Origin of the sequence: Pseudomonas fontis (assembly GCF_028656955.1) — a bacterium.
GTDB classification, from domain to species: domain Bacteria; phylum Pseudomonadota; class Gammaproteobacteria; order Pseudomonadales; family Pseudomonadaceae; genus Aquipseudomonas; species Aquipseudomonas fontis.
Map to the genome: position 1 here is coordinate 1 of NZ_JAMDGY010000018.1, position 46,529 is coordinate 46,529.

At 60.7% G+C, this 46,529-nt stretch carries 46 protein-coding genes and 2 pseudogenes; 35 read left to right on the forward strand and 13 right to left on the reverse strand.

What is annotated here, in order from left to right:
* Window positions 1-333: 333 nt before the first annotated feature.
* Both M5G11_RS06970 and M5G11_RS06975 read right to left on the reverse strand, forming a co-directional pair.
* Window positions 334-1,575: a diaminopropionate ammonia-lyase gene (locus M5G11_RS06970; RefSeq protein ID WP_273909214.1), complete on the reverse strand. Its 1,242-nt coding sequence runs from the start codon at window positions 1,573-1,575 to the stop codon at window positions 334-336.
* Between the two features lie 156 nt (window positions 1,576-1,731).
* Window positions 1,732-2,130 (reverse strand): annotated as a pseudogene (locus tag M5G11_RS06975) (M28 family peptidase); the annotation flags it as partial.
* Between the two features lie 121 nt (window positions 2,131-2,251).
* On the opposite strand from M5G11_RS06975, the gene M5G11_RS06980 reads away from it, so the two are divergent.
* From M5G11_RS06980 to M5G11_RS06990, 3 genes are all read left to right on the forward strand, one after another.
* Window positions 2,252-2,716: an Lrp/AsnC family transcriptional regulator gene (locus M5G11_RS06980; protein ID WP_273909176.1), complete on the forward strand. Its 465-nt coding sequence runs from the start codon at window positions 2,252-2,254 to the stop codon at window positions 2,714-2,716.
* 285 nt (window positions 2,717-3,001) lie between these two features.
* Window positions 3,002-3,631, forward strand: a complete 630-nt coding sequence (locus M5G11_RS06985; RefSeq protein WP_273909177.1) for a response regulator transcription factor — start codon at window positions 3,002-3,004, stop codon at window positions 3,629-3,631.
* Complete coding sequence (locus tag M5G11_RS06990) at window positions 3,632-7,270, forward strand: transporter substrate-binding domain-containing protein (protein WP_273909179.1); 3,639 nt, start codon at window positions 3,632-3,634, stop codon at window positions 7,268-7,270.
* Here M5G11_RS06990 and M5G11_RS06995 read toward each other — a convergent pair.
* Window positions 7,264-7,803: a lytic transglycosylase domain-containing protein gene (locus M5G11_RS06995; protein ID WP_273909181.1), complete on the reverse strand. Its 540-nt coding sequence runs from the start codon at window positions 7,801-7,803 to the stop codon at window positions 7,264-7,266. The two genes, M5G11_RS06990 and M5G11_RS06995, sit on opposite strands and share 7 nt — an antisense overlap.
* Window positions 7,804-7,825: 22 nt before the next feature.
* A complete protein-coding gene (locus M5G11_RS07000; RefSeq protein ID WP_273925254.1) occupies window positions 7,826-8,485 on the reverse strand; it encodes a response regulator in 660 nt (219 codons plus the stop codon).
* A 661-nt stretch (window positions 8,486-9,146) separates the two neighbouring features.
* Here M5G11_RS07000 and M5G11_RS07005 point away from each other — a divergent pair.
* Window positions 9,147-9,767, forward strand: a complete 621-nt coding sequence (locus M5G11_RS07005) for a response regulator transcription factor (protein WP_273909184.1) — start codon at window positions 9,147-9,149, stop codon at window positions 9,765-9,767.
* A gap of 3 nt (window positions 9,768-9,770) precedes the next feature.
* Here M5G11_RS07005 and M5G11_RS07010 read toward each other — a convergent pair whose 3' ends face one another.
* Window positions 9,771-10,433 (reverse strand): response regulator, encoded by a 663-nt coding sequence (locus M5G11_RS07010; RefSeq protein WP_273909185.1) that lies wholly within the window; start codon window positions 10,431-10,433, stop codon window positions 9,771-9,773.
* Window positions 10,434-10,788: 355 nt separating this feature from the next.
* Here M5G11_RS07010 and M5G11_RS07015 point away from each other — a divergent pair, with 355 nt between their 5' ends.
* The 6 genes from M5G11_RS07015 to M5G11_RS07040 all read left to right on the forward strand — a co-directional run bounded on the left by M5G11_RS07015 (window position 10,789) and on the right by M5G11_RS07040 (window position 15,107).
* Window positions 10,789-11,412, forward strand: coding sequence for a response regulator transcription factor (locus tag M5G11_RS07015; protein ID WP_273909186.1), 624 nt, complete (start codon window positions 10,789-10,791; stop codon window positions 11,410-11,412).
* Between the two features lie 322 nt (window positions 11,413-11,734).
* Entirely contained in the window at window positions 11,735-12,118 is a 384-nt protein-coding gene (locus M5G11_RS07020; protein ID WP_273909187.1) for a lytic polysaccharide monooxygenase, read from the forward strand.
* Window positions 12,054-13,232 (forward strand): lytic polysaccharide monooxygenase, encoded by a 1,179-nt coding sequence (locus tag M5G11_RS07025; RefSeq protein ID WP_273909188.1) that lies wholly within the window; start codon window positions 12,054-12,056, stop codon window positions 13,230-13,232. The genes M5G11_RS07020 and M5G11_RS07025 overlap by 65 nt, the downstream gene beginning before the upstream one ends.
* 157 nt (window positions 13,233-13,389) lie before the next feature.
* A complete protein-coding gene (locus tag M5G11_RS07030) occupies window positions 13,390-13,899 on the forward strand; it encodes a cytochrome b (RefSeq protein WP_273909189.1) in 510 nt (169 codons plus the stop codon).
* 153 nt (window positions 13,900-14,052) lie between these two features.
* Entirely contained in the window at window positions 14,053-14,535 is a 483-nt protein-coding gene (locus tag M5G11_RS07035) for a fimbrial protein (protein WP_273909190.1), read from the forward strand.
* A gap of 92 nt (window positions 14,536-14,627) precedes the next feature.
* Window positions 14,628-15,107, forward strand: a complete 480-nt coding sequence (locus M5G11_RS07040) for a fimbrial protein (RefSeq protein WP_273909191.1) — start codon at window positions 14,628-14,630, stop codon at window positions 15,105-15,107.
* Window positions 15,108-15,524: 417 nt separating this feature from the next.
* Here M5G11_RS07040 and M5G11_RS07045 read toward each other — a convergent pair whose 3' ends face one another.
* The gene (locus M5G11_RS07045; protein ID WP_273909192.1) at window positions 15,525-16,505 is read right to left on the reverse strand and encodes an IS5 family transposase; all 981 of its coding nucleotides are present in this window, start codon (window positions 16,503-16,505) and stop codon (window positions 15,525-15,527) included.
* A gap of 54 nt (window positions 16,506-16,559) precedes the next feature.
* On the reverse strand, window positions 16,560-18,200 hold the full coding sequence (locus tag M5G11_RS07050) for a PglL family O-oligosaccharyltransferase (RefSeq protein WP_273909193.1): 1,641 nt from the start codon (window positions 18,198-18,200) through the stop codon (window positions 16,560-16,562).
* A gap of 310 nt (window positions 18,201-18,510) precedes the next feature.
* Here M5G11_RS07050 and M5G11_RS07055 point away from each other — a divergent pair, with 310 nt between their 5' ends.
* The 23 genes and pseudogenes from M5G11_RS07055 to ycaC all read left to right on the forward strand — a co-directional run bounded on the left by M5G11_RS07055 (window position 18,511) and on the right by ycaC (window position 39,609).
* Window positions 18,511-19,029 carry a fimbrial protein gene (locus tag M5G11_RS07055; RefSeq protein ID WP_273909194.1) on the forward strand — a complete coding sequence of 173 codons (519 nt, stop codon included), beginning with the start codon at window positions 18,511-18,513 and terminating at the stop codon, window positions 19,027-19,029.
* Between the two features lie 82 nt (window positions 19,030-19,111).
* Window positions 19,112-19,654, forward strand: a complete 543-nt coding sequence (locus tag M5G11_RS07060; protein WP_273909195.1) for a fimbrial protein — start codon at window positions 19,112-19,114, stop codon at window positions 19,652-19,654.
* 12 nt (window positions 19,655-19,666) lie between these two features.
* A complete protein-coding gene (locus M5G11_RS07065) occupies window positions 19,667-22,177 on the forward strand; it encodes an outer membrane usher protein (RefSeq protein WP_273909196.1) in 2,511 nt (836 codons plus the stop codon).
* A gap of 151 nt (window positions 22,178-22,328) precedes the next feature.
* On the forward strand, window positions 22,329-23,084 hold the full coding sequence (locus M5G11_RS07070) for a fimbria/pilus periplasmic chaperone (RefSeq protein ID WP_273909215.1): 756 nt from the start codon (window positions 22,329-22,331) through the stop codon (window positions 23,082-23,084).
* Between the two features lie 39 nt (window positions 23,085-23,123).
* Entirely contained in the window at window positions 23,124-23,723 is a 600-nt protein-coding gene (locus M5G11_RS07075; protein WP_273909197.1) for a fimbrial protein, read from the forward strand.
* A 55-nt stretch (window positions 23,724-23,778) separates the two neighbouring features.
* Window positions 23,779-24,210, forward strand: coding sequence for a fimbrial protein (locus tag M5G11_RS27535; protein WP_420793781.1), 432 nt, complete (start codon window positions 23,779-23,781; stop codon window positions 24,208-24,210).
* Window positions 24,211-25,378: 1,168 nt separating this feature from the next.
* Entirely contained in the window at window positions 25,379-25,927 is a 549-nt protein-coding gene (locus tag M5G11_RS07080; RefSeq protein WP_273909198.1) for a type II secretion system protein N, read from the forward strand.
* A 6-nt stretch (window positions 25,928-25,933) separates the two neighbouring features.
* On the forward strand, window positions 25,934-27,784 hold the full coding sequence (gene gspD, locus M5G11_RS07085) for a type II secretion system secretin GspD (protein ID WP_273909199.1): 1,851 nt from the start codon (window positions 25,934-25,936) through the stop codon (window positions 27,782-27,784).
* Window positions 27,781-29,202, forward strand: a complete 1,422-nt coding sequence (gene gspE, locus M5G11_RS07090) for a type II secretion system ATPase GspE (RefSeq protein WP_273909200.1) — start codon at window positions 27,781-27,783, stop codon at window positions 29,200-29,202. Before gspD ends, gspE begins: the two co-directional genes overlap by 4 nt.
* Before the next feature lies 1 nt (window position 29,203).
* Window positions 29,204-30,409, forward strand: a complete 1,206-nt coding sequence (gene gspF / locus M5G11_RS07095; RefSeq protein WP_273909201.1) for a type II secretion system inner membrane protein GspF — start codon at window positions 29,204-29,206, stop codon at window positions 30,407-30,409.
* A gap of 3 nt (window positions 30,410-30,412) precedes the next feature.
* Window positions 30,413-30,862, forward strand: coding sequence for a type II secretion system major pseudopilin GspG (gene gspG / locus M5G11_RS07100; RefSeq protein WP_273909202.1), 450 nt, complete (start codon window positions 30,413-30,415; stop codon window positions 30,860-30,862).
* A 6-nt stretch (window positions 30,863-30,868) separates the two neighbouring features.
* The gene (gene gspH / locus M5G11_RS07105) at window positions 30,869-31,345 is read left to right on the forward strand and encodes a type II secretion system minor pseudopilin GspH (RefSeq protein ID WP_273909203.1); all 477 of its coding nucleotides are present in this window, start codon (window positions 30,869-30,871) and stop codon (window positions 31,343-31,345) included.
* Window positions 31,335-31,697 carry a type II secretion system minor pseudopilin GspI gene (gspI, locus tag M5G11_RS07110; protein WP_273909204.1) on the forward strand — a complete coding sequence of 121 codons (363 nt, stop codon included), beginning with the start codon at window positions 31,335-31,337 and terminating at the stop codon, window positions 31,695-31,697. Before gspH ends, gspI begins: the two co-directional genes overlap by 11 nt.
* A complete protein-coding gene (gene gspJ / locus M5G11_RS07115; RefSeq protein WP_273909205.1) occupies window positions 31,694-32,269 on the forward strand; it encodes a type II secretion system minor pseudopilin GspJ in 576 nt (191 codons plus the stop codon). The genes gspI and gspJ overlap by 4 nt, the downstream gene beginning before the upstream one ends.
* On the forward strand, window positions 32,266-33,138 hold the full coding sequence (gene gspK / locus M5G11_RS07120) for a type II secretion system minor pseudopilin GspK (RefSeq protein WP_273909206.1): 873 nt from the start codon (window positions 32,266-32,268) through the stop codon (window positions 33,136-33,138). The genes gspJ and gspK overlap by 4 nt, the downstream gene beginning before the upstream one ends.
* 2 nt (window positions 33,139-33,140) lie before the next feature.
* Window positions 33,141-34,241 carry a type II secretion system protein GspL gene (gspL, locus tag M5G11_RS07125; protein ID WP_273909207.1) on the forward strand — a complete coding sequence of 367 codons (1,101 nt, stop codon included), beginning with the start codon at window positions 33,141-33,143 and terminating at the stop codon, window positions 34,239-34,241.
* A 4-nt stretch (window positions 34,242-34,245) separates the two neighbouring features.
* Window positions 34,246-34,698: a type II secretion system protein GspM gene (gene gspM / locus M5G11_RS07130; protein ID WP_273909208.1), complete on the forward strand. Its 453-nt coding sequence runs from the start codon at window positions 34,246-34,248 to the stop codon at window positions 34,696-34,698.
* Between the two features lie 257 nt (window positions 34,699-34,955).
* Window positions 34,956-35,777 carry an alpha/beta fold hydrolase gene (locus M5G11_RS07135; protein WP_273909209.1) on the forward strand — a complete coding sequence of 274 codons (822 nt, stop codon included), beginning with the start codon at window positions 34,956-34,958 and terminating at the stop codon, window positions 35,775-35,777.
* A 201-nt stretch (window positions 35,778-35,978) separates the two neighbouring features.
* A complete protein-coding gene (locus M5G11_RS07140; RefSeq protein WP_273909210.1) occupies window positions 35,979-36,284 on the forward strand; it encodes an NIPSNAP family protein in 306 nt (101 codons plus the stop codon).
* 44 nt (window positions 36,285-36,328) lie between these two features.
* A pseudogene (locus M5G11_RS27540) lies at window positions 36,329-36,427 on the forward strand (AraC family transcriptional regulator); the annotation flags it as partial.
* A 113-nt stretch (window positions 36,428-36,540) separates the two neighbouring features.
* Window positions 36,541-37,119, forward strand: a complete 579-nt coding sequence (locus M5G11_RS07145) for an antibiotic biosynthesis monooxygenase (RefSeq protein WP_273909211.1) — start codon at window positions 36,541-36,543, stop codon at window positions 37,117-37,119.
* A complete protein-coding gene (locus M5G11_RS07150) occupies window positions 37,116-38,954 on the forward strand; it encodes an amidohydrolase (protein WP_273909212.1) in 1,839 nt (612 codons plus the stop codon). Before M5G11_RS07145 ends, M5G11_RS07150 begins: the two co-directional genes overlap by 4 nt.
* Window positions 38,955-38,991: 37 nt before the next feature.
* On the forward strand, window positions 38,992-39,609 hold the full coding sequence (ycaC, locus tag M5G11_RS07155; RefSeq protein WP_273909213.1) for an isochorismate family cysteine hydrolase YcaC: 618 nt from the start codon (window positions 38,992-38,994) through the stop codon (window positions 39,607-39,609).
* A gap of 162 nt (window positions 39,610-39,771) precedes the next feature.
* On the opposite strand, the gene M5G11_RS07160 is transcribed toward ycaC, so the two are convergent.
* The 3 genes from M5G11_RS07160 to M5G11_RS07170 form a co-directional block, all read right to left on the reverse strand.
* Window positions 39,772-40,446, reverse strand: coding sequence for a polysaccharide lyase family 7 protein (locus M5G11_RS07160; RefSeq protein ID WP_273914077.1), 675 nt, complete (start codon window positions 40,444-40,446; stop codon window positions 39,772-39,774).
* 138 nt (window positions 40,447-40,584) lie between these two features.
* Complete coding sequence (locus M5G11_RS07165; protein ID WP_273914076.1) at window positions 40,585-40,827, reverse strand: hypothetical protein; 243 nt, start codon at window positions 40,825-40,827, stop codon at window positions 40,585-40,587.
* Window positions 40,828-40,984: 157 nt separating this feature from the next.
* Window positions 40,985-41,317, reverse strand: a complete 333-nt coding sequence (locus M5G11_RS07170) for a hypothetical protein (RefSeq protein ID WP_273914075.1) — start codon at window positions 41,315-41,317, stop codon at window positions 40,985-40,987.
* A gap of 103 nt (window positions 41,318-41,420) precedes the next feature.
* Between M5G11_RS07170 and M5G11_RS07175 the strand changes: the two genes are divergently transcribed.
* Window positions 41,421-41,543 carry a hypothetical protein gene (locus M5G11_RS07175; RefSeq protein ID WP_273914074.1) on the forward strand — a complete coding sequence of 41 codons (123 nt, stop codon included), beginning with the start codon at window positions 41,421-41,423 and terminating at the stop codon, window positions 41,541-41,543.
* A gap of 127 nt (window positions 41,544-41,670) precedes the next feature.
* Here the strand turns inward: M5G11_RS07175 and M5G11_RS07180 are convergent, their stop codons facing one another.
* Window positions 41,671-42,360 carry a GNAT family N-acetyltransferase gene (locus M5G11_RS07180; protein ID WP_273914073.1) on the reverse strand — a complete coding sequence of 230 codons (690 nt, stop codon included), beginning with the start codon at window positions 42,358-42,360 and terminating at the stop codon, window positions 41,671-41,673.
* Between the two features lie 202 nt (window positions 42,361-42,562).
* The gene (locus tag M5G11_RS07185) at window positions 42,563-43,294 is read right to left on the reverse strand and encodes a GNAT family N-acetyltransferase (protein ID WP_273914072.1); all 732 of its coding nucleotides are present in this window, start codon (window positions 43,292-43,294) and stop codon (window positions 42,563-42,565) included.
* 259 nt (window positions 43,295-43,553) lie between these two features.
* On the opposite strand from M5G11_RS07185, the gene M5G11_RS07190 reads away from it, so the two are divergent.
* Complete coding sequence (locus tag M5G11_RS07190; protein ID WP_273914071.1) at window positions 43,554-44,744, forward strand: sugar transporter; 1,191 nt, start codon at window positions 43,554-43,556, stop codon at window positions 44,742-44,744.
* 52 nt (window positions 44,745-44,796) lie between these two features.
* Here the strand turns inward: M5G11_RS07190 and M5G11_RS07195 are convergent, their stop codons facing one another.
* A complete protein-coding gene (locus M5G11_RS07195) occupies window positions 44,797-46,335 on the reverse strand; it encodes an FAD-dependent monooxygenase (RefSeq protein WP_273914070.1) in 1,539 nt (512 codons plus the stop codon).
* Between the last annotated feature and the right edge of the window lie 194 nt (window positions 46,336-46,529).

Sequence of the window (46,529 nt, forward strand, 5' to 3'; positions counted from 1 at the left end):
CCATTCGGCCCTACGCTACGCTCCGGGTCCCTTCACTCCGGTGCCGTTAAACGGGCCCGCGGACACAAGTTGCTGCGCAACTTGCACGCCTCGCGTCTTCGGCTTACGCCGAAGGGGGCTACGCCCCCGCCCGTTTAACGACACCTGCGCTCAGCCTCTGGTAACGGGGCAGGTACATCAAGAACAGATCAAGATCAACGGCACAATTCGCTTCGCTCTTGCTTCGCTCTTGCTTTGCATTTGTAGCCGCTGCCGCCAGGCTGCGCTGGAGCCCGTGAGGGCTCCCAAAGTCGGTCGCGTCACCTGGCGCCACGGCACGGTCCGCCGCGCTGTCTAGAGGGCTATCCGCCCACTCTCCCTGCCAGTCACCCAATCCCGCTGCCTACCCCGCACACCCTCAACCGTCTCCCCCAGCAACTCGGCATACACCGCCGGCGCCGTCGCTCCCTCGGTGCTGATCAGCAACACCCGCGATGCCTCATCCAGCCCCACCTGCGCCTTCATCCGTGGCGAAGCCGCAATGCGCGTCAACCCCGCAAGCCCGGCAACAGCAGACTCACCGGCCACCAGCGGGATATCCCGTTCACTACCCGTCGCCAATTCGCGCATCGCGGCTACGGCTTCGTCATCGTCAATGGTCATGAAATAATCCACCGCTGGCTGCAAGAAACGCCACGCTAAAGGCGACGTTTGCCCGCACGCCAAACCAGCCATCAGCGAATCCACCGACCCGGTTGCGCTCACCGCCTTGCCGGCAAGCGCACTTTGCAACAGGCAGTCCGCCTGCACCGGCTCAACCACAATGAACACTGGCCGACGCGCGCCATACAACTCGCAGAAGTAGCTGACAATTCCCGCCGCCAGCCCACCAACACCGCCTTGCAGTATCACGTGGGTAGGTTTCGCCCCAGCCTCGATGACCTCGGCAGCAATCGCTCCATACCCCTGCATCACGTCCCGTGGGATGTCTTCATAGCCCTCATAGGACGTATCGGACACCACCTGCCAACCATGGCTCGACGCAAGCCGCGCGGCCTCGGCGACCGAGTCGTCGTAATTGCCCACAACCCGCACAATCTCTGCCCCAAAGGCGGCGATAGCCTGCTCTCGCTCCACGCTGACCTTGGCGTGCAGCACGATCACGCAGCGACAGCCAACACTTTGCGCCGCAGCGGCCAACCCTTTGCCATGATTGCCATCGGTGGCGCTGATCACCGTGAAGTCGCCCAGAGCATCGCGGTATTGCCCGCTCAGCAGGCCATGAGGCTCGAAGTGCTGCTCGGGGAACCGGCGCAGCAGCAAGCGCACCAGCGCGAAGGGGGCGCCAAGTGCCTTGAAGCTACCCAGTACAGAGCGCTGTGACTCGTCCTTGATCAGCAATTGCGCCACACCCAGGGTCTGCGCAAGGTCCGCAAGCTCATAGAGCGGCGTAGGTCCTGGATTCAACAGCGGCCAACCAGACAGCCACGCGCGGCTTTGCTCGGCCTTGCCGATATTGAGAATTGCCTTCAGGTCATCGGGGTAGGGCAGGCGAGTGGCCGAAGGGTTGTTCACCCAGCGGTTCAGTCGGTGCATCACCACATCGAGCAACACCTGCACGCCCTGAACCAGATGCTCTGCGTCGGTGTGCTCACGCGGGTTGTGGCTGACGCCGCCACGGCTCGGTACAAAGATCATCGCAGCCGGTGCGATGCGCGCCAGGCGCTGCGTGGTGATACGCACGCCTTCCTCATTGGCAAACGCTGCAACGGTAATGGGCCGCGCCGGTAGCCTGCCGGCATCACGAAATGCCCGCACCACCGCCAGCCCCGCCAATACGCCATGGTAACCATCCAGCGCACCGGCATTGACCACGCTGTCGATATGCGAGCCGATCATCAACGGTGCCTGGTCAACCTGGCCCTGTGCCGCAGGCAAGGTGCCGAAAATATTGCCGATGCGGTCGATGGCCACCTCAAGATCAAGCGCCTTCGTCCACGCGACCAACTGATCGCGGCCGGCTTTTTTGGCATCAGACAAGGCGCTGCGGGTACGGCCACCGTTCACTGAGTCGCCACCGATTTCACCGAGGGCCTGTAGTTGCTGTAGCAGGGCTGGGCCGTCGAGCTGTAGTGCGCAGGTAGTACTCATCAGATGCTCCAGAGCAGGAATGAGTAAATGCTATTACGCACAGTGCGCATTAATTTCTTGTTGTTTGCCGATTTATGCAATTTCATTGCATAAATCCAGTTATTCACTCAGGTTGGTTGCCATGAGCCTCGACAGTTTCGATCGTGCCCTGCTAGACGCCGTACAGCGAGATGCCACCACCGCACAGCATGCCTTGGGTGAACAGGTGAACCTGTCGTCTGCGGCGGTCAATCGGCGCCTGAAAAAACTTACGGCTGACGGCGTCATTCGCAAGACCGTTGCCCTGGTCGATCCGGCCAGTGTCGGCTACAGCCTCACGGTGATCACTGAAGTGCAGGTGGAGAACGAACGCCTCGATCTGCTGGACGCCATGAAGCGAACGTTCATGGCCTGCCCACAAGTACAACAGTGTTACTACGTAGCGGGGGAATATGACTTTGTGTTGATCATGCAGGTGAAACACATGGAGCAATACACCGAGCTTACGCGCGCGCTGTTTTTCGAGAGCAACAACGTCAAGCGTTTCAACACACTGGTGTCGATGAGCAATCTGAAAGTCGGGCTGGAGGTGCCGCTCCTGGCTTGATCCGTCGCTGCATCTGACAGTGTGTCGGGCCTGGGAAGAAACTGAATAGAATAAATTCTATGCTATTGACCCAGCATATTCCTACATACTGATTCCCGTGGATGTCGGCGAACTACCGCGATAGTGCGTCAGAAAAATGCTATTCAACGTTGCCCTGCGTGGGGCCATGTTCGGTGCTGCTTGGCCCTGGTGGCTGATGCATGCTCCCGACGGTTCAGGCATCCGTGATGCGTTCTGGTCTTTCGCAGTCGATTACCAGGTTGGATGGTGTGCCCAGGGGGCTTTATGAAAGTGTTGGTAGTGGACGATCACCCGTTCATACGCAGGGCGGTAAAGTCCTCTTTGCTGGACGATGGTGTGGATGAAGTCTTCGAGGCGGATAACGGTGTAGATGCCATCCAGTGGGCCCTGCAACATGAGCCAGACTTGATCATCCTGGATGTTTTCCTGCCCAGGCTGGATGGCCTGGAAGTTATCAAGCGCCTGCGCGAGCGTGGCTCCTGCGCGAAAATCCTGATGTTGACTGGCGGCAGCGGTGCAGGCCTAGGCGACCTGCCTGTGCGTTGCCTGCAAGCCGGTGCCGCAGGTTTCATTTCCAAAACCGATGATTTCGACGAGTTGGGCAGGGCGGTCGATGTGATCATGTCGGGGTACAGCTACTATCCCAAGATCGTGCTGCATGCCTCGTCGGGGGGCGATATTCAGGCTGACGAAAAACAGCGCCTGAAGTCCCTGTCCAATCGTGAGCGCATGGTGTTGCACGCGCTGGTCAAGGGCGCGAACAATGTGGAAATAGGTGAAACCATGCACATCAGCAACAAAACGGTCAGCACCTACAAGTCGCGCATTCTGGAAAAACTCAGCCAAAAGACCCTGGTTGACCTGATCGACTTCGTCAAACGCAATGAGCATTGAATGATCAAGCGCTCTGCGGTGTTGCTGCGGGTATTGATCCTGCTCGTGCTCGGCGCTGCTACCCCTGCGCACGCCACTGGCGAAGCCCTGGCTTTGCTGGGGCGTTCAAGTGCCGAGGGCTTGCACCTGCAGCTCAGCGAGCCCGACCGGCAGTGGCTCAAGGACAAGAAAGTATTGGTACTCGGCGTGTCGGCACCCGATTACCCGCCCTTTGAAATCACCAACGACGAGAAGACACTGGAAGGCCTGACGGCAGACTATGTGAACTTGCTGGGGCAGTTGTTGAAGGTGCAGATCAGCATTCGCCGTTATCCATCCCGTGATGACGTACTTGATGCCCTGCGCAACCATGAGATCGACCTGCTGGGCACTGCCAACGACTTCGATGGCGGACAAAGAGGCATCGCGCTGTCCAGGGCCTACGCCGAGGATCAACCGACCGTCATCACCCGCAGCGGGGAGGGCTTGCGCCTTGATCCCGCACTCAGCGGCAAGAAGATCGCGATGCTCTACCACTACTTGCCGGCCGACAGTGTCAGCGCGTATTACCCGCAAGCAGAGGTCAAACTCTATGACTCGCTACTGAGTGCAATCAGCGCCGTGTCCTTTGGCGAAGCGGATGTGTATATCGGCGACTCGATCAGCGCCAGTTACCTTATTAATCAGAACTATCTGAACAACGTTCAGCTCTCCGATTTTTCGCGCCTGGAAGTCGGCAACTTTGCCTTTGCCGTTGCTGCTGACAATCAACGCTTGCTGCGCAGCGTTAACGCGGCGCTTGAAACCATCCCGGTCGGTGAACGCATGACCATTCTGCGGCGCTGGGGTGGCGGCACAACCGGTATGCCGGTGCAGACTCGATTGCAGTTGAGTGATGCGGAGCAGAAATGGCTGGAGCAGCATCCGAAAGTCAGGGTGGGTATCAACCGCAACCTGATGCCGCTGTCCTTTTTCAATGAAAACGGACGCTTCAGCGGCATCAGTGCCGACTTGCTGTCCAAAGTCAGCCTGCGCACCGGGCTGAAGTTCGAAGCGGTACCCGCCGCCTCGGTGGGCGAGTTGCAGGAGCTGCTCAAGGACGGGCAGGTGGATATGCTGGGGGCCTTCGTGCCGAACGAGGCCCGGCAGGCGAACCTGCTGTTTACCCGGCCCTATCTGATCAGCCCGTTTGTGCTGGTGACGCGCACCGGAGCGCGTGAACCCACCGGCTTGGCGATGCTTTCAGGCAAGACGCTGGCGCTGGCACGCGGCTCGGTACTGTATGAATACGTAAAAAGCCGCTTTCCGGATATCCAGCTGGTGGCAGCGGAAAACACCCCGGAGTCTGTCCGCCTGGTTGCCAGTGGCCAGGTAGACGCGGCCTCAACCTCGCTGATCAGCCTGGGCTACATGATTGCCCACGAGTACGAAGGCACGCTGCGCATCAATGGCACCGTCGGCTCGATACCCGCGCGTTTCGCCCTGGCCACGCCGCGCAATCAGCCTGAACTGTATTCCATTCTGGACAAGGCACTGCTGAGCATCCCGCCCGAGGAGATGGACGAGCTGATCCGCCGCTGGCGCGGGGACTTTGTCGTCGAGAGCAGCTACTGGGTCAGCCACCGGTCCACGGTCATCAAGGGCTTTGCCGTCGCCGCGATCGCCTTGCTGCTTGCGCTGTTGTGGGTCGCTTATTTGCGCGGCATGATCCGCAAGCGCGAGGCCATCCAGCGTGCCTTGAATGACCAGATGGAGTTTATGCGCGTGCTGGTGGACGGTACGCCGCACCCCATCTATGTGCGCGACCGGCAAGGGCGGCTATTGAGCTGCAATCACGCCTACCTGGAAGTGTTTGGTGTGCAGCGCGACCAGGTAGTCGGGCGTACGGTACTGAATGTCGAGGCGCTCGACAGCATCCCTGAGGCCCAGCATTACCATGACGACTACATGAAGGTCATGGAACTGGGCCTGCCGCGGATCACCGACCGCAAGCTGACCTTGCCCAACCGCAAGGTGCTGACCATCTACCACTGGATGCTGCCCTACCGTGATGGCGCGGGGGAGGTCGTCGGGATGATTGCCGGCTGGGTGGATGTCAGCGAGCGTCAACGCCTGGTCGAGCAACTGCAAGTTGCCAAGAACCAGGCCGATGACGCCAACCGGGCGAAAACCACCTTCCTCGCCACCATGAGCCACGAGATCCGCACACCGATGAACGCCGTGCTCGGCATGCTCGAACTGGCGATGAAAAAGGCCGAGCAGGGCATGCTCGATCAGCTGGCCATTCAAGTCGCTTCGGAAGCGGCCCAAGGGATGCTTGAGCTGATTGGCGACATTCTCGATGTGGCCAGAATCGAGTCGGGCAAGCTGACCCTGAGCCCGGTACGCGGCAATCTTGCGCAACTGGCGCAGTCCACGTCACGCATGTTCGAAGGGCTGGCACGGGAGAAGCGCCTGGTGTTGATGCGTGACATCGACCCGGCCACGGATCTGGACGTGCTCATCGACCCCTTGCGCCTCAAGCAGATCGTTTCAAACCTGCTCGGCAATGCGATCAAGTTCACCAGCAGCGGCAGCGTCAAGCTTGTGCTTCAGCGCCTGCCTTGTGCGAACCCGCTACGGCTGCGCATTCGCCTGGCAGTGGAAGACAGTGGCTGCGGTATTTCCCAGGCGGACCAATTGCGCCTTGCCCAGCCGTTTTCCCAGGCCAGCAACAATGAGATTTCCGCTCGCGCCGGCTCGGGGTTGGGGCTCTATATCAGCCGCACCCTGTGCGAAATGATGGGCGGCACCTTCGAATTGCGCAGTGTGCTGGGGGAGGGGACACAGGTATCGGTCGAGCTGGAGGTAGCGGTGTTGGCCGCCGAGCTTGATGCCTTCAAGCAAACCCCAGCGCCGTTGAAGCAGGCCAGGGCTCTTCGTATCCTGGTCGTCGATGATTACCCTGCCAACCGGCTGCTGCTCACGCAACAGCTCAACTACCTGGGACACAAGGTGGTCAATGCGGTGGATGGGGAGCAGGGCTTCAAGCAATGGAGCAAGCGCGGGCCGTTCGATGTGGTGATCACGGACTGCAACATGCCGGTGATGAATGGCTATGAGCTAGCCAAGGCCATTCGCCGGGCCGAGCAGGCCAGTGCTGCGGCCAATTGCAAGATCCTTGGCTTCACCGCCAATGCCCAGTCTGAAGAGCGCTTGCGTTGCCGCCAGGCCGGCATGAACGACTGCCTGTTCAAACCCATCAATATCCAGGAGCTTGCAGCGCAATTTGCCGAGCTGGCGCTGGATGAAGTTCAAAACCATGCAATTGCGCCTGTCGAGGCAGGCGGTATTGACCTGTCGAACCTGAAACTCAGCCAGTCCGGCGACCCGGGTGCGGTGCAGGCGTTGTTGGAGAGCCTTCTGGTCAGTGTTGAGGAAGACCTGAACACATTGGCCATCTTGGCCGTTCAGGATGACCGGACTGCACTGGCCGGCCTTGCCCACCGGATCAAGGGCGGCGCGGGTATCGTCAAGCACAGCGCATTGATACTGGCCTGTTCCCGCCTGGAGGTTGAGTGCGCCGCGCGCAACAACGACCTCGAACTGGCGAACAGCGTGGAACAGCTGCGCCAATGCATGCACCATTTCGAAGAGGCGCTGCTCAACGCCGTTCAGTAGCCTTCCAGCGCCAGGCGTTGCTCGGGGTAGTCTTGGCGGTTGAGGCTGTTGTAGCGCTGGAGCACGCCCTTCACGTAGCGCCGCGTTTCGTTGTAGGGCGGTATGGCGTAGCCATGGCGGATCACTGCGTTCTCACCAGCGTTGTAGGCGGCTAGCATCAGCGGCAGGTTGCCCTCGAACTTGCGGTTGAGATAGTCGAGAAAGCGTATGCCGGCGAGCAGGTTGCTGAAGGGGTCTTCCAGCATTTGCGCGATGGGCGTCGACGCCGAGGGTGTTACCCCGAAGCGCCTGGCAGTGTCCGGAATCACCTGCATCAGGCCTATGGCGTTCTTGTTTGAACGCGCCTTGGGGCGAAAGCCCGACTCGGTGTGGATGATCGCCTTGACCAGCAGTGGGTCGACATCGTAAGCCAGGCTGAGGGTGGCGATCATGTCGTTGAAACGCTCGTGATCGACGGGTGCTTTGGCATGCACATGAGTGTGCATGCACCCGCATGCCAGCAATAGCATGGCAATGGCTTTGAGGGGCTTCATTGGCGGCGTGACCACATTCTATTCAGTTGGCCATCTGGAATGCACTGGCAAAGCCGTGCTGCAAGGAGAGCTTGGTTGCGCGCAGGCAGTAATAGAGGTCGGCATCGTTGTCGACGCCGAGCTTGCGCATCGCCGAGGCTTTCTGGGTGCTGATGGTTTGCTTGGTGCGCAGCAGCATCTTGGCAATCGTACTGACTGACAGCCCGGCATCGAGCAGGGTCAACACTTCGGTTTCTTTCGGGGACAGGCTGGCGCTGCCGTTCAGGCTGGCGGTTTCGACTTCCTGCAGTTGCAGGCGCATCGGCGTGGAAATATAGCGGCGACCTTTCGACACCGTGGTGATGGCCTGGTGCAATTCGACGGCGTCGGCATATTTGCTGAGCAGGGCGTGCACGCCTTTTTTCTTCAGGCTGGCCAGCATTACCGGGTTGCTGTTTTCGGTCATCAGCACGATGCGCAGGTCTGGGTAGTGGCGTAGCAGCCGCTCTACCATGCGCACACCGTTATGCGGGTAATCGGCCTGGCTGATCAGGTCGGTGACGAGTACATCGCAGGCTTGGTTTGCCAGCAGCTCGAACAGACTTTGTGGCGAGGTGGCTTGGGCAACCACCTGGAACTGGTTGCAACGTTCGATGACGGCTCTGGCACCGGTCATGATGATCGGGTAAGCGTCCGCAAGCATGATTTTAATCGTCATAGTCCCTTCACGGTGAGTACGTTGATGCACAGGGCCAGTGCGCTCTAGGTGGTGCACTTTGGCCGGGGTGTTGAAGGGGGTTATTTTGTCGGGGTGCGGATGCCCGGTCTGTAGGAAGTGTCTGACAGGCTTGTGGCTCTATTCCTTGGCGTTAAAAATTCACCACACATACGTTGAGTAAGCTTTACGTGAAGGTGCGAGCCCAGAAAGGTCAAGTACTGGCGATGTGGTAACGGATGGCCCTCTAACTAGCGGGGGAAGGGGGAGGGAATAATTCTATGGTGGTTGCCAGGGTTTAGCCGTGCGGGCTTTTCAAAAATAGAATTAGTTCTATGTCTTTGCGTGTTGAAGTTGGCATGCTGGGCGAAATTATTCAGGTGGCCATTGAGCGGGTTTAGACATTGTCCCGTTGTGGGAAATTATTTGATGTGGTCGGTGTTTCGGTCGGTGGGGTAAAGTTCGCCGCTGACGAGTAGTGTGTAGGAATAGGCTCTTTATCAAAGTGCGTTGGAAAGTGTGACTGTTGCTGAGGTGCGGGTCCTGATGCATTCTCTCGGCTGTTCAGGTGTCTGGGGTGGGGCGCTTCATGTGAATGAAGTGTCGTGCCGCGGAGTGGCAGTATTGAATAGTGCGTGCAGAGGCAATTATGAGAGCGCTGGTAGTGGATGATCACGGATTGATGCGGCTTGCGGTAAAAATAGTTCTGCTCGAGCACGGGGTTGACGAAGTGTTTGAAGTGGATAACGGCCTGGATGGCTTGCATGAAGCAATTCGCTTGGAGCCGGATATCATGGTGGTCGATATATTGATGGGTAAGTTTGACGGTCTGGAGATGGTCAAGCGCTTGCGCAGTCGTGGCTCGCGGGCAAAAATCCTGATGTTGAGTTCACTCGAAGAGCAACACTATGTTGACCGTTGCATGGCGGTGGGCGCCGATGGATTTATTTCCAAGGTTTACCGTATGGATGAACTGGGCCTGGCCATTGAGAGCTTCAAGGCTGGATATACGTACTTCAATAAACCCATTGAACAGTCCGGGCGCAACTACAACGCGTTGGTCGATGAAAAAAGCCTGCTCAAGCAACTTTCCAACCGTGAGGTGATGGTCATGGAGGCACTGCTCAAAGGGCAGACCAACAAGCAGATCGGCGAGACGATGTTGATCAGCAACAAGACGGTGAGTACCTACAAGACGCGACTGCTGGAAAAACTCAAGCTCAGGACGGTTGTCGACCTGGTGGAATTCAGCAACCGCAACCGGCTGTGACGCTCAGTACTCACTGGGGGTACGCGACGGGTAGGAAAGCCCGGAGACACGCAGGCGGTAATAAAGGTCTGCATCATTGTCGACGCCTAGCTTGCGCATGGCCGAGGCCTTTTGCGTACTGATGGTTTGTTTGGTGCGGGCCAGCTTCAAGGCAATGTTGCTGACTGACAGCCCGGCATCCAGCAAGGTCAGTACTTCGCATTCCTTGGGTGACAGGTTGTTCGGTCCGGCGAGGCCGAGGGGGCTGGCGTCTTCCAGGTGCTTACGCAGGGGGGGCGAAATATAACTACGGCCCTTCAATACCGTGGTGATTGCCTGGTGCAACTCGGGGGCGTCGGCGTATTTGCTGATCAGCCCATGTACGCCTTTTCTCTTGATGGATGACAGGACGATCGGGTTGTTGTTTTCAGTCATCAGCACGATGCGCAAATCGGGGTAGATGCGCCGAATACGTTCGATCATGCGAATGCCATCATGTGGGTAGGTGGGTTGGTTGATCAAGTCGGTGACAATGACGTCGCAGTGCTGCTGTGTCAGTTTTTCAAATACACTCTGTGGTGAAGTGGCCAATGCCACGACTTTATAGTGGTTGCATTTTTCGATAATGGATTTGGCCCCCAATAGGACAATGGGGTAAACATCTGCCAGCATGATTTTTATTGTCATAGTCACTTTATTTAACGCTTTAGGAGGGGGCGGCGGGTGTGCAGTGCCACTGTCCATGTAATCGATTGCGCAGCTACCTGTTTGATGGCGGGCATTCTGTGGGTTTTTTGCTTTTCGGTCTGTAGGAAGCATCTTATATATTTGTAGCTGTATTCAGCTTGGTGTGTCTTATAGTTTTCCTTGCTTGTGGTTTTTAGAGGGGGACGTATCATTTGTTTGTGTGTGCTCGCTTGATATTGAAAGGTTTGCGAGCCATGAATGAGTTGGCCGATAGAAAGTGCTTTACGTTGTAGCGCGCAAGGCGCATGTGGCGAAAAGGGGCCAGCTGTACATTGATTTTAAGCGAGCTCTATTAATGCGAGTTTTATTGGCAGATGATCACCCGGTCATTCATTTGGCATTACGCCCGATGCTTGAGGCGGCGGGTTATCACGTCGTCGGGCAGTGCTACAGTGGCCTGGAAGTATTGCGCAAAACGGCTGAGTTGAAGCCGGACGTGTTGGTGCTTGATATTGACCTGCCAGAGCTCAGTGGGCTGCAGGTCATGGCGCAACTCAAAGCCAGCCCGTACACGCCGCGTGTGCTGGTATTTACCGCAGCGGGTGGTTCGGTAGTGGCTTCGCAGTGCCTGGTGGCTGGGGTCAATGGCTTTGTCGGCAAGGACGCTTGCGCGGCCACGTTCATGCGCGCGCTGCGCGCGGTGGCAGGCGGGAGCCATAGTTTCCCGCTGGGTGTGCTGAGTTCAGTGCGGCGTACCGAAGCCTTGAGTGGCGACGAGTTGGTCGCCGCCAGCCTTACACGTCAGGAGGTAAGCGTGTTGTGGCAGTTGGCCCAGGGACGCCGGGGCACCGAGATCGCCGCAGATCTGGGCCTGAGCCCGAAAACCGTATCCACCTATAAGTCGCGACTGATGGTCAAGACGGGGGCTACCTCATTGATTGGCTTGGTGGACTTCGCCAGGCGTGTAGCGATTAATTAGTATTTTACAAGTACATGTGTTGTGTGAAAGTTCCTGAATTTTTGTGGTGCGGAAGGTGTTTGTAATAGCGGATTAGTTAACCGTCCGGGTGTTTTCGAATTAGTAACATATCGAGTGCGTGTCGGTCTTCCTATGCTGCCGAGGCACATCCTGACGGGCTCTATTCCGCTGTTCGTGGGCCCGCTTTAACAGTCTGAAGTGCAGGCGATATTAACGATGCCAGGGTGTTGCCCTTCGTTGCGTGCTGATGCGGTCTATCGCCAGTGTGGTGGCCTGTTGATTTCAGGGTGTGCGTCACGATGAATAATAGAAGGTAGGAAATATGAAAGGTTTCACTCCGCGGTCCGTCTGGATCTCTTCGAGCATTTCGGTAGCTGCTTTGATGGGTTCGCTGATGGCGGCCCAGCAGGCGTCTGCGCATGGTTACATTTCTGAGCCGGCCTCGCGTTCGGCCCTGTGCCATGCCACTTTCAAGAACCTGAACCAGAACTGCGGCGCTGCCCAGTACGAGCCGCAGAGCGTGGGCGAGGGGCGTGATGGTTTCCCGGGTATCAACGGTGTTGCTGACGGCCAGATCGCCAGCGGCATGAACTCGCGTTGGGTCGAGATGGATGTGCAAACCGCTTCGCGCTGGCACAAAAATGCGATCCAGGGGGGGCGATATTGCGTTCACCTGGTTCTACGAGGCGCCGCACGCTACCGCTGACTGGAAGTACTACATCACCAAGCAGGGCTGGAATCCGAACGAGGTGCTGTCCCGTGCCCAGTTCGAGACAGCACCGTTCTGTGAAGTGGCGGGCAACGGGAAAATCTCTCGGGAAGGCGGTCGGGGTGCGGGTGCAGCGCATGCTTGTACCTTGCCAGCAGACCGTACCGGTCACCATGTGATCATGGGTGTATGGGATGTGCAAGACACCAGCAACTCCTTCCACAGCATGATTGACGTTGATATCGAGGGTGCGGGCGTGCCTCCGGCTGACGGCTTCAAGCCAGTCGCGGCCATTGCGCCGAATGGCGATCTGAAAGTGGGCGACAAAGTCCGTACGCGGATGTTTGACGCGGGTGGTAGATCGCTGTCGCAGTTCGACACCGAAATTACTATCGAAAACGCTCAGGACATGCTGGCGGACGTGTGGGGCAAGAAGCTTGCCCTGGCCATCAACGCCTCGCAAAAGCTGATTAAAGCGGGTGTGCGCAACGCCGACCAGGAAATCGTCCCGCAAGCAGGTCGCAACGAGCTGTTTGTGCAGGCTGAAAGTGGTGTTGCCAATATGCAACTGGCGATTGACCGTGCTGTTGCCCTGCCGCCAGAAGTCCAGGTCAATGGCCTGCAGGGTGAATACAAGGTCAAGGCTGACGAAGTGACCCATATCGACTTCAAGGTGCAGGGCCAGGACAAACTGCTGGTTGCCGCCAGCCTGTACGACGCTGGTAACACGTTGGTAGGTGATGACACTCGTGAAGGTGCCAGCGCTGGCGAAACCCTGAGCATGGACATTGCCGTACCGGGCGCTATGGCCAAGGCCGGTGAGTACACCCTGATGCTGTCCGCCAGCATTCCGGGCAAGCCGGAAGCCGGTATCACCCAGGTCAGCAAGGCCGTGAAAATGATTGAAGCACCAGAGGGTGGCGGTGAGTACGACTTCGTCTACCCGGAAGGGATTGACAACTACCAGGAGGGTACTCGTGTGCTGGCGGCCGACGGCAAAATTTACGCTGCCAAACCGTTCCCTTTCCTGGGCTGGGCTAAGCAGAACAATATTGCCTACAAACCAGGTACCGGTTCTGCCTGGGCGCAAGCGTGGGATCTGGTTGAGTAATACCTTCGTTACAGGCGGTGTTTAACTGCTGACAACGAAAGCAGGCGGCCGATGGGCCGCCTTCTTTATCTGTGCAGATCGATAACGGCTTTTTAATTACAACAGGACTCTACTCCGAGGCCCGCCTGCGCGTGCACTGCTCGGAAGGCAAACTTAAATGAAAGCGCACTACTCCACACCGCAAAAACTGCTGCACTGGTTGTCGGCAGTCATCATTATTTGGACCTTGGTCAGCGGTTTTTCCCTGGCCTTGGTCAATTGGAGCCCGCCGGTGAAGTTGATCCTGGCGGACTTCAATGTGGCCTTGAACACGCTCTTTACCCCCTTTTTCTTCCTGCGGATTTACTACCGCTGGAAACACGGTGTGCCCGCATCGCATCAGCATGATGGTCTTGGCGCTATCGCCGCCGCCGTGGTGCATGGGTTGTTGTATTGGGTGACGGTTGCAGTGTTGGTGACCGGCCTATTGATGATGGATCGCGATATCAACCTGTTCGGTCTGTTGCATATTTCGCCAGTGGTGACTTCGTTGTATTGGCAGGGGCTGCTGCATACCGTGCACATCGGCTTGTGCGTAACGTTGCTGTTGTTGGTGGTGACTCATGTGGGGGCGGTGTTTATGCATGCGCTGAACGGGCGTTCGGTGATGGGGCGGATGAAGTTTTGACGCGGTAGTGGCTTCCAGCATGTATTTTCGAATGCGTCTGATAGGCAACGGCTGGCAGTGTGCTGATAATTTTGTGGTGCGTGTTGAGCGCTAGCCCGTGTGGCCATGGTGCTGCACGGTGGTACGAATGTGCCCTATGGGGGTGGAGCGAGTATGAAATATGGGCTTTTGAGTGTGCTTGCCGGTGCGGTGTTGGTGTCGGCAAGTACTGCGGCGCTAGCAGCCCGCACGATCAGTATCACGGGAACTGTTATTCCGGCAACATGTGTGTTGAATTTTAATGTTTCAGATTTACCTATTGGGTCTTTTGAGGCCGATGACTTGCTGAATAAAGGTGATGGGGAAGACCGTCAGCGTTTTGATGTGGTGCCAACGGCCGGGTGTATAGCTGGTTCAAAAATGCGCCTCTCTGCGCCTACTAATGATGGTGATTACTATAATATAGTCGGCGGGCCAGCTAATGCGCTAGCGCTTAAAATAAATAGCCCTACGGAACTACTTAAGCCTAATGTGAGTTATCCTGTGGTGCATGGTACAACTTTGGTGCTGACGCCGCGAATAGAAAACTTCAATGGGGATGTGCCTGCGGCGGGGAGCTTCGCTGTGGTGCTAACAGCCACGTATAGCCCAATCTGATGGGGTTCGGCATTTCTAATGCTGTGCTTATGTGCACGCTCCAGCATGTTGCCTGCGTTGTTGAAATCGAGCGGTCATGGTAGATGGTCAGCATGAAACAACAGATTATGAGTGTTATTGTCGGGTCGCTGGTTTTTTTTTCGGGTGCCGCTTTGGCAGTCGGTCCACTAACTATGAGCGGAACTGTCAATCCTGCTACCTGTGATTTGAGCATCGGGCCTGATACGGAAGTGGCTTTGCCCAGCGCTAGCACGAGAGATTTTAATGGCGGGCGGGAAGTGCCGGGTGACGTATTTGAGTTGTCCGGTAGTTCGGGTTGTACAGATATTGATTTCGTACTCGAAAGCGCACTTCCAGCGGGCATTGATTACTTTGGCCTCAGTGATCGGCCCGGTAATCACTTGGGCCTGGCTATCGTGAAAGATATCGCGCGTGTTAAGCCTGGTGAACCGTTAACGCTCCCGCGTGGCCAAACGCTTACCTTCAGGCCGAGCCTGATCAGGCACACCGAAGGGGCGCTGGAGTCTGGCAGTTTTGATGTAATTGTCCGGGCTGAAGTTGCAATCCCTTGAGAAAGGCTCTTGTAAAAACGGGTGGCACTGGAGGTGCATGCAGTGTGCCTTGACGGGTAGTGCTGCCAGCATCGCACAGTACATCCATATAGGCGCCGGCGTTGCCGGCGAAATGGATGCACCGCCACCGCGTTCTTGCCCGTCACTGGCAAGGCCACCCACAGAGATGTCTGCAAGAGACTGCTGTGATCTATCAGAGTGTTCTCATCAACAGGGTCTACGAGCGTTTACGCTCGATCACTTATTTCGCCGTACTCTGGCCCTCATCTAGGGATGGTCTGAAGTAGCCATGTGTTTCTGGCTGACTTCGGCCACCGCCGATTTTGAAAGTGGCGAGTCGATCCAAAACGCTGAGATCACTCACTAATTCCTGTCTTTTTAGCCGCTGCGAGCACCTCGCAGCGGCTATTCCCCGCATTACAGGCGCACCTCTCCTGCATGGCTCAGTAAATGTCGGCGAGCCATCCACAGATTCGACAGCGCAAACAGCGTCACCAGCTGTGCCGTGTTCTTTGCCAGGCCACGGAAGCGCGTCTTCACATAACCGAACTGGCGCTTGATCACCCGGAACGGGTGTTCGACCTTCGCCCTTATCTGCGCCTTGGCTTTTTCGATCTTGCGCTTGGCTTTGTACAGGACGCTGCGCTTGCCCAGTTTCTGGTAGGTGCTGCGCCGGGCGGCTATCTGCCAGATGACCTGGCGACCTTCATGCTCGGGGCGCTTCTCCACTCCGGTATAACCGGCATCGGCACAGACTACGTTTTCGTCGCCGTGCAGCAGCTTATCGACCTGCGTGACATCTGCCACATTGGCCCCCGTGCCCACCACGCTATGCACCAGGCCCGATTCGTCATCCACACCGATATGGGCCTTCATGCCGAAGTACCATTGATTGCCTTTCTTGGCCTGGTGCATTTCCGGGTCGCGTTTGCCGTCCTGGTTCTTGGTCGAACTCGGCGCATGAATCAGCGTTGCATCGACGATAGTGCCCTGGCGCAGCGACAGGCCGCGATCACCCAAATAGCCATTGATCACGCCCGGAATCCCTGCCGCCAGCTCGTGCTTTTCCAGCAGGCGACGGAAGTTGAGGATGGTGGTTTCGTCGGGAATGCGCTCCAGACTCAGCCCCGCAAACTGGCGCAGAATAGTAGTCTCGTACAGCGCCTCTTCCATCGCCGGATCACTGTAACCAAACCAGTTCTGCATGAGATGAACCCGTAGCATCGCCATCAGCGGATAGGCCGGACGACCGCCTTCGCCCTTTGGGTAATGGGGTTCGATCAGGGCAATCAAACCCTTCCAGGGCACCACCCGATCCATCTCGATCAGGAACAACTCTTTACGGGTCTGCTTGCGTTTGCCGGCATACTCGGCATCGGCGAAAGTCATTTGCTTCATCGGGAAACTCGGCGGGTGGAGTCTGGGTATTTTGCCAAAATCAGGAAGTCTTCTTCAGAGTTTCCCTAGCGAAAAGCGCGTATCAGTGGGGAACAACACCTGCGCGGTTTTGCGCCAGTGTTCAGCTTCCTCAAACTGTAGTTGGTGGCGAGTAATCGCCAGCATATCGGCGTAAACGTTCGGGTTGTTGAATGCCAGCACGTACTCGCCGCCCCAGGCCAGGTAACGTTCCAGCAGTTCAGGCGCCTGGGTGTGGTTGAAGCGTTGCAGCAAGGCCGTATGGTAATCGTATGCCCAGCGCGATGGGGTGGACCAGGGGTTCAGGACTCCGGCAATTGCCTCGCTGTCGCTGAAACCCCGGCGTTCCTGTTGCGTCAGTTGTGCCTGGGTCTGGTACCCCGTGACAACAAACACCATCGTCAAACCAGCCGCTACTACACCCGGCCCATGCACGCTCACCATGCGCATGCGCGAGGCCCTGTGCGGGGTTGTCAGCACCTTGGGTGTTGCCAACCGCAAAAGCGCGATCAGGGTCATCCAATGCACGGCCGACTGATAAAGCACCAGCTCAGTCTGGGTGTGCAGGGCGATAGGCAGCATCGGCAGCCACCACAACATGCGTGAGCGCCAGCGTCGAGAGAATAATGGGATGGCTGCTGCGAAGGCGATCATCAGCATGGCCGCGAGCGCGATTAGGCCGCCCTCCATCCAGCCATACAGGAGCTCGTTGTGTGGATGGTTCAAGGTATAGGCGTCTAGTGCCCAGCCTGGATAGTGCGCAGTGTGCCAGCTATAGCTGCCATAGCCCCAGCCTTGGAGCGGGCGCTCCATGATCATCTGCACGGCCACGCGCAGCAACTCCAGGCGATGGGTGTCAGAGCCAGATTTTTCTATGCTTGGTTCGCCGTGGATATAGGTTTGATACAGCCATGCGCTGCCAGTGCCTAGCGCGCTCAGTGCAGTCGCGTACCACAGCTGTTTGTTGCGCCACTGCAGTAGCGTGTAGCCAAGGATCACTGCAATCGCACCTACCCAGGCGATACGTGATTGGGTAATTACCAGGATAAAGGGGAGCAGTGTCAGTGCCGCGGCGCTCAGTGGGCGAGCCCGTGGCGAGCGGCTGCGAAGCCACAGCAGGATGGCTGCGGCGTAGCCGGTGGCTACAAAGCTGCCCAATACATTGATCTGCTGAAAAATGGCAAACGGCCGGCCACCGCGGGGGTCGTACTCCATCCAGTTGTGCCGGTCGAAAACCCAGAGTTGTAGCAGCGAAAGCAGACTTTCCTGCAGGGTGGCGATGATGATCAGTGCCATCCACAGTCGGCGATGTGTCGCGCGCAGTGGCAGTTGGAGCAGTGCGTAATAAAATGCGATCCCACCCCACACGGCCAGTACGCGCAGCTGTGCTTCTTGCTGCCAAATGCGCTGTTCACTCCAGAGCAATGGAAGTGTGTAAAGCACACCGCCAACGACCAGCCATTTCAATACAGGCGAACCGACCCATGACTGCCGTTGGAGCTGGCTGACACTTGTCGTCAATACCACGGCGGCCATGCTCAGCCAGGCGGTGAGGTTGAGTGGCAGGGCCAGGCCAGTGCCACCCATGTTGGGTATATAGACATGCATTGCCAATAAAAAGCAGACCGCCAGGGGCAGGCTGGAGATGTAAAAAATGCGTTGCTGTAGATAATGCATCGGTCACTCGTGGAGAGGGTCTGCTGGTTTATATGGTGTGTAGGTGATGTCTTGGCTGGGGGGTAAATATATATATAAGTTGCCGTGCGTGGCTTTTGAATTTGTTCTATTTACGCGGTGAGGTTTTCCCGGTAGAAGTCTGTGGTTCTGGTGCTTTCTATTTGCTTGCTTGCGTGGTGGTCCATTCGCGGAACATGGCTTTCGAAGTAATTCTATGGGGTGCCTGCTGTTGCTTCGGTAATATTGTCGAGGTCGGGCGGTTTCTCTGCCTTACATGCCCTGATCACTCTTTGTAATGGAATTGATTGATATGAAATTCAAGAAAGTCACCCTTGCCACCTTGTTGGTGGTATCTGCTGTTTCCGCCGTCTCTTCGGTTTACGCCGCTAACACCATCAAGTGGAAGGGTTCTATCACCTCGGCGTCTTGTAATATCGACAATGACAGCGCGGATCAAAACATTTCGCTGGGTGACTTCTCCAAGGCTTTGCTGGAGAAGAACCGGGAAACTTCGCCAGAGCAGTTTCATATCAAGCTGCTTGATTGTGATGCTTCTGTGGGTGCTGGTACGGTGGCGGTGACCTTTACTGGCTCTAAGTCGGGTAATGACCTGGCGCTGAACGGGCCTATGGCCAACGACGTGGCGCTGCGTATTCTGGATACCCTGGGTGGTGACGTAGTAATTGGTACGCCTACTCCTGCGAAGAGCATTCGTAACGGTACCAATGTTCTGTCCTTCCAGGCCAAACTGGTTACTAGCGCCACTTCTGGCTCGGTGACGCCAGGTGAGTTTGATACCACTGCCAATTTCAGGCTCGATTACCCATAACGGCGCATTGCGTTTGCGCTGAGTCACTGGCGGGGTGGAGTGTTCACCCCGTTTTATGTCATGAGTGTGCGTGAGAAGTGATATGGCGGATAAACGTCGGGTGCCTAACTGGCTGCTGGCCGTATTCTGCTGCTCGGCGTTTTCAGCGCCAGCGGCGTTTGCGCAGGGGCGCCTTGCACTGCATGGAATCATTATTGATGTGCCCTGCAATATCCAAGTAGGTGACCAGCGCCAAGTGCTGGAGATGGGCAATGTGCCCATCGCGCAAATTGTGCGTGACGGTGAAAGTGTCTCTGTACCCTTTGCCATCGGGCTACGCGATTGTCATTTGAATGATCAATCGACACAGGCCTCCATGTTGCGCGCGCCGCAACAGTTTCATATGCGCTTCGACGGTATTGAAGAGGGCGGACGTTTTGCCCTCAGCGGTTCGCTAAGTGGTGTCGCGCTGAAGATACAAGATGCGCAGGGGCGTGAAGTGTCTCCCGGTGTTCCTACAGAAGCCGCATTGCTGAAAGCAGGTGACGTGGATGTGCACTACTCCTTGTCGCTGGTGGGCAATGGCAAGTTGCTGAAGGCTGGCGAACATCGCACCACCGTCGGTTTTCAGGTTATTTATTTTTAAAGGTTTTTAGCAATGACACCTGTTATTTCTAGCCCGCTGGTGCAGGTGTTGCGCTGTATGGGCTTGGGCGCTTTTTTTATTTTCAGTTCGGCCAATGCTACGCCGGCCACGGATATACAGTTCAATACTGACGTACTCGACCTGGTCGACCGCGAAAACTTCGACCTGAGCCAGTTCTCCCGCAAGGGTTATGTTCTTCCAGGTACCTATTCGCTGGCATTGAACTTGAATACCGTGTCAATGCCAGAGCGTGTGATCAATTTTTATGTGCCCGCGGATGATCCCAAAGGCAGCGAGGCCTGTTTGACGCAAGCAGTGGTCGAGCAGTTTGGCTTGACCGAAAAATCCAGCTTGGCTCTGGTCTGGTCGGATGATGGGCAGTGCCTTGTGGTGGACAGCTTGCCAGGGCTGGAGGTCCGGACTGACCTTGGGACCTCTACGTTGTACTTGAGCATCCCTCAGGCGTGGCTGCAATACAGCGATCCGAACTGGGACCCGCCCTCGCGCTGGGAGGACGGTTTGCCGGGGTTGCTGTTTGACTACAACCTGTATGGCCAAACCCAGCGCCAGGCGGTGGGTGATGACCGCAACAGCCTGAGCGGCACCGGCGTTGTGGGGGCCAACCTGGGTGCATGGCGACTGCGTGCCGACTGGCAGGCGCGCTACGACAATGCATCCGCAGGGCAGGGTGTCGGGCGGCAGATGGAGTGGACGCGCTATTACGCTTATCGGGCACTCCCAGGGTTGGGCGCCAAACTCACCGTGGGTGAGGACTTTCTGAATTCGGCGGTGTTCGACAGCCTGCGCTTTACCGGTGCCAGCCTTGCCTCCGACGACAATATGCTGCCGCCAAATCTGCGCGGTTATGCGCCAGAAGTCACCGGCGTTGCACGCAGTAATGCCCGCGTGGTGATCAGTCAGCAGGATCGGGTGCTCAAGGAAGTTCGGGTAGCCAGTGGGCCGTTCCGCATCCAGGACTTGCACAGTGCGACGTCGGGTAGCCTGGATGTACGGGTGGAAGAGGCGGACGGCAGCGTTCAGGAATTCCAGGTCAACACGGCCAATATTCCTTACCTCACCCGGCCAGGCCAGGTTCGCTACAAGGCCGCTGTTGGGCGGCCTTCCGGGATGGGCCAGGAATCTGAGGGGCCATTGTTCGCTACCGGGGAATTTTCCTGGGGGGTCTCCAATGGCTGGTCACTGTATGGCGGCGCCATTGCTGGCGGTGACTACAAGGCGCTGAACCTGGGCCTGGGTCGAGACCTGCTGAGCCTGGGTGCCTTGTCGTTCGACGTGACCCAGTCCGTGGCCCGCCTGCCGGGCCAGGACTCGCAGAGCGGCAAGTCCTATCGCTTGAGCTATTCCAAGCGCTTTGAGTCGTTGAGCAATGATATTTCGCTGGCTGCCTACCGGTTCTCCGAGCAAGGCTTCATGACCATGGGCGAGTACCTCAGTGGCACGCAGGACCGGGATACCACTGGGCGCAGCAAGGCACTGTATACCTTCAACTCCAACCAGCAGTTGGGGGATCTGGGGGTCAGCGTCGGCGTCAACTACAGCCGGCAGACCTACTGGGATCGTGAGGGGCAGGACCGCTTCAACCTGTACACCTCGCGCCGCTTCGACTTTGCCGGGCTGCGCAACGTCAACGTATCGCTCAACGCGGCACGTACCGTCAACGACGGCATCAAGGACGATAGCGTGTACCTGTCCGTATCGTTGCCGTGGGGCGGTTCGGGTACGGCCAGCTACAGCGGCTCGTATGCTGGCAAGGCCGTGAGCCACGGCGTGAGCTACTTCGATCGTCGCGAGAACGGCGACAGCTATCGGGTGGGCACCACGCTAGGTGAGGGCAAGACCGCGTTCGATGGCAGTTACAGTCATGAAGGCTCTCTGGCGCGCGTCGACGCTTCCGCCAGCTACCAGACCGACCGCTACAGCTCGGCCAGTGTGTCGTTGCAAGGTGGCGCAACCTTGACGCCCAAGGGCGGTGCTTTGCACCGCACGGGCCTGATGGGGGGTACGCGCATGCTGGTGGATACCGACGATGTCGCCGGTGTACCGGTGGGTGGCTATGGCCAGCCGGTTTACAGCAACGCCTTCGGCAAGGCCGTAGTCACGGATGTGGGCAGTTATTTTCGCAGCAGTGTGCGCATCGATGTGGGCAAGCTGGCCGACAACGCCGAAGCCACCGATACGGTGATGCAGGGCACGCTCACTGAGGGCGCGATTGGCTATCGCAGTTTCCGGGTAATCCAGGGCGAGAAGGCGATGGCGATCATCCGCTTGGGCGATGGCACGCACCCTCCGTTCGGTGCCACCGTGGTCAACGCCAAGGGCCAGGACGCGGGCATTGTGACCGACAAGGGCGCTGTCTACATGACCGGCATTGCTCCAGGCCAAGCCATGACCGTGCGCTGGGGCGACGCTGAAGCGTGTGAAGCCATCGTGCCCAAGGTATTGCCCGAAGGGCTGGGCTCCTCGATGGCGCTGAGCTGTATGCCAACGCTGCCGAAGTTGTGAGGTCGGGGCGAGGTTTCAGATTCGTTCTATACGGTTTTGCCGGCCATCTGAAGACAATGTTGACCTGCCTGTGAGCGTGCGCCCAGCAAGGCCGCTGCCGGCACTTTTTTGTTCGCGGTATTCAAGCAAGAGTGACAGTTTTATGAAGCAGATGATGTGGAAAGCCTCGGTAGTTGCCGGGTTGTTGTGCCTGGCGGCGCAGTCGGTGCACGCGGCCATTTCGCTTGACCGCACACGGGTGGTGTTCCCGGGGGGGCAGAAGTCAGTGACCTTGGGTATCAGCAACCAGAACACCACCCATCCGTACCTGGCGCAGGGCTGGATCGAAGACGAAGACGGCAACAAGCTCACCTCGCCTTTGGTGGTGGTACCTCCGATCCAGCGTGTGGAGCCTGGCGCCAAAAGCCAGGTAAAACTGCAGGACGGCGGCCTGGCCAGCCTGCCGCAAGACCGCGAATCGGTGTTCTATTTCAACCTGCGTGAAATCCCGCCGAAAAGCGACAAGGTCAACACGCTGCAGATCGCCCTGCAAACCCGTATCAAGGCGTTCTACCGCCCGGCGGCTTTGGCGGAAGCGGCGTCTGGCCAGCAAACCGCGCCGTTTCAGGAGCAACTCACCCTGAGCCGTCAGGGCGACGTGTACACCGTGAACAATCCAACGGCGTATTACGTGACGCTGATCAGTGCCACGAGCAAGAAGGGTGGCGAAAGCAACAAAGGCTTCGAGGCGTTCATGCTGGCGCCCAAGAGCAGCGCGCCATTGGGTGGCAGTGCGGCTGGCCTGGGGGCTACACCGACCCTGGTGTATGTGAATGACTACGGTGCCCAGCCTGTGTTGACCTTCAGTTGCACCGGGCAGACCTGTGCAGTGGATGTGCCGGCGACGCAACGCAACGCTGCGCAATAACCAGCAGGGGCGATGCGGCCTGGCTAAATGGAGAGCACTATGAGCAATAAAATCAGGCAGGTAAGTGCGCACAAACTGGCGCAGTGGTCGCCATTGCTGGCGGCGCTGCTGGCGCCGGCAGCGTTGGCCGAGTATGACCAGAATAGTGGCAGGCACGGTGTGTTGCATGTGGCGGGCTCGATGACCGAAAGTGCCTGCCGGCTCCACATGGGCTCGGCGAATCAGGCCATCGACCTGGGCAACGTAGGCACGGCCGAACTGCAACGGGTCGGTGATCGGACGCCGCCGATGCATGTACAACTGCGCTTGCAGGATTGTGCGCGGGGCGCCTCCACTGCCCGGGACGCGCAGGGCAATCTGGCTTGGAGTGCTAGCCTGCCATCGGTATCGTTGAGTTTTTCGGGCGTGCAGGATCACTTCAATCCCGAACTGGTACGTGTCGAAGGGGTAGGGGGTGTGGGTCTGCGCTTGCTCGACAGGCATCGGCGCGATGTCGGGGTGGGGCAGGGCGCCAAGCTGTTGCTGCTGGATGCTGACAGTGGCCTGCTGGATTACTACATCAGCGCCGAACGAACCGCGGCACCGCTACAGGCGGGTCGGTATTCATCCCTTGTCATGTTTGGCTTGAGTTATGACTAGTTCAGCGCTGCGACTTCGATACGGCGCAGTATTGATGGTTTTGGGTTGTGCCTTGATGAGTGCCCAGGTAAGTGCGGACTTACTCGTAAATATTACGGCCACCGTTATTGCACCTCCCGCGTGTACCATTGGTGGCGACGTCGCTGTCAATTTTGGTGATAATCTACAGGCCTCCGAAATTGACGGCATCAAGTACGCCCGAGACTTGGGGGTAACACTTTCTTGTAGCTCGAACACCAGTGGGGTGGAGTTTTGGGTTGACGGGGAGGCCAGTAAATTTGATTCTAAATTGCTAAGCAGTGGTATTGATGATCTTGGTATTCGCTTTTTTAGGTCCGGCACTACTCCGGTTTTTTTGCGTCAGCGATTTACAGTGGCAGACTGGCGGGAGCGCCTTGTCTTGAAAGTTGTTCCGGTGAAACGAAGTGGAACTAGCCCCGTCGGAAGAATTAATACCGTGGCCACGCTCATGGTTTATGTTACCTAGCGTCTCTAGGTTGTTGTATTCGTATTTTCGAAAGTTCTTGTGTGTCCCGGCTTGAACTTTTAAAGTTGGCTAATTGTTGGCGTGCATCAGGTAGTGGTTATGTTGGCGCTATGAGGGTGTGCATTATCTGGCTCGGGATATGAACTGGAAATTAAACCCCTGAATTTCCTCTCGCACAATGCTGGCTGTAATCGCAGGAGTAGCTTCACTATGATGCAAACATGTCCTTCTCGAGGTGGGCGGTGGCTGATGCCGCTGGCAATTCTCATGCTTTCTCAGTCTCTCCCTGTGCAGGGTGATGTGCTGGCGGTTACTGGGCGTATGTATAACGACGGAGGTAGCGGTAATCAATGGCACATCGTGACGTCATGGACAACTATCCCCGGGAGCTATGGGGGTGTTGTATCTTGCGGGGCCCCGACATGCTCGGTAGGTCCGGGCATGTCGACATTGGGTACCAAACAAGCTAGTTTGGGCCGTTCCCTCGCCGGCATAGTTGTGGCGGATGGATCGTCTTGGGATAAAGCAATGGAAGCTTGGATAGGGATGTATGGTCGGACTGGCAGCGATGATGAGGGTGCTTATAACAATCTTATACTTAAATATAATATGGCCTGCACCGTTGCGGTGCACGCTGGCGGTGGGGGTGGTGGGGCCGGTGATTTACCGCCTAGCGGCAACATTTGTAGCCCTGTCGGGCCACCCCGTACGCAGTGCCAGTTCCAGGCACCTTCAATTACCCTCGCTTATAGTGGTGTCATACCTTATGTCACATCGGGTGAGACAGCGAGCGGTACAGCCTACGCGACCTGTTCCACCCGGCTCCCTATCGCCATTCGTACGGCCTCGGGGGATGATACTGTGCCGTTAGGGCGCGGTATAAGTGCACGGCTGACGGTGAATGGCCAGCCGCTTGGTACGTCGCAGATGATAGGGACAAGTGCTACCCCTCTTACTATCACCAGTACGCTATCCGGGGTCGCTACTAGTGGGGGGGCGCTATCCGGGTCGATCACGTTGTATCTTGACGTGCCTTAATATAAAGGGGGTATGCCAATCTACCCCGCGGGTTTCAGACTCGTACGATAGGGTGATAAACGTAGTCCGGGGATACTGGTCAGGTTCCAAGTCATTCGACTCTTACAAGGCCAGCCTCGGTAACTTAACGATGCGTTTCAACTTCCCTCTCGACCGTTTTAGCATGCCGTTGGCGATGACTTGTTTGCTCGGGCTGTCCATCAGTGGTGTCGGTGCAGTGATGTACCTCTGTCACTCGCAATGGTTGGGCGATATGGATATTCCCTCGGCGGTGGTCACGTTGGCTGTCCCGTCGGCGCGGGGCGAAAAACTGCAAGTTGGCGAAGTCGTCGACCTCCTTGGCTTGACCGCCTCAACCGGCAACACCGCCGCCCAATCCACCGAACAACTCGAATTCAAAGCCAGCTACCGCTCCAGCGACCCGAAGGCCTCCTACGTGGTCTTCACCCAGGCCGGCAATGAACTACGCTACCGCGTCGGCGAACGCCTCCCTGGTGGCAGCCAACTGCGGCGCATTGAACCCGACCGCATGGTGCTCTGGCGCGAAGGGCGTGAGGAGGTGCTGGCCATCGACCCGGTCGCCGAAGCGTTGCGCCCCGTCGACCCCCATGCCAGCGCGCAACCCATCCCGTTCAATTTGCAGCACCTGCGCGCCCTCGCGCCCAGCCTTACCGAGTAACCCGTGATGAAGCATTTTCCCTCCGCACTGGTGCCCGCGGCACTAGCCCTGTGCCTGTCGTTGCCCACTGCCTTCGCCGCCGAGCAACGCTGGCAGCTGAATATGCGCGATGCCGAGCTGCGTACCGTGGCGCTGGAAATCTCCAGCATGCTCGGGCGCACCGTGGTGCTGGACCCGAAAGTGGCCGGCAAGGTCAGCGTGGTCTCCAGCCGCGAGCTGAACAGCGCCCAGGTGCGCGAGCTACTGGTGTCGGTGCTGGATGCCAACGGCTACACCCTGGTCGACCAGGGCGACGTGCTGCGCATCGTGCCGATTACCGAGGCCAAGGGCATTGCCGCCGTGGTGGCGCCGGGGGCTGCGTCCAGCGAGTTCGTCACCCGGGTGTTGCCACTGGAGGCGGGCAGCGCGACGGAGATGGCCGCGCTGATTCGCCCGCTGGTGTCGAGCAATGGTTTTGTCGGCCCGGCGCCGGCGTCCAACGCGCTGGTGGTGACCGACCGCGCGCAGAACGTCGAACGCATCGCCGAGGTGCTGCGCAAGCTGGACAAGGGCGGCAGCGGCAACCAGAACATGCTGCACCTCAAGCACGCCTGGGCCGCCGATGTGGCCAAGGTGCTCAGCGAGTCGCTGGGCAAGGGCAGTGACGCGCACACCCAGGTGATCAGCGATACCCGCAGCAACCGCCTGCTGCTGATCGGCACCCCGCAAACCCGCCAGCGCCTCACCCAGCTGGCCCAGGCCATGGACGTGCCGCCCTCCGAGCAGGTCGGCGGCTCGCAGGTGATCCGCCTGCGCCATGGCGATGCCAAGGAATTTGCCGACATGCTCTCCGATGTCGGCCAGCGCCTGCGCCAGGGCGGCGGCGACGGCCGCAGCAACGATGCGCGGGCCATGAAAGACGTGCTGATCAAGGCCCACGAAAGCCAGAACGCGCTGGTGGTGGTCGCCGACCCGGAGCAGGTGCGCAGCATCGAGAACATCGTCAAGCAACTCGACCAGCCGCGCGCCCAGGTGCTGATCCAGGCCGCCATCGTTGAAGTCACCGGCGATGTCAGCGAAGCGCTGGGCGTGCAGTGGGGCGGCAGCGGCAACAATGCCAGCGGGGCGATTACCTTCCCGGGTGTGGGCGCAGCCATCGGCGCGCTCACCGGCAAGGAGCTGCCCGAAGGCGCGCTGCTGGAAGTCGGCGGCGGGGCGTTCAAGGCCTTGCTCTCGGCGTTGATGCGCGACAACAACAGCAACCTGATGTCCACCCCCAGCCTGCTGACCCTGGACAACCAGGAGGCAAACATCCTGGTGGGGCAGAACGTGCCGTTCCAGACCGGCTCGTACGCCTCGGGTGGCAACAGCGAAGACAAGCCGTTCACCACCACGCAGCGCGAAGACATCGGCCTGACCCTGAAAATCAAGCCGCATATCAACCAGGGCGACTCGCTGCGCCTGGAGATCGAACAGGAAAACTCCGAGATCACCCCGGCGCCGACCGGCGTCACGGCCTCGGACATCATCACCAACAAGCGCTCGATCAAGACCACGGTATTGGCCAGCAACGGCCAGGTGATCGTGCTCGGCGGGCTGATGCGCGACAACATCAAGACCCAGGTGAGCATGGTCCCGGGGCTGGGGCGCCTGCCGCTGGTGGGTGGGCTGTTCCGCTGGACCAATGAGGTGCGCGAGAAAACCAACCTGATGGTGTTCCTGCGCCCGACCATCATCGATGGGCCGGAGGCGGCTGGCGAAGTCGGCCGGCGCAAGTACAACGCGCTGCGCTTGCTGGACGAAGCGTCCACCCAGCGCCAACACGGCAGCACGCTGCCCGCGCAGGCCGCGCAGCTGTTTGACGAGGCCGGCCAGTGAGCCGCGCAGTGCTGCCTTTCAGCTTCGCCCGGCGCCAGGGCGTGTTGCTCGATGCCGACGAGCAGGGCGCCTGTGTGTGGCTGCGCGAAGGCGCTTCGCTGACCGCGCTGGCTGAAGCCCAGCGCGTGCATGGCGGCTTGTTGCGCTACCACTGGCTGGATGAGGCGCAGTTCAGCCAGCGCCTGGTGGCCTGCTATGCCAGCAGCCAACATGGCGCCGAGCAGGTCGCCCAGGGCATGGAAGGCGAATACGACCTGCAAGGCATGACCGAGCAGTTGCCACGCAATGCCGACTTGCTGGAGCAGGAAGGCGACGCGCCGATCATCCGCCTGATCAACGCGTTGCTCGGCCAGGCCGTGCGCGAGCAGGCTTCCGACGTGCATATCGAAACCTTCGAGCAGCGCCTGTGTGTGCGCTTTCGAGTCGACGGGGTGTTGCGTGAGGTGCTGCAGCCACCGCGTGAGCTGGCGACGCTGCTGGTGTCGCGGGTCAAGGTCATGGCACGCATGGACATTGCTGAAAAACGCGTGCCGCAAGACGGCCGCATCGCCCTGGTGATTGCCGGCCACGAAGTGGATGTGCGGGTCTCGACCCTGCCGTCGGCGCATGGCGAGCGGGTGGTGATGCGCCTGCTCGACAAGCGCTCCGGGCAGGGCCTGAGCCTGGACAAACTCGACCTGGCCCCGGCCAATCTGGCGGCGCTGCACGATGCCTTGGGCCGGCCCCATGGGATCATCCTGGTGACCGGGCCGACCGGCTCGGGCAAGACCACTTCGCTGTATTCGGCGCTGGCCGACCTCAACGACCAGACGCGCAACATCATGACCGTGGAAGACCCCATCGAATACCACCTGGCCGGCATCGGCCAGACCCAGGTCAACGCCAAGGTCGAGATGACCTTTGCCCGTGGCCTGCGGGCGATTCTGCGCCAGGACCCGGACGTGGTGATGATCGGCGAGATCCGCGACCGCGAGACGGCCGATATCGCCGTGCAGGCCTCGTTGACCGGCCACCTGGTGCTCTCGACCTTGCACACCAACACGGCGGTCGGCGCTATCACCCGCTTGGTGGATATCGGCGTGGAGCCGTTTTTGCTGGCCTCCTCGGTCAGTTGCCTGGTGGCGCAGCGGCTGGTGCGCCGCCTGTGCCCGCAATGCAAGGCGCCGGGCCCGCAGGGTACGTATCAGGCAGTGGGCTGCGCCCAGTGCCAAGGCGGTTATCGCGGGCGCGCGGCGATCTATGAGGTGGTGGCAGTAGACACCGCATTGCGCAGTGCCATCCACCAGGGCGCCAGTGAGCAGGCCCTGGAAAACCTCGCGCGCCAGCACTCCAGCAGCCTGTACGACGATGGCGTGCGCCTGGTGGATGCCGGTGTCACCAGCCAGGCGGAACTGCTGCGCGTGACCCGGGAGCATTGAGATGGCGGTGTTCAGGTATGTCGCCCTCGACCGGCAAGGCAAGCGCCACAGCGGCGTGATGGAAGCGGAAAGCGACCGCCAGGTGCGTCAGCAGTTGCGCGAGGGCGCGTTGCAGCCACTCAGCGTGGTCTCGGGCGGGGCGCGTGGTGGGCTGTTCTGCACCGCGCGCCAGCGCATCAAGGCGGCGGAGTTGGCGTTGCTAACCCGTCAGCTATCGACCTTGCTGCTGGCCGGCCTGCCACTGAGCGAAGCCTTGCAGGCCGTCGCCGACCAGAGCACCCAGCGCGTGGTGCAAAGCGTGCTCTGTGCGGTGCGCGCCAAGGTGGTGGAAGGTTTCACCCTGGCCTGCGCACTGGAAGCATTCCCCGCCGCCTTCCCGCAGCTATACCGCGCCACGGTGGCGGCGGGTGAGCGCTCCGGCCAGTTGGGCCGGGTGATGGAGCAATTGGCTGACTACACCCAGGCGCGTCAGCTGGCCCGGCAGAAGATCCAGATGGCCTTGATCTACCCGGTGATTCTGTTGGTGGGCTCGTTGGGGATTGTCTGCTTCCTGCTGGCCTACGTGGTGCCGGACGTGGTCAAGGTGTTCAGCGAAAGCGGCCATCAGTTGCCGCTGCTGACCCGCGTGCTGATCGCCTGTAGCGATGCGGTGCGCGGTTATGGCCTGTATGCCGCGATTCTCGCTGTAGCAACCGTTGTCGGCCTACGCCAGCTGTTGCTGCGCCCGCAGTGGCGCGCCCGCTGGCACAACGCGCTGCTGCGTGTGCCATTGGCCAGCCCGCTGATCCGCGCCACCGAGGCCGCACGCTTTGCCAGCACCCTGGCGATTCTCGGGCGCAGCGGCGAGCCGCTGGTGGAAAGCCTGGATATCGCCGCCTCGGTGGTCGGCAACCAGGCCATTCGCCTGCGCCTGCAGGGCGTGGCCCGCAGCGTGCGCGAAGGCGGTTCGCTGGCCCGTGGCCTGGAGCGTTCGGGGGATGTGCCGCCAATGATGCTGCACATGATCGCCAGCGGTGAACGCTCCGGCACCCTCGACAGCATGCTGGCGCGCGCCGCCGAGCAACAGGAGCAGTTGCTGGCCAGCAAGGTCGGCGTCGCGGTGCAGCTGTTCGAGCCGGCGATGCTGGTGTTCATGGGGGTGGTGGTGATGGTCATCGTGATGGCCATCCTGCTGCCCATTCTCAGCCTTAATCAACTGGTGGTTTGAAGTATGTGTCGTTCGTTTCGCAGCAAGTCGGCCAAGCAGCGCGGCTTTACCCTGATTGAAGTGATGGTGGTGGTGGTGATCCTCGGCGTTCTCGGCGCACTGATCGTGCCGCAGATCATGAACCGGCCGGATCAGGCCAAGGTGACGGCCGCGCGCAGCGACTTGCAGGCCATTGCCACGGCGTTGGAAATCTATCGCCTGGACAACTTCGACTACCCCAGCACCGAGCAGGGCCTGCTGGCCTTGACCGAAGAGCCCCGGCAAGAACCGCTGCCACGCCACTGGAGTGCTGGCGGCTACCTCAAGGCCCAGCCGAAAGACCCCTGGGGCAATGCCTACCACTACGACCGCGAAAGCGCGCACGAGCAGGAATTCGACCTGTCGTCGTTCGGCGCCGATGGCCGTGCCGGTGGCAGCGGCAGCAATGCCGATATCGGCAACTGGGTACGTTGAGCCTTCGTGAAGCGTTCAGCGCGCGGGTTCACCCTGGTCGAGTTGCTGGTCGTGCTGGTGCTGGTCGGCATGCTGGTGGGCATGGCCACCTTGAGCATTGGCGATCGTAGCGCCCGGTTGGCCCGTGACGAGGCCCGGCAGTTGGCGTTGCAGGTGGCGTACCTGCACGACCGCGCAGTGGATGAAGGCCGAGACTTCGGCCTGCGCTTCGATGAGCGCTCGTACCGCGTGATGGATTATCGCCACGGCGAATGGCAGTACCTGAAGGGCCCGGGGTATGAATTGCCCGGTGGGCTGAGCGTCGACCTGTGGAGCGAAAACGTGCCGCAGGCGCTGCGCGGCGTGATCGACCGCACGCCGCAGGTGGTGGTGCTGGCCGATGAGCCAGGCACGCCGTTTCGCCTGGCCTTTCGCAAGGACACCCGGGTGTTGCTAAAGCTGAAAAGCGACGGCCTGGGCCAGGTGGTGCCGGATGAACGCTGAACGCGGTTTTACCCTGCTTGAGGTGATGATTGCCCTGGCCGTGTTTGCGGTGTTGTCGGCCGCGTGCCTGTCGGCGGTCAGTGGCCTGACGGGGCAGTCGGCACGGATCGAGGAGAAGCTGCTGGCAGTGCTGCTGGCCGATAACCGCGCCAATGAGCTGCGTTTGTACGGCGAGCGACCACGGGGCAACGCCCCGGCAGAGCGGGTGCAGTTTGCCGGGCGCGATTTTCGGGTGAGCACGGCGTCGACCGAGCAGAACTTGCCGGGTGTGCACGCTGTACGCATCCGTGTCGCCAATGCCAAGGGCATGACCCTGTACGACCTCGATGCCTGGCTGGAGGCTACGCCATGAGACGGCCACAGCAAGGCTTTACGTTGCTGGAACTGCTGATTGCCATGAGCCTGTTCAGCCTGATCGCGGTGGCCTGCTGGACGCTGTTCGACGGTGTGGTGCGCGCCGAGCGCGCCAATACCCGGGTGCACACGCAACTGGGCGAGTTGCAGCGGGCCATGCGCATTATCGAGCAGGACGCGGTGCACGCCGTGGCCGTGGCTTTGCCGGGTGGCGAGCGCCAGGCGGTGCGGGTTGATGGCAGTTCCATCAGTTGGGTGCGGGGCAATCGCCGCAATGTGCGCGACCTGGCGCGCGGCACGCAGTCGATTGTGCGCTATCGGTTAGACGGTGATGTGCTGTGGCGCGATGAAGCGCCGTTGGAGCGCGCCAACGAGATCGTTTCCCTGCCAGTGCTGCAAGCGGTAAGCAAAGTGAGCTGGCAGGTTTATGTGGATGGCTGGCAACCCGCGATGGCGGCCGTCGCACGCCGTGAAGCGGTGGCCTTGCCGCGTGGGTTGCAGGTGCAGCTGTCGTTGCCGCGTTACCCGGATGTGCGCCGTGTGCTGCTGTTGCCGGGCAGTGCGCCATGAGCCGCAACGACGCGCGGCAGCGCGGCATCGCCCTGGTCACGGTGTTGCTGGTGCTGAGCCTGGCCTTGCTGCTGGTGGGTGGCATGCTGCGCGGGCAAGTCACCTCCAGCAGAAGCACCGCCATGCAGGTGCAGCACAAGCAACTGTGGCAGGCGGCGCTGGGGGCGGAACACATGGCGGTGGCGCGGCTGGAGCAGGCGCTGCGAACCCTGAACGAGGCCGATTGGCGGGCGCCGCAGCGAGACCTGGCGTTCGCCGATGCACGGGTCGATCTGCACATCGAGGATTTGGCCGGGCGTTTCAATATTGGTTCGATTGTCGATTTGCAGCATCCGCCGAAAATTCAAATCGAGCGCTGGCAGCGCTTGCTGAAAACCTTGCAGCTGCCGGCCACGCTGCTGGTGCCGCAGGCCAATGAAAGCGAGCCATCGACGCCGGTCGCACGGGGCAGGGTGGTGGTGCCGATGGCGGCGGACATCGGCCTGCTGCGCCTGCGTGAAGGAATCAATGCACAGGTACTGCGTACCCTGGAGCCTTGGGTGGTGTGGTTGCCGGCGCAAGTCGGCCTGAACGTCAATACCGCCAGCCCTACAGTGCTGGCGACGCTGGGGCTGGAGCAGACGGTGGTTGATCGGCTCGCGGCCCAGCCGCTCAAGGGGATCGGCGAGCTTGGGCGTCTGGCCGGGCAGGGCAATGAACCTTTCAACGTGCAGGGCCTGACGACCACCAGCCAGTGGTACCGCGTTCATCTGGTGGTGCGCCTGGGGCCGCGTGTGCTGCACAGCCGCAGCGACCTGTTCGTCGACCCTAAAACCCAAAAAATCAGTGTGGTGCGCCGGGCGATCAAGCCGGCGGCCGAGGTGGAGTGAGCATGCGTTCCTGGCTTTATGTAATGTCGGCCCCGGCCACCACAGCGTGGGCCGAATGGCCGGCGATGCTGTGCGCGCAAGGCGAGGTGCAGCAGCTCACGCTCGGCGGGCTGCGCGAGCGGGTCGGTACGCAGCGGCTGCTGGTGATCGTGCCGGTGGAGTGGGCGACCTGGTGTCGCGGCGAGGCATTGGCCGGCCGTGGCCGGGCCAGTCGCGCGAGCCAGTGCTTTGCCCTGGAAGAGCAGTTGTCCAGCGACCTCGACACCCTGCACCTGGCCCTGGCCCCGTTGGACAAACAGCGTCGCGCCAGTGGCTGGGCGTTGGAGCGGGCACGCTTCACAGCGTTTTGGGCAGCACTGGGCGAGGCAGGGGTGCAGGTGACGCGCATGGTGGTGGACGCCGACCTGTTGCCGCTGCAATCAACCCAGGCCCAGTGGCTGTGCGGGCGTTGGATTCTCGGCGGTAGCCTGGAAGCGCGGCTGGCGCTGGATGACCAGCAGCGCCAGGCCTGGGCCGGGCAACTGGCGCCGGGTTTTGACTGGCCGCAGCCAGCGACGCCGAGCCACGATGAGCAGGTGCTGGCGGCCATGGCCGAGCGTGCACCGGGGGCGACGGATCTGTGTCAGGCAGGCTTTCGTGCGCACCGCTCGCGCATCGCCTGGCAGGCCATCGCAGGTGCGGCATTGGTGCTGGCGTTAATGCCCAGCGGCCTTGATCTGTATCGCGCGCAGGTGCTCGACCAGGCGGCCGAGCGCTTGGATCAGGCCAGTGTCCAGGCCTATGCGCAGGGCTATGGCCAGACCTTGCCGGTCACCGCCCTGGCCAGCCGCCTGCAAGCCATGCAGGTGGCCCATCAGCGCCAGCAGGGGCGCTTGCTGCCGCGCTTGCAGCAGTTGAGCAGCGTGGTGGTGAGTGACCAACTGGCGCAGGTGTCCGGGCTTGAGTTCGAACAGGGCAAATGGCGCCTGGAGGTTACGGCGCGGGAGTTTGCAGACCTTGATGAGTTGCAGCGGCGCTGGCAGGCGCAGGGCTTTGCCGTGCAGGTGGGGAGTGCGCGCAAGAGCGAGCAGGGTGTTCAAGTGCAGATTGTGCTGAAGGGGTAAGTGGGTGAAGACTGTTATCGCAATGAAATGGCAGCGGTTGGCCGAGAGCGACCGTCGGGCCTTGCGCATTCTTGGCGCTGTGTTGCTGCTGGGGGCGGTGTATGGCGCGGTAGTGGTGCCCAGCGGCGCGGCGCTGGAGTCGGCGCAAGAGCGCCTGCAACAGGCCCGCAGCTTGAACCAGTCGCTGGCCGACAGCCTGGGTCGCGGGCTGGTGCCGGTGAGCGTGCTCAGTGGTGAAGCGCTGCGTACCGCGCTAAGCCAGGGCAGTGCGGCGGCGGGGCTGGAGCTGCGCAACCTGTCGCGTGACGGGCAGCGCACCCAGACGCTGCTCAGTGGGCCGGCCGAGCCGTTGCTGCGCTGGCTGGGTGACCTGGAAGCGCGGGGTGCGCGGATGGCCCAGTTGCGCTTGACACCGACGGCCGATGGGCTGCTGGAGGCGGCTGTTCACTGGCAGTGAATCGGATCGAAAATCGTACGGGTCCGGTGGTCAATCGACGAATGTTGCTCAGCCGTATCGAACGAGTTCGAAAAGCCGGGGTGCGCCGTTGACCGCTCTATTCATGGCCCTTACTGTGCCGCCCAAGAGCGCAAGGATGCGCCCCCCATCTTTCCCGCCTTGCTCGCCGACCGGTGGTGCAAGCGCTGCCGTCACCTTGTCTAGACTTCCTTCCCGCCGATACGGCATCTGCCAAGCAGCCAGCGGGAGTGTGCGCGATGACCACGATCAGGACAAAAGACGCAACCGAGATTTTCTACAAGGACTGGGGCAAGGGTCGCCCGGTGGTGTTCTCCCATGGTTGGCCGTTGAACGCCGATGCCTGGGATGCGCAGATGCTGTTTTTGGTGCAGCAGGGCTACCGAGTGATCGCCCATGATCGGCGCGGACACGGCCGCTCCGGGCAGCCGGCCACAGGCAATGACATGAACACCTATGCCGATGACCTGGCGGCGTTGATCGAGGCGTTGGACCTGAAGGATGTGACCCTGGTTGGCCATTCAACCGGGGGCGGCGAAGTGGCCCGCTATATCGGCCGCCATGGCACCGGGCGGGTGGCGGGCGCGGTGTTGATCGGCGCGGTGCCGCCGTTGATGCTGAAGACGCCGGGTAACCCGGGTGGGCTGCCTATGGAGGTGTTCGATGGCATTCGCGAGGGGGTGGTGAAGGACCGCTCGCAGTTCTACAAGGACCTGGCCGTGCCGTTTTATGGCTACAACCGGCCGAATGCCAAGGCCTCGCAAGGGGTGATCGACAACTTCTGGTTGCAGGGCATGATGGGCGGGATTCTTGGCCATTACCTGTGCGTGCACGAGTTCTCTGAAGTGGACTACACCGAGGACCTCAAGCGTATCGATGTGCCGACCTTGATCCTGCACGGTGATGATGACCAGATCGTGCCGATTGATGCGGCGGGCAAGCTGTCGGCGACGCTCGTCAAGCAGGCGACGCTGAAGGTCTACAAGGGCGGCGCGCATGGCATGTGCACCACCATGGCGGACCAGGTGAATGAAGACCTGCTGGGCTTTTTGCGCCGCTGACACCCGCTTTGTAGCCGCTGCCGAAAGGCTGTGCTGGAGCCCGCGAGGGCTCCCAAGGGCGGCGCCTGCCATGCAGGCGAGCGCAGCCTCACGGCAGCGGCTACCTCAATGTTTTGCGCAAGATGGTACACACGCTAGCCGCGCAACGCCTTGCCGGGTAATCTCCATCGGTCTTGCCTCTCACCTTCACGGACCGATCTGATGATTACGTGCTACCTGCGCTACGTGCTCGACCCCTACAAACTCGCCGAATTCGAACACTACGGGCGTATCTGGATTCCCCTGGTGGAAAAATTCGGCGGCCAGCACCACGGCTATTTCCTGCCCTCCGAAGGCGCCAACAACATCGCCCTGGCAATGTTCAGCTTCCCCAACCTGGCGCAATACGAGCAGTACCGCGAACAATCGAAAACCGACGCCGAATGCATCGCGGCCTTCAAATACGCCGAAGACACCCGCTGCATCCTCAGCTACGAGCGCAGCTTCTTCCGCCCAGTGTTCGAATAACCCGAACAGCCCCCGCATGGACAAGCGACCTCGATGAAAACCGTGGCAATGCCGGGCTGCTCGACGGCCACCGGGTGACCACCCACTGGCACTACACCGAGCGCTTGATCCAACGCTTCCCCATGGCCTGCGCATCGAGCAATTGAGCAACCGGTCGTCGCTACACGGCTGACGTCAGAGCACATCCGTTCAATTTTTTTCCTACGCTTGCCTGCACGATGAATCATCGATGTTAGGCCGCTACGGAGGAATACGGATGGCGTTCAACGAGGAAGTCGTGACCCTGGTCATCAGGCACCGCATCAAGGCCGGCCACGAAGCCGCCTATGAAGCCTGGCTGCGACGTACCGTCAGCATTGCCGGGCAAGCCGAAGGGCACCTGGGCGTGGACGTGCACCGCAGCCGGCATGACGGCTTGCAGGTGTTCACCAGCGTGTTGCGCTTTTGCAACACCGACGACATGCAGCGCTGGCTCGACTCGGAGCAACGCCGCGGCCTGCTCGGCGAAGCCGCGCACATGCTGGCCGATGGAGACCAGATCGAGGTCGCCCCGCACAAGGAGTTCTGGTTCTCCCCGCCAACCGACGATGCACCGCCGCCACCGCGCTGGAAACAGGCCGTGGTAACGCTGTTGGTGATCCTCCCGCTGACCTTGCTGGTGCCGCTGCTATGGGGGCCGGTGCTGGGCCTGCATCCCTGGCTGTCCAGCTACGTGGGCAGCACCTTCCTGATTACCCTGACCATCGTGCTGCTGGTGGTCTACCTTTTCATGCCAATGGCCACGCGTCTGTTTGCCGCCTGGTTGCAACCTGATCTGTCCAAGGACATCCGATGAAAGCCGATCTGATCCTGTTCAACGGTCAATTCCACACGGTCGACCGTGAAAAGCCCAGCGCCAGTGCGGTCGCCATCAGCGCCGGCAAATTTGTCGTGGTCGGCACCGATGCCGAGGCGATGGCGCTGCGTGACGGTACTACCCAGGTGATCGACCTCAAGGGCCGCACGGTGATTCCGGGCCTGAACGACTCGCACCTGCACCTGATCCGCGGCGGCCTGAACTACAACCTCGAACTGCGCTGGGAAGGTGTGCCGTCGCTGGCCGATGCGCTGCGCATGCTCAAGGAGCAGGCCGACCGTACGCCAACCCCGCAATGGGTGCGGGTGGTGGGTGGCTGGAACGAATTCCAGTTCGCCGAAAAGCGCATGCCGACCCTCGAAGAGCTGAACAAGGCCGCCCCGGACACCCCGGTGTTCGTCCTGCACCTGTACGACCGCGCCTTGCTCAACCGCGCGGCGTTGCGGGTGGCCGGCTATACCCGCAACACGCCGAACCCACCGGGTGGCGAGATCGTTCGCGATAGCAATGGCGAGCCCACCGGCATGCTGGTGGCCCGACCCAACGCGATGATTCTCTACTCGACCCTGGCCAAGGGGCCGAAGTTGCCGCTGGAATACCAGGTCAACTCCACCCGCCAGTTCATGCGTGAACTCAACCGCCTGGGCCTGACCAGCGCCATCGACGCCGGCGGTGGCTTCCAGAACTACCCGGACGATTACGCCGTGATCGAGCAGTTGGCCAGGGATGAGCAGTTGACGGTGCGCATCGCCTACAACCTGTTCACCCAGAAGCCCAAGGAAGAGCTCAGCGATTTCAAGAACTGGACCGGCAGCGTCAAGCTGCACCAGGGCGACGATTACCTGCGGCACAACGGCGCCGGCGAGATGCTGGTGTTCTCCGCAGCCGACTTCGAAGACTTCCTCGAACCGCGCCCGGACCTGCCGCAAACCATGGAGCAGGAGCTGGAGCCGGTGGTGCGTCACCTCGTCGAGCAGCGCTGGCCGTTCCGCCTGCACGCCACTTACAACGAGTCGATCTCGCGCATGCTCGACGTGTTCGAGAAGGTCAACCGCGACATCCCGTTCAATGGCCTGCCATGGTTCTTCGACCATGCCGAGACCATCACCCCGCAGAACATCGAGCGGGTACGGGCGCTGGGCGGCGGTATCGCCATTCAGGACCGCATGGCCTTCCAGGGCGAGTATTTCGTCGAGCGCTATGGCGCCAAGGCAGCCGAAGCGACCCCGCCGATCAAGCGCATGCTCGCCGAGGGCGTGCCAGTGGGGGCGGGCACCGATGCCACCCGCGTGTCGAGCTACAACCCGTGGACTTCGCTGTACTGGATGGTCAGTGGCCGCACGGTGGGTGGCCTGGCGCTGCATGAACAAGGGCTGCCGCGACAGACCGCGCTGGAGCTGTTCACCCATGGCAGCGCGTGGTTCTCCAGCGAGCAGGGCAAGAAGGGCCAGATCAAGGTCGGCCAGCTGGCAGACGTGGCCGCACTGTCGGCGGACTTCTTCAGCGTTGATGAAGAGGCGATCAAGTGGATCGAGTCGGTGTTGACCGTGGTCGGCGGCAAGGTGGTGTACGGCGCGGATGATTTCGCCGCGCTGGGCCCGGTGAGCATACCGGTGCTGCCGGACTGGTCGCCGGTTACCAAGGTGCCGGGGCACTGGCGCCCGACCTCGCCGTTGCAGGCCCAGGTGCACCAGTGCAGCGGACCGTGCGGGGTGCACGCGCATGGCCATGAAAAAGCGCGTTTGTCGAACGTGCCGGTAAGTGACTTCCAGGGTTTCTGGGGCGCCTTTGGCTGCTCCTGTTTCGCGTTCTGAATGGTTACACCCAACCCTTAGAGAAAGGAGTTACACCATGAGCTACAAACGTCTGAACAAAGATGACGCGGTGGTGCTGTTGGTTGACCACCAGACCGGCCTGATTTCGCTGGTCCAGGATTTCTCGCCCAACGAGTTCAAGAACAACGTGCTGGCGCTGGCCGACCTGGCCAAGTTCTTCGGCTTGCCGACCATTCTGACCACCAGCTTCGAAACCGGCCCGAACGGCCCGCTGGTGCCTGAACTGAAGGAAATGTTCCCGGATGCGCCGTATATCCCGCGTCCTGGCCAGATCAACGCCTGGGACAACGAAGACTTCGTCAAGGCGATCAAGGCTACGGGTCGCAAGCAGTTGATCATTGCCGGCGTGGTGACGGATGTGTGCGTGGCGTTCCCGACCCTGTCGGCGCTGGAGGAAGGTTTTGACGTGTTCGTCGTGACCGATGCTTCCGGCACCTTCAATGAGACTGTGCAGCAGGCGGCGTGGGCGCGGATGACCCAGGCGGGCGCGCAGATGATGAACTGGTTTGCCGTGGCTTGTGAGCTGCACCGTGACTGGCGCAACGATATCGAAGGGTTGGGCAACCTGTTGTCCCAGCGGATCCCCAACTACCGCAACCTGATGAACAGCTATTCGGCGTTGACGAAGCGCTGACAGCCGGGCTTGTAGCCGCTGCCGTGAGGCTGCGCTCGCCTGCATGGCAGGCGCCGCTTTTGGGAGCCCTGCGGACTCCAGCGCAGCCTGCCGGCAGCGGCTACAAGATTTTCGGCGATGACCCCAACGGATAACACCCACGCCTCGCCGGTTGAGCAGCGCTCAGGCGTGGCTCAGGCGCAACAGGCTGATGATGCACTCCGAGCCATCGTCAGGCGGGGTTGCATCGCTGTAGTCGACCTGGTTGTAGACCCCACCGTGGAAGTTGAAGCGGTGGGGGTTCCAGCTGTCGTCCATCTGCAAATCGCCGGAACTGCCTTTTTGCCCATTGCAGGAGGCCGTCACGCTGGCCAGGCCGGCTGCGGTGACCGTCAGGGTGACGGCAAAGGCGGCATTCAGCGGTACATTGCTCAGCAGGGTGCTGCCGGCCGGCGTTACCTGGTTGTAGTCTTCGCGAAAGCCCAGGGTGAGCTTGCCCTTGTTCCAGAACACCTTGATCACCGGGCTGTCGTCGTCCTTGACGTGCAACTGGGCGACCACCACTTTTTGCGCCGCGTTCACCCGGGTCAGGCGCAGGTGTTGCTGGCTGCGGTGCAGGTCGGCACTGGCCAGTGTCCAGTACACCGGCTCCTTCCATTCACAGCGGGTACGGCGAGTGCTCTTGCTCGACGCGCCCCGCGTCGGCGCGGTAAGGCGTATCGAACCATCCGCCAGGCGCGTGACCACGTGGGGAAGCTGGGCCAGGGCCTGCGCGCCCGTCAGCTCTAGCGCGACCGGGTTGCTGGCGGAAGTGGGCACGGGGGTGCTGAGGGTGAGTGTATCGATGATTACAGCCATGCTTGAAACTCCTGGACAGGGCAGTCGTGGGTCCGAAGTGGAGAGGCCCTGTCCAGTTGAACGCTATCAGCCTGCGCGCATAAATCAATGCATAAATGCATATTTATGCATTTTGCGCGTCTCGAACCTGTGCCGACCTTAGGCCAACCACCAGGCCAGCGTGCTCAGCAGCGCTGCGATGACGGTACCGGCAATCAGCGTGTATTCCAGGGTCGAGGCTTGCGCCGAAGCCTTCACCTCCCGGAGAAATTGCGCTGCCGTTGGTGCGTCCGGCTGATGGCGCAAGGCGTCGGCCATGTCTTGCAGGCGGGTTTCGATGAGGGTGTTGATGATGTAGTAGGTCAGCGCATAGCTGCCCAGAAATATCAGCAGGTATTTCACTGTCACTCCCTGACAGGTTGGATTTTGCCTGGCTTGGCCCTGCCAGCGTAGCGGATCGGCGGGTTTACTGCGCGGGTTCGATCAAGGCTGGCCCCTGACTGCGCGAGTTGCCCACGGCCAGCCCCACCTGGCTCAGGCGTCCGCACATGGGTGCAGCTCAGTCGGCGAGGTGATCGGGTTGCGGACGTGGTTCGCGATCGCGCACCACGGCGTCGGTGTACACCCCGTAGTCAGGGTCGTAGCTGCGGATGATCACGCTGGGCTGCCTGTCGGCGATGCGTGGCAACTGAGCGTCCTGGAAGCCATGCCGGGTGCTGACCAGCTCGAACGGCTGCGGCGCGCTCATGCGGTACGTGCCGGGCGGTACCGAGCTGAAGCTTGGCGCTGGGCCGCCATAGCTGTCGGGGCCGTAGTAATCCTGGGCTTCAATGGCGGTCGGCACGGCCACACAGCCAAGCAGAACCAGTGAAGCGAGCGCAAGGTGGCGCATGACGTTACCTCCGACATGATTCCCCGGTTTGCCCCAGCAACGCCTCAGTATAGGCGCCACCCGCCAGGGGCCTGCCGTTCGCCGCCAAACGGGCACGCGCGCGGTGTCGGTGTTGGCCGGGCAGGTCGAGATCCGCAGCTTGCGCGCAGCGACCTTCAGCGCAACCGCGGGCGAGCGGCTGCTGCTGAGTGTCGACGCTGCCCCGGCAGATTGCGGGGTGATCTGAACCTGAACCCGAACGCGTAGCCGCTGCCGTCAGGCTGCGCTCGCCTGCATCGCAGGCGCCGCTTTTGGGAGCCCTTGCGGACTCCAGCGCAGCCTCGCGGCAGCGGCTACAACAGCGCAGCCGATCATCAAGCCGCCGCCACCGCTGGCGTCACCTGCCGAGGTTTGCACAGCGGCATCAGGCGCGAGCCCTCATAGTGGCTTTCACGGAAGAACTTCCAGCGGCCGAACAGCCCGTACACATGCACTACGCGGCCTTGCTCGTGATACCCCATGCGCAAGTGCAGCTTGAGCGCCGGCACGTTGTGGGTCTCCACCACATCCACCACCTTGTCGCAGCCCTGGGCCTGCATGGCGTTCCACAGGTCGACCTGGGCATCCACCGACAGGCTGCTGCCGAAGAACGCCGGGATCATCTCGCCACCAAACTCGAAGAACTCGCCAGCCTTCACCGGGAAGGTGCAACCGTAGTAGTGCTGGTCATGATAATCACGGGTGCTACCCCAGATAAACGCCACCGCATCGCCGGCCTCATCCAGGTACATGTGCCCGGTGTGCCCCTCCCTGGCCAACTCGCGCATGGTTTTTACGCGGTCGCCGAAATGCCGGGTAAAAGCGCCGGCATTACCTTCGGTGATTTTCACCAGGCGTACCGGGTCATGGGCCTTGAGGTTATGTGCAGGTACCGCACTGACCAGGTCACGCTCCATCCACAACAGCTCCCAGTGGAAGAACACATACCGTTCGCAGAACGTTTTGAAAGTGCGGCGCAGGCCCTTTTGTTTTATCCGTTGGCTGAGTTTCTGCAGAGCACGCATGTTGCCTCCTGCCGGGTGCGGCGGTGTAAAGCGTCGTGGGTTGATGAAACTTTCTTCATGTTTTCCACGGTATAGCGCAGCACTTTGGCGGTGTGTCAAAAAGCCATCGCCCGGGTTGTTTCAAAATATGTGTAACTGTCCGCAGCCGCTCTGGCGCGCTGTTGTGCGCCTGTTCGCGGGAGATGGCCTCCCGATGAGTGGCTTAGACGGTTTTTTGGCGACTTGAATCAGGCGTCGAAGCAGCAGGTTGTGCAGCTGTCGATGCAGGGGCGGGTGTTGCGGCGCGCAAGGGTTGCAGGCGTGAGCCTGAGTAGCGGGTTTCACGGAACAGCTTCCAGCGCCCGAACAGGCCGTACACATGCTGCACCCGGCCTTGTTCGTGGTAGCCCATGCGCTGGTGCATGCGCAGCGCGGCCAGGTTGTGCGCGGCCACCACATTGACCACGCGGGTACAGCCCAACTCGCGTTTCGCGGCCCACAGGTTGAGCTGCGCTTCGACCGACAGCCGCGTGCCGAAGTAGGGCCGGGCCAGCTCACCGCAAAACTGGAAGAACTCGCCCGCTTGCAGCTCGAAGGTGCAGCCGTAGTAGTGGCGGTCACGGTAATGCCGGGTGCTGCCCCAGATCATTGCCACCGCGTCGCCGGCTTCGTCCAGGTACATGTGCCCGGTGTGGCCCTCGCGGGCCAGTTCACGCTGGGTCTGGATCTGCTCGGGGAAGTAGCGGGCAAAGGCCTCGACGTTGGCTTCGCTGATGTTCACCTGCCGGGTCGGCGGATGAGGGCGCAGGCGGTTGGGTGGGACGGGGCTGAGCAGGTCGCGTTCCAGCCACAGCAATTCCCAGTGGAAAAACACATAGCGCGCCCACAGGGTAGCCAGGGTACGGCGCAGGCCTTTTTGCCTGATGCGCAGGCGGAGCTTGCTCAATGCCTGCATGGGAGCCTCCTGGCAGGTCGATCTCAAAGCGCTAGCAATGCGTTTAGCGTACTCGAGAACCTGCCGGCTGTCGTAGCACCGGGCGACGAACGTGCGTGCGCTGAACGTTTGCGACCTGGCGGAGGCTGACGTAGACTTTCCCCTCGCACTTCCCATAACAACGAATCCCTCGACACATGAGGCACTCGGGTCCCAGGGCCATGAGGTGTTTTCGGCTGTGCGTGTCTTTTTTACTGCCCCAGGAGCCTGATCCTCGCCTATGAATACTCCCGTTGAAGAACGCCCCGGCAGTTGGCTCAGTGTGTTTGCCCTGGCCCTGGCGGCCTTCATTTTCAATACCACCGAATTTGTCCCGGTAGCGCTGCTCAGTGACATCGGGCGCAGCTTCGACATGCCCACCGCGCAGGTCGGGCTGATGATCACCATCTATGCCTGGGTGGTGTCGCTGGCCTCGCTGCCGATGATGCTGCTGACGCGCAATATCGAGCGGCGCAAGTTGCTGGTGTACTTGTTCGTGCTGTTCATCGTCAGCCACATCGTGTCGAGCATGGCCAGCAGTTTCGCCATGCTGTTGCTCAGCCGTATCGGTATTGCCCTGGCCCACGCAGTGTTCTGGGCCATTACCGCCTCGCTTGCGGTGCGCGTGGCGCCACCGGGCAAGCAGGCCAAGGCCTTGGGCCTGCTGGCCACCGGCACCACCCTGGCGATGGTGCTGGGGATTCCGCTCGGCCGGGTGGTCGGCGAAGCACTGGGCTGGCGCACGACCTTCCTGGGCATTGCGGTGATTTCAGTGTTGACGCTGCTCTGGCTGATCCGCTCGTTGCCGCTGTTGCCCAGCCAGAACTCGGGCTCGTTGCGCAGCCTGCCGATGCTGCTCAAGCGCCCGGCATTGATGGCCGTTTATGCGCTGATTGTGCTGGGGATTACCGCGCAGTTCACCGCCTATAGCTATATCGAGCCATTCAGCCAGCAGGTGGCTGGCATGAGCGGCGAGATGACCACCTTGCTGCTGCTGTTGTTCGGGGGGGCCGGGGTGTTCGGCTCGATCCTCTTCAGCCACTTCAGCGAGCGCTTCCCCAACGCTTTCCCGCTGTTCGCCATCGGCTTGCTGGCGGCCTGCCTGTTGCTGCTGTTGCCGTTGTCGGTCAACCCGCTGTGGCTGTACGGGCTCAGCCTGTTCTGGGGCATGGGCATCATGTGCTTCGGCCTGGCCTTGCAGTCCAAGGTACTGGTGCTGGCGAAGGACGCCACCGACGTGGCCATGGCGATGTTCTCCGGCCTGTACAACGTCGGTATCGGCGGCGGGGCCTTGCTCGGCAGCGTGGTCAGCACGCATTCCGGGCTTGCCGGGATCGGCTATGTCGGGGGTGTGGTGGCGGTGGCCGGGCTGCTGCTGTGCGCAGTAACCACCTACCGGTATGCCAGGGTGGCAACGGCCAGCGCTTCCTGAGTGCCGGCCGGCACGGCATCTGCAGGTGAACGTGCTGCTGGTAGACCTGGGTTCAGCGCGTGAGCACGGTCCAGGGGTGCAACGCCCGAGTAGCGAAGTAGCGCTCCAATGCAGCCACATCCGGGCTGCTTTGCGCCAGGGCCACGTAGGTGTCGGGGCGCAGCAGGTACATGCCGTTGCGCGCAAGACCGGCCTGCTCGCAGGCCGGCGACCAGGGGAACACATCCAGTGCCAGCCCATGTCGTGCGCACCACGCGCTCAGTGCTTCGCTGGCCGCGCCATACACCTGCACTTGCCAGCACAGGCGCTGCAGACCGCTGAAATTGTCATGCCCATTCTCGACGACCCACGGCAGGCGATCGCCGCCATGCACGGTGCCGGCGTCGCCGAAGCTCAGCGGCATCAGCCGATAGTTGAGCGATAGCTGCGACACCGTGCGGAACATGAAGCCACGGGCCGCGGCAATCGCCGCCACGCGCGGCAACAGCACCGGGGCCAGGCGTGTGCGCAGCAACCTGGCCAGGCGCCCGTCGGCGGTGACGAAGCTGAACACCTGGTCGGTGCTTGCCACCAGCTTGTCGGCGAAGGCCATGCGTTCAATCTCATAGCTGTCCAGCAGTTCGGGCGATGCCTTTTCGGCCAGCACGCTGGCGAGTTTCCAGGCCAGGTTGATGGCGTCGCCGATGCCGGTGTTCATGCCCTGGCCGCCGGCCGGGCTGTGCACATGGGCGGCATCGCCGAGCAGGAAGGCGCGCCGGCGGCGGAATTGTTGCGCCACCCGGTGGTGCACGCGGTAGGTCGAGAACCAGTTGACCTGCGTGACCTCCACCTTCATGCGCTCCATGGCCACTTGGCTGACATCCTCGAAGCGCAGGCTTTCCGGGTGCTCGGCGCGTTCGTCGCGAACGGTGCCGATCAACCGTGCACGGCCCTTGCCGGCCAACGGGAAGACCGCAATGAAATCGGCTTCGTCGATGTCCACGTGCAGTTCGCCATTGATCGCCGGGCCTTGTGCTTCGACATCGGCGACATAGAACACCTGCTGATAGGTGCCACCGGGGAAGCCGATGCCCAGCGCCTTGCGTACCGTGGAGCGCGCGCCATCGCAGCCGGCGAGGTAGTGCGCCTGGCATTCACTCTCGCTGCCGTCGGGCAGGCGCAGGCGAGCGTGGATGCCGTGTTCGTCCTGGTTGAAGTCGAGCAGTTCGGTCTGGCGTTCGACGCTGATGCCGACGGCGTGCAGGCGTTCGATCAGCAGTTGCTCGTGCTGGTCCTGCGGGAAGATTTCCAGGAAGGGGTAGGGCGTCAGTGCGCCGCCGGTGGCGTCGAGGGGGATATGCGCGGCTTGTGCGCCCTTGACCCACAGGTTGGCAGCGGGCACCTGGTGGCCGGCGTTGACGATGGCGTCGGCGAGGTCGAGCTGGCGGTACAGTTCCAGGGTGCGTGCCTGTACGGCCAGGGCGCGTGAGGTGGTGCCGCTGGTTGGCGTCTTGTCGACGATACGCACGGCAACGCCGAGTTTGTTCAGCCACAGGGCGAGCACCAGCCCGGTGGGGCCGGCGCCAACGATCAGGACCTCGGTGCTGCGCATGGTGGTTACTCGATAAAACCACGGGGTGTATTCAAGTGTAGAGGGCGGCTGGGGGTTGGGTTGATTTTGCCGGCCTGCACATGCTGCTTGTAGATACCGTCTTGCCCGTCACCGGGCAAGTGCTAACTTCGGGTCATAAGGTTGTCCCGATTTCAGCACACCAAAGACGATATGCAGCATTTTGCGCATCACGG

Coding starts and splice junctions, on each gene's coding strand:
- M5G11_RS07180 (WP_273914073.1), bottom strand. CDS start 42,360: ATGCGTGCTCTGCAGAAACTCAGCCAACGGATAAAACAAAAGGGCCTG.
- M5G11_RS07035 (WP_273909190.1), top strand. CDS start 14,053: ATGAAATATGGGCTTTTGAGTGTGCTTGCCGGTGCGGTGTTGGTGTCG.
- M5G11_RS07070 (WP_273909215.1), top strand. CDS start 22,329: ATGATGTGGAAAGCCTCGGTAGTTGCCGGGTTGTTGTGCCTGGCGGCG.
- M5G11_RS07080 (WP_273909198.1), top strand. CDS start 25,379: ATGCGTTTCAACTTCCCTCTCGACCGTTTTAGCATGCCGTTGGCGATG.
- M5G11_RS07055 (WP_273909194.1), top strand. CDS start 18,511: ATGAAATTCAAGAAAGTCACCCTTGCCACCTTGTTGGTGGTATCTGCT.
- M5G11_RS07025 (WP_273909188.1), top strand. CDS start 12,054: ATGCGATCCAGGGGGGGCGATATTGCGTTCACCTGGTTCTACGAGGCG.
- gspG (WP_273909202.1), top strand. CDS start 30,413: ATGTGTCGTTCGTTTCGCAGCAAGTCGGCCAAGCAGCGCGGCTTTACC.
- gspL (WP_273909207.1), top strand. CDS start 33,141: ATGCGTTCCTGGCTTTATGTAATGTCGGCCCCGGCCACCACAGCGTGG.
- M5G11_RS06985 (WP_273909177.1), top strand. CDS start 3,002: ATGAAAGTGTTGGTAGTGGACGATCACCCGTTCATACGCAGGGCGGTA.
- M5G11_RS07195 (WP_273914070.1), bottom strand. CDS start 46,335: ATGCGCAGCACCGAGGTCCTGATCGTTGGCGCCGGCCCCACCGGGCTG.
- M5G11_RS07145 (WP_273909211.1), top strand. CDS start 36,541: ATGGCGTTCAACGAGGAAGTCGTGACCCTGGTCATCAGGCACCGCATC.
- M5G11_RS07140 (WP_273909210.1), top strand. CDS start 35,979: ATGATTACGTGCTACCTGCGCTACGTGCTCGACCCCTACAAACTCGCC.
- M5G11_RS07050 (WP_273909193.1), bottom strand. CDS start 18,200: ATGCATTATCTACAGCAACGCATTTTTTACATCTCCAGCCTGCCCCTG.
- M5G11_RS07185 (WP_273914072.1), bottom strand. CDS start 43,294: ATGCAGGCATTGAGCAAGCTCCGCCTGCGCATCAGGCAAAAAGGCCTG.
- M5G11_RS07060 (WP_273909195.1), top strand. CDS start 19,112: ATGGCGGATAAACGTCGGGTGCCTAACTGGCTGCTGGCCGTATTCTGC.
- M5G11_RS07030 (WP_273909189.1), top strand. CDS start 13,390: ATGAAAGCGCACTACTCCACACCGCAAAAACTGCTGCACTGGTTGTCG.
- M5G11_RS07000 (WP_273925254.1), bottom strand. CDS start 8,485: ATGCTTGCGGACGCTTACCCGATCATCATGACCGGTGCCAGAGCCGTC.
- M5G11_RS07170 (WP_273914075.1), bottom strand. CDS start 41,317: ATGCGCCACCTTGCGCTCGCTTCACTGGTTCTGCTTGGCTGTGTGGCC.
- gspI (WP_273909204.1), top strand. CDS start 31,335: ATGAACGCTGAACGCGGTTTTACCCTGCTTGAGGTGATGATTGCCCTG.
- M5G11_RS27535 (WP_420793781.1), top strand. CDS start 23,779: ATGAGTGCCCAGGTAAGTGCGGACTTACTCGTAAATATTACGGCCACC.
- M5G11_RS07135 (WP_273909209.1), top strand. CDS start 34,956: ATGACCACGATCAGGACAAAAGACGCAACCGAGATTTTCTACAAGGAC.
- M5G11_RS07015 (WP_273909186.1), top strand. CDS start 10,789: ATGCGAGTTTTATTGGCAGATGATCACCCGGTCATTCATTTGGCATTA.
- gspF (WP_273909201.1), top strand. CDS start 29,204: ATGGCGGTGTTCAGGTATGTCGCCCTCGACCGGCAAGGCAAGCGCCAC.
- M5G11_RS07160 (WP_273914077.1), bottom strand. CDS start 40,446: ATGGCTGTAATCATCGATACACTCACCCTCAGCACCCCCGTGCCCACT.
- M5G11_RS07045 (WP_273909192.1), bottom strand. CDS start 16,505: ATGAAGCAAATGACTTTCGCCGATGCCGAGTATGCCGGCAAACGCAAG.
- M5G11_RS07190 (WP_273914071.1), top strand. CDS start 43,554: ATGAATACTCCCGTTGAAGAACGCCCCGGCAGTTGGCTCAGTGTGTTT.
- gspK (WP_273909206.1), top strand. CDS start 32,266: ATGAGCCGCAACGACGCGCGGCAGCGCGGCATCGCCCTGGTCACGGTG.
- M5G11_RS07150 (WP_273909212.1), top strand. CDS start 37,116: ATGAAAGCCGATCTGATCCTGTTCAACGGTCAATTCCACACGGTCGAC.
- M5G11_RS07040 (WP_273909191.1), top strand. CDS start 14,628: ATGAAACAACAGATTATGAGTGTTATTGTCGGGTCGCTGGTTTTTTTT.
- M5G11_RS07010 (WP_273909185.1), bottom strand. CDS start 10,433: ATGACAATAAAAATCATGCTGGCAGATGTTTACCCCATTGTCCTATTG.
- ycaC (WP_273909213.1), top strand. CDS start 38,992: ATGAGCTACAAACGTCTGAACAAAGATGACGCGGTGGTGCTGTTGGTT.
- M5G11_RS06990 (WP_273909179.1), top strand. CDS start 3,632: ATGATCAAGCGCTCTGCGGTGTTGCTGCGGGTATTGATCCTGCTCGTG.
- M5G11_RS07065 (WP_273909196.1), top strand. CDS start 19,667: ATGACACCTGTTATTTCTAGCCCGCTGGTGCAGGTGTTGCGCTGTATG.
- M5G11_RS07075 (WP_273909197.1), top strand. CDS start 23,124: ATGAGCAATAAAATCAGGCAGGTAAGTGCGCACAAACTGGCGCAGTGG.
- gspJ (WP_273909205.1), top strand. CDS start 31,694: ATGAGACGGCCACAGCAAGGCTTTACGTTGCTGGAACTGCTGATTGCC.
- M5G11_RS06995 (WP_273909181.1), bottom strand. CDS start 7,803: ATGAAGCCCCTCAAAGCCATTGCCATGCTATTGCTGGCATGCGGGTGC.
- M5G11_RS07020 (WP_273909187.1), top strand. CDS start 11,735: ATGAAAGGTTTCACTCCGCGGTCCGTCTGGATCTCTTCGAGCATTTCG.
- M5G11_RS06980 (WP_273909176.1), top strand. CDS start 2,252: ATGAGCCTCGACAGTTTCGATCGTGCCCTGCTAGACGCCGTACAGCGA.
- gspD (WP_273909199.1), top strand. CDS start 25,934: ATGAAGCATTTTCCCTCCGCACTGGTGCCCGCGGCACTAGCCCTGTGC.
- M5G11_RS06970 (WP_273909214.1), bottom strand. CDS start 1,575: ATGCACCGACTGAACCGCTGGGTGAACAACCCTTCGGCCACTCGCCTG.
- M5G11_RS07005 (WP_273909184.1), top strand. CDS start 9,147: ATGAGAGCGCTGGTAGTGGATGATCACGGATTGATGCGGCTTGCGGTA.